General features: G+C 68.7%; 53 protein-coding genes (2 of these 53 running past the window's edge). 22 read left to right on the forward strand and 31 right to left on the reverse strand.

Annotation, left to right across the window (positions count from 1 at the left end; genetic code table 11):
- Nucleotides 1-1,288, forward strand: partial view of a glycoside hydrolase family 64 protein gene (locus ABE85_RS08755; RefSeq protein ID WP_082938454.1) — the 3' portion only. Its footprint begins 353 nt before the window's first position; 1,288 of the gene's 1,641 nt are visible here — the last part of the coding sequence; its start codon lies off the left edge, out of view; it ends in the stop codon at nucleotides 1,286-1,288.
- A gap of 177 nt (nucleotides 1,289-1,465) precedes the next feature.
- On the opposite strand, the gene ABE85_RS08760 is transcribed toward ABE85_RS08755, so the two are convergent.
- The 7 genes from ABE85_RS08760 to ABE85_RS08785 all read right to left on the reverse strand — a co-directional run bounded on the left by ABE85_RS08760 (nucleotide 1,466) and on the right by ABE85_RS08785 (nucleotide 13,067).
- Nucleotides 1,466-2,074, reverse strand: coding sequence for a hypothetical protein (locus ABE85_RS08760; protein WP_157522114.1), 609 nt, complete (start codon nucleotides 2,072-2,074; stop codon nucleotides 1,466-1,468).
- A 353-nt stretch (nucleotides 2,075-2,427) separates the two neighbouring features.
- Nucleotides 2,428-3,675 (reverse strand): P-loop NTPase fold protein, encoded by a 1,248-nt coding sequence (locus ABE85_RS26865; protein WP_082938455.1) that lies wholly within the window; start codon nucleotides 3,673-3,675, stop codon nucleotides 2,428-2,430.
- A gap of 137 nt (nucleotides 3,676-3,812) precedes the next feature.
- Complete coding sequence (locus ABE85_RS08765) at nucleotides 3,813-5,819, reverse strand: alpha/beta fold hydrolase (RefSeq protein WP_067282225.1); 2,007 nt, start codon at nucleotides 5,817-5,819, stop codon at nucleotides 3,813-3,815.
- 198 nt (nucleotides 5,820-6,017) lie between these two features.
- On the reverse strand, nucleotides 6,018-6,941 hold the full coding sequence (locus tag ABE85_RS08770) for a spherulation-specific family 4 protein (protein WP_067272759.1): 924 nt from the start codon (nucleotides 6,939-6,941) through the stop codon (nucleotides 6,018-6,020).
- A 156-nt stretch (nucleotides 6,942-7,097) separates the two neighbouring features.
- The gene (locus ABE85_RS08775) at nucleotides 7,098-8,516 is read right to left on the reverse strand and encodes an efflux transporter outer membrane subunit (RefSeq protein ID WP_067272763.1); all 1,419 of its coding nucleotides are present in this window, start codon (nucleotides 8,514-8,516) and stop codon (nucleotides 7,098-7,100) included.
- The gene (locus tag ABE85_RS08780; RefSeq protein WP_067272766.1) at nucleotides 8,513-11,689 is read right to left on the reverse strand and encodes an efflux RND transporter permease subunit; all 3,177 of its coding nucleotides are present in this window, start codon (nucleotides 11,687-11,689) and stop codon (nucleotides 8,513-8,515) included. Before ABE85_RS08780 ends, ABE85_RS08775 begins: the two co-directional genes overlap by 4 nt.
- 4 nt (nucleotides 11,690-11,693) lie before the next feature.
- On the reverse strand, nucleotides 11,694-13,067 hold the full coding sequence (locus ABE85_RS08785) for an efflux RND transporter periplasmic adaptor subunit (protein ID WP_067272769.1): 1,374 nt from the start codon (nucleotides 13,065-13,067) through the stop codon (nucleotides 11,694-11,696).
- Between the two features lie 169 nt (nucleotides 13,068-13,236).
- Between ABE85_RS08785 and ABE85_RS08790 the strand changes: the two genes are divergently transcribed.
- The 3 genes from ABE85_RS08790 to ABE85_RS08800 all read left to right on the forward strand — a co-directional run bounded on the left by ABE85_RS08790 (nucleotide 13,237) and on the right by ABE85_RS08800 (nucleotide 16,276).
- Entirely contained in the window at nucleotides 13,237-14,628 is a 1,392-nt protein-coding gene (locus ABE85_RS08790) for an ATP-binding protein (RefSeq protein ID WP_067282228.1), read from the forward strand.
- A gap of 112 nt (nucleotides 14,629-14,740) precedes the next feature.
- A complete protein-coding gene (locus tag ABE85_RS08795; RefSeq protein ID WP_067272772.1) occupies nucleotides 14,741-15,457 on the forward strand; it encodes a response regulator in 717 nt (238 codons plus the stop codon).
- A gap of 297 nt (nucleotides 15,458-15,754) precedes the next feature.
- On the forward strand, nucleotides 15,755-16,276 hold the full coding sequence (locus tag ABE85_RS08800; protein WP_067272776.1) for a CC0125/CC1285 family lipoprotein: 522 nt from the start codon (nucleotides 15,755-15,757) through the stop codon (nucleotides 16,274-16,276).
- Here the strand turns inward: ABE85_RS08800 and ABE85_RS08805 are convergent.
- Nucleotides 16,254-17,051 (reverse strand): NAD-dependent deacylase, encoded by a 798-nt coding sequence (locus ABE85_RS08805; protein WP_082938457.1) that lies wholly within the window; start codon nucleotides 17,049-17,051, stop codon nucleotides 16,254-16,256. The two genes, ABE85_RS08800 and ABE85_RS08805, sit on opposite strands and share 23 nt — an antisense overlap.
- Before the next feature lie 107 nt (nucleotides 17,052-17,158).
- On the opposite strand from ABE85_RS08805, the gene ABE85_RS08810 reads away from it, so the two are divergent.
- Both ABE85_RS08810 and ABE85_RS08815 read left to right on the forward strand, forming a co-directional pair.
- Nucleotides 17,159-17,644, forward strand: a complete 486-nt coding sequence (locus tag ABE85_RS08810; protein WP_067272783.1) for a Panacea domain-containing protein — start codon at nucleotides 17,159-17,161, stop codon at nucleotides 17,642-17,644.
- Between the two features lie 88 nt (nucleotides 17,645-17,732).
- The gene (locus ABE85_RS08815; RefSeq protein WP_067272786.1) at nucleotides 17,733-18,077 is read left to right on the forward strand and encodes a hypothetical protein; all 345 of its coding nucleotides are present in this window, start codon (nucleotides 17,733-17,735) and stop codon (nucleotides 18,075-18,077) included.
- A 10-nt stretch (nucleotides 18,078-18,087) separates the two neighbouring features.
- Here the strand turns inward: ABE85_RS08815 and ABE85_RS08820 are convergent, their stop codons facing one another.
- The 9 genes from ABE85_RS08820 to ABE85_RS08860 all read right to left on the reverse strand — a co-directional run bounded on the left by ABE85_RS08820 (nucleotide 18,088) and on the right by ABE85_RS08860 (nucleotide 27,822).
- Nucleotides 18,088-18,567: a VOC family protein gene (locus ABE85_RS08820; protein ID WP_067272789.1), complete on the reverse strand. Its 480-nt coding sequence runs from the start codon at nucleotides 18,565-18,567 to the stop codon at nucleotides 18,088-18,090.
- A 186-nt stretch (nucleotides 18,568-18,753) separates the two neighbouring features.
- Nucleotides 18,754-19,500, reverse strand: a complete 747-nt coding sequence (locus ABE85_RS08825; RefSeq protein WP_067272792.1) for an anti-sigma factor domain-containing protein — start codon at nucleotides 19,498-19,500, stop codon at nucleotides 18,754-18,756.
- Nucleotides 19,500-20,189: a sigma-70 family RNA polymerase sigma factor gene (locus tag ABE85_RS08830; RefSeq protein ID WP_082938458.1), complete on the reverse strand. Its 690-nt coding sequence runs from the start codon at nucleotides 20,187-20,189 to the stop codon at nucleotides 19,500-19,502. The genes ABE85_RS08825 and ABE85_RS08830 overlap by 1 nt, the downstream gene beginning before the upstream one ends.
- A gap of 87 nt (nucleotides 20,190-20,276) precedes the next feature.
- Nucleotides 20,277-22,418: a TonB-dependent receptor gene (locus ABE85_RS08835; RefSeq protein WP_231993263.1), complete on the reverse strand. Its 2,142-nt coding sequence runs from the start codon at nucleotides 22,416-22,418 to the stop codon at nucleotides 20,277-20,279.
- Entirely contained in the window at nucleotides 22,415-23,671 is a 1,257-nt protein-coding gene (locus ABE85_RS28345; protein ID WP_157522118.1) for a HupE/UreJ family protein, read from the reverse strand. The genes ABE85_RS08835 and ABE85_RS28345 overlap by 4 nt, the downstream gene beginning before the upstream one ends.
- Entirely contained in the window at nucleotides 23,668-24,843 is a 1,176-nt protein-coding gene (locus ABE85_RS08845) for a hypothetical protein (protein ID WP_067272795.1), read from the reverse strand. Before ABE85_RS08845 ends, ABE85_RS28345 begins: the two co-directional genes overlap by 4 nt.
- Nucleotides 24,840-25,199 carry a hypothetical protein gene (locus ABE85_RS08850; RefSeq protein WP_157522121.1) on the reverse strand — a complete coding sequence of 120 codons (360 nt, stop codon included), beginning with the start codon at nucleotides 25,197-25,199 and terminating at the stop codon, nucleotides 24,840-24,842. The genes ABE85_RS08845 and ABE85_RS08850 overlap by 4 nt, the downstream gene beginning before the upstream one ends.
- Before the next feature lie 14 nt (nucleotides 25,200-25,213).
- Nucleotides 25,214-26,755, reverse strand: a complete 1,542-nt coding sequence (locus ABE85_RS08855) for a DUF4331 domain-containing protein (protein WP_067272801.1) — start codon at nucleotides 26,753-26,755, stop codon at nucleotides 25,214-25,216.
- Nucleotides 26,756-27,090: 335 nt separating this feature from the next.
- Entirely contained in the window at nucleotides 27,091-27,822 is a 732-nt protein-coding gene (locus tag ABE85_RS08860; protein ID WP_067272806.1) for a TetR/AcrR family transcriptional regulator, read from the reverse strand.
- Between the two features lie 114 nt (nucleotides 27,823-27,936).
- On the opposite strand from ABE85_RS08860, the gene ABE85_RS28350 reads away from it, so the two are divergent.
- The 3 genes from ABE85_RS28350 to ABE85_RS08870 all read left to right on the forward strand — a co-directional run bounded on the left by ABE85_RS28350 (nucleotide 27,937) and on the right by ABE85_RS08870 (nucleotide 30,040).
- Nucleotides 27,937-28,296 carry an NAD(P)/FAD-dependent oxidoreductase gene (locus ABE85_RS28350; protein WP_231993264.1) on the forward strand — a complete coding sequence of 120 codons (360 nt, stop codon included), beginning with the start codon at nucleotides 27,937-27,939 and terminating at the stop codon, nucleotides 28,294-28,296.
- A gap of 30 nt (nucleotides 28,297-28,326) precedes the next feature.
- Nucleotides 28,327-29,085 (forward strand): NAD(P)/FAD-dependent oxidoreductase, encoded by a 759-nt coding sequence (locus ABE85_RS28355; protein ID WP_255362661.1) that lies wholly within the window; start codon nucleotides 28,327-28,329, stop codon nucleotides 29,083-29,085.
- A 142-nt stretch (nucleotides 29,086-29,227) separates the two neighbouring features.
- Entirely contained in the window at nucleotides 29,228-30,040 is an 813-nt protein-coding gene (locus ABE85_RS08870; protein WP_067272819.1) for a carbonic anhydrase family protein, read from the forward strand.
- Between the two features lie 17 nt (nucleotides 30,041-30,057).
- Here the strand turns inward: ABE85_RS08870 and ABE85_RS08875 are convergent, their stop codons facing one another.
- Together ABE85_RS08875 and ABE85_RS08880 are read right to left on the reverse strand one after the other, a co-directional pair.
- On the reverse strand, nucleotides 30,058-30,768 hold the full coding sequence (locus tag ABE85_RS08875; protein ID WP_067272823.1) for a hypothetical protein: 711 nt from the start codon (nucleotides 30,766-30,768) through the stop codon (nucleotides 30,058-30,060).
- Nucleotides 30,765-31,751, reverse strand: coding sequence for an AraC family transcriptional regulator (locus ABE85_RS08880; protein WP_067272826.1), 987 nt, complete (start codon nucleotides 31,749-31,751; stop codon nucleotides 30,765-30,767). The genes ABE85_RS08875 and ABE85_RS08880 overlap by 4 nt, the downstream gene beginning before the upstream one ends.
- A gap of 111 nt (nucleotides 31,752-31,862) precedes the next feature.
- Between ABE85_RS08880 and ABE85_RS08885 the strand changes: the two genes are divergently transcribed.
- Nucleotides 31,863-32,972 (forward strand): aldehyde reductase, encoded by a 1,110-nt coding sequence (locus ABE85_RS08885; RefSeq protein WP_082938460.1) that lies wholly within the window; start codon nucleotides 31,863-31,865, stop codon nucleotides 32,970-32,972.
- Between the two features lie 31 nt (nucleotides 32,973-33,003).
- Here ABE85_RS08885 and ABE85_RS08890 read toward each other — a convergent pair whose 3' ends face one another.
- A complete protein-coding gene (locus tag ABE85_RS08890) occupies nucleotides 33,004-33,981 on the reverse strand; it encodes a tripartite tricarboxylate transporter substrate binding protein (protein WP_067272829.1) in 978 nt (325 codons plus the stop codon).
- Nucleotides 33,982-34,052: 71 nt separating this feature from the next.
- Nucleotides 34,053-34,826 (reverse strand): GntR family transcriptional regulator, encoded by a 774-nt coding sequence (locus ABE85_RS08895; protein ID WP_067272833.1) that lies wholly within the window; start codon nucleotides 34,824-34,826, stop codon nucleotides 34,053-34,055.
- Between the two features lie 41 nt (nucleotides 34,827-34,867).
- Between ABE85_RS08895 and ABE85_RS08900 the strand changes: the two genes are divergently transcribed.
- Nucleotides 34,868-35,689, forward strand: coding sequence for an amidohydrolase (locus ABE85_RS08900; protein WP_082938461.1), 822 nt, complete (start codon nucleotides 34,868-34,870; stop codon nucleotides 35,687-35,689).
- Between the two features lie 260 nt (nucleotides 35,690-35,949).
- A complete protein-coding gene (locus ABE85_RS08905; protein ID WP_067272835.1) occupies nucleotides 35,950-36,705 on the forward strand; it encodes an SDR family oxidoreductase in 756 nt (251 codons plus the stop codon).
- 19 nt (nucleotides 36,706-36,724) lie between these two features.
- Here ABE85_RS08905 and ABE85_RS08910 read toward each other — a convergent pair whose 3' ends face one another.
- Nucleotides 36,725-37,096, reverse strand: a complete 372-nt coding sequence (locus tag ABE85_RS08910) for a VOC family protein (protein ID WP_067272838.1) — start codon at nucleotides 37,094-37,096, stop codon at nucleotides 36,725-36,727.
- A 119-nt stretch (nucleotides 37,097-37,215) separates the two neighbouring features.
- Here ABE85_RS08910 and ABE85_RS08915 point away from each other — a divergent pair, with 119 nt between their 5' ends.
- Nucleotides 37,216-38,034, forward strand: a complete 819-nt coding sequence (locus tag ABE85_RS08915) for a hypothetical protein (RefSeq protein WP_157522127.1) — start codon at nucleotides 37,216-37,218, stop codon at nucleotides 38,032-38,034.
- A 21-nt stretch (nucleotides 38,035-38,055) separates the two neighbouring features.
- Here ABE85_RS08915 and ABE85_RS08920 read toward each other — a convergent pair whose 3' ends face one another.
- Entirely contained in the window at nucleotides 38,056-38,493 is a 438-nt protein-coding gene (locus ABE85_RS08920) for an ankyrin repeat domain-containing protein (protein ID WP_067272842.1), read from the reverse strand.
- 175 nt (nucleotides 38,494-38,668) lie between these two features.
- On the reverse strand, nucleotides 38,669-39,601 hold the full coding sequence (locus tag ABE85_RS08925; RefSeq protein WP_157522130.1) for a hypothetical protein: 933 nt from the start codon (nucleotides 39,599-39,601) through the stop codon (nucleotides 38,669-38,671).
- A 187-nt stretch (nucleotides 39,602-39,788) separates the two neighbouring features.
- On the opposite strand from ABE85_RS08925, the gene ABE85_RS08930 reads away from it, so the two are divergent.
- The 4 genes from ABE85_RS08930 to ABE85_RS08945 all read left to right on the forward strand — a co-directional run bounded on the left by ABE85_RS08930 (nucleotide 39,789) and on the right by ABE85_RS08945 (nucleotide 43,088).
- Nucleotides 39,789-40,283 (forward strand): hypothetical protein, encoded by a 495-nt coding sequence (locus ABE85_RS08930; protein ID WP_067272849.1) that lies wholly within the window; start codon nucleotides 39,789-39,791, stop codon nucleotides 40,281-40,283.
- A 688-nt stretch (nucleotides 40,284-40,971) separates the two neighbouring features.
- Complete coding sequence (locus ABE85_RS08935; RefSeq protein ID WP_067272851.1) at nucleotides 40,972-41,736, forward strand: class II aldolase/adducin family protein; 765 nt, start codon at nucleotides 40,972-40,974, stop codon at nucleotides 41,734-41,736.
- 27 nt (nucleotides 41,737-41,763) lie between these two features.
- Nucleotides 41,764-41,955: a 4-oxalocrotonate tautomerase gene (locus ABE85_RS08940; protein WP_067272854.1), complete on the forward strand. Its 192-nt coding sequence runs from the start codon at nucleotides 41,764-41,766 to the stop codon at nucleotides 41,953-41,955.
- Nucleotides 41,956-42,062: 107 nt separating this feature from the next.
- A complete protein-coding gene (locus tag ABE85_RS08945) occupies nucleotides 42,063-43,088 on the forward strand; it encodes a hypothetical protein (protein ID WP_067272857.1) in 1,026 nt (341 codons plus the stop codon).
- A gap of 105 nt (nucleotides 43,089-43,193) precedes the next feature.
- On the opposite strand, the gene ABE85_RS08950 is transcribed toward ABE85_RS08945, so the two are convergent.
- From ABE85_RS08950 to ABE85_RS08960, 3 genes are read right to left on the reverse strand one after another with little or no spacing between them, the layout of a single operon-like run.
- Nucleotides 43,194-44,201: a tripartite tricarboxylate transporter substrate binding protein gene (locus tag ABE85_RS08950; protein ID WP_067272860.1), complete on the reverse strand. Its 1,008-nt coding sequence runs from the start codon at nucleotides 44,199-44,201 to the stop codon at nucleotides 43,194-43,196.
- Nucleotides 44,198-44,584, reverse strand: a complete 387-nt coding sequence (locus tag ABE85_RS08955; RefSeq protein WP_067272863.1) for a hypothetical protein — start codon at nucleotides 44,582-44,584, stop codon at nucleotides 44,198-44,200. The genes ABE85_RS08950 and ABE85_RS08955 overlap by 4 nt, the downstream gene beginning before the upstream one ends.
- A complete protein-coding gene (locus ABE85_RS08960; protein WP_067272865.1) occupies nucleotides 44,581-45,975 on the reverse strand; it encodes an acyclic terpene utilization AtuA family protein in 1,395 nt (464 codons plus the stop codon). Before ABE85_RS08960 ends, ABE85_RS08955 begins: the two co-directional genes overlap by 4 nt.
- Before the next feature lie 70 nt (nucleotides 45,976-46,045).
- On the opposite strand from ABE85_RS08960, the gene ABE85_RS08965 reads away from it, so the two are divergent.
- The gene (locus ABE85_RS08965; RefSeq protein WP_082938462.1) at nucleotides 46,046-47,041 is read left to right on the forward strand and encodes a LysR family transcriptional regulator; all 996 of its coding nucleotides are present in this window, start codon (nucleotides 46,046-46,048) and stop codon (nucleotides 47,039-47,041) included.
- Nucleotides 47,042-47,092: 51 nt separating this feature from the next.
- On the opposite strand, the gene ABE85_RS08970 is transcribed toward ABE85_RS08965, so the two are convergent.
- Nucleotides 47,093-48,232, reverse strand: coding sequence for a hypothetical protein (locus ABE85_RS08970; protein ID WP_157522133.1), 1,140 nt, complete (start codon nucleotides 48,230-48,232; stop codon nucleotides 47,093-47,095).
- Nucleotides 48,233-48,495: 263 nt separating this feature from the next.
- Here ABE85_RS08970 and ABE85_RS08975 point away from each other — a divergent pair, with 263 nt between their 5' ends.
- From ABE85_RS08975 to ABE85_RS08985, 3 genes are all read left to right on the forward strand, one after another.
- Complete coding sequence (locus ABE85_RS08975; RefSeq protein ID WP_067272872.1) at nucleotides 48,496-48,900, forward strand: response regulator; 405 nt, start codon at nucleotides 48,496-48,498, stop codon at nucleotides 48,898-48,900.
- Nucleotides 48,901-49,034: 134 nt separating this feature from the next.
- Complete coding sequence (locus ABE85_RS27920) at nucleotides 49,035-49,403, forward strand: response regulator (protein WP_197507268.1); 369 nt, start codon at nucleotides 49,035-49,037, stop codon at nucleotides 49,401-49,403.
- A gap of 83 nt (nucleotides 49,404-49,486) precedes the next feature.
- Nucleotides 49,487-49,780 (forward strand): hypothetical protein, encoded by a 294-nt coding sequence (locus ABE85_RS08985; RefSeq protein ID WP_067272878.1) that lies wholly within the window; start codon nucleotides 49,487-49,489, stop codon nucleotides 49,778-49,780.
- Between the two features lie 3 nt (nucleotides 49,781-49,783).
- Here the strand turns inward: ABE85_RS08985 and ABE85_RS08990 are convergent, their stop codons facing one another.
- The 3 genes from ABE85_RS08990 to ABE85_RS09000 all read right to left on the reverse strand — a co-directional run bounded on the left by ABE85_RS08990 (nucleotide 49,784) and on the right by ABE85_RS09000 (nucleotide 54,067).
- Nucleotides 49,784-51,649, reverse strand: coding sequence for an AI-2E family transporter (locus tag ABE85_RS08990; RefSeq protein ID WP_067272882.1), 1,866 nt, complete (start codon nucleotides 51,647-51,649; stop codon nucleotides 49,784-49,786).
- 96 nt (nucleotides 51,650-51,745) lie between these two features.
- The gene (locus ABE85_RS08995) at nucleotides 51,746-53,194 is read right to left on the reverse strand and encodes an ATP-binding protein (RefSeq protein ID WP_082938465.1); all 1,449 of its coding nucleotides are present in this window, start codon (nucleotides 53,192-53,194) and stop codon (nucleotides 51,746-51,748) included.
- A gap of 12 nt (nucleotides 53,195-53,206) precedes the next feature.
- Complete coding sequence (locus ABE85_RS09000; RefSeq protein WP_082938466.1) at nucleotides 53,207-54,067, reverse strand: MipA/OmpV family protein; 861 nt, start codon at nucleotides 54,065-54,067, stop codon at nucleotides 53,207-53,209.
- A 119-nt stretch (nucleotides 54,068-54,186) separates the two neighbouring features.
- Here ABE85_RS09000 and ABE85_RS09005 point away from each other — a divergent pair, with 119 nt between their 5' ends.
- Nucleotides 54,187-55,524, forward strand: the 5' portion of a protein-coding gene (locus ABE85_RS09005; RefSeq protein ID WP_067272891.1) for an efflux transporter outer membrane subunit. 153 nt of this gene lie beyond the right edge of the window; only the first 1,338 of its 1,491 coding nucleotides appear in the window; its start codon is at nucleotides 54,187-54,189; the stop codon falls past the right edge of the window.

A 55,524-nucleotide genomic window follows, 5' to 3' on the forward strand; every position in this document is an offset into this window, starting at 1 on the left:
CGGCGGCGGCACCGATCCCGGCACGCCGACCAACCCCGGCAACCCGGGCACGCCGACCAACCCGGCCGACTGGAACGCCAGGACCACCTTCAAGATCGAGAACGCGACCAACGGCCGCTGGCCCGACTCGCAGGTCTACTGGGCCATCATCGGCAAGAGCTGGCAGACCGGCGAGTTCGTGCACGTCGACGCCGGCGGCAACGTCGTGCCCATGCGCCTGTCCGACAACACCGTGACGAAGAACGGCCGCAAGTACGCCAACTACTTCTTCCCGCTGTCGCAGACGAAGCAGATCACCATTCCGCCGGTCAACTCGGCGCGCGTGCTGATGTCCGTGGGCAGCCCGATGTTCATCGAGGTGAACACCGACGGCGCGGGCAACATCGCCTACGCCGGCGCCAACATCGAGAACTCGAGCGACCCCAACCTGGACGTCATCTTCGACTTCGGTGAATTCGCGCTGATCCCCAAGGGCCAGCCGGACCAGGGCATCTTCATCAACACGACCCGCGTGGACCACTTCGGCTTCCCGCTGAAGCTGCGCGTGCAGGGCCTGGGCGGCTACGACAAGACCGTCGGCGAGCCGCTGACCGAATCGCGCGACACGCTGTTCACCAAGTTCCAGCAGGAAGTGCCGGCCGAGTTCCGCAGCCTGGCGGATCCCAACTTCGCCAACGTGCCGTACCGCACCCGCATCCTGGCGCCGGCGCATTTCACCTTCCGCCCGGGCGACGTGAACGGCGCCTACCTGGACGGCTACATCGGCGACATGTGGAACCGCTTCAAGACGCAGGACCTGGTCTTCACGCTGGACAACCTGGGCACCTTCCGCGGTCGCGTGGACGGCAGCACCAACCGCTTCGTCTTCACCGGCGGACGCTCGAACGGCACGTACTACATCAACGGCAAGCCCAACACGGCCGAGGTCTTCCTGGGCGCGGGCAAGCTGGACGATCCGCGCAAGCCCGACGGCAGCTTCCAGGTCGACACGCCGGCCGACGCGGCCAAGTCGATCCAGCTGCAGATCCAGGCGCAGGTGTGCGCGGCGCTGAACCGCCACGTGCTGGCCACGCCGTCCGACTGGTACCGCCCGGCGGCCTTCTACCCGGCCGGCACGCGCGGCAACTGGTTCGCCAAGTTCTGGCATGACCACTCGATCAAGGGCACCGAGGGCACGGCCAACGGCTACGGCCTGGCCTACGGCTTCGCGTACGACGACGTCGGCGGCTTCAGCCCGTCGCTGCACACGAACGCGCCGACGACGGTGACCTACACGATCGGCTGGTAAGCCGACCCAAGCGCAAGGCCTGACCCCACGCCCGGTCCGCAGTCTGCGGCTGCCTGTGGGGCCGGAATGGTGCTGGGGGTTCCCGGAGGGACGCCCCCTGCGCCGTGGAGTGCCCGCGCCTGGCCTTCCGCAATTGAAAGGCCTCGCCTCCCGGCGAGGTTTTTTTTCGCGACCCCGTCAAAGATCCCAAGCCCAGAGCAGGCAGAAGAGCAGGCCGAGAATGAAGAGCGGCACATAGAGGCCCAGGAAGCTGAAGATGCGTCGAGCCGGCGGAACGTGCCGCATGGCGCTCGCCGGCTGCGCCTGCCTGCGTTGAAGTTTCGCCAGCGCGGTGCCCTGGTCGGGGGCCATCGCCCGCTCCATCGAGCGTGCGGTCAAGGTCTCACGTCGCCACTCGATGCGGGGCACGACGCGCTCACGTGTCGAGACCTGGACCTCCCGCGTGAAGGCCTCCATGGCCGTCAGCAGTGCAGTCTCATATGAATCGGGAAGCAACGCATCCCGATCGCCGATCAACGAGACCTCGATCACTTCGGACATTTCATGCCGTCGGCTGATTTCGCAGCAGACGCCGCGGAAACTGAAGAGGTAATACCTGTAGAGGTCGCTCACATGGAAGGGGGCGACGTAGACCAGGTAGGCGTCCTCCCCGGTCAGGTATTCCTTCCAGAACGTGCCGCGTTGGTGGATGCGACGCAGATGACGGATGAGGTTCGGATCGTGATCGACGTCTCGACAGAGGCGTTCGTAGGCGGCCAGATCGAAGGGCGCGGCTGAGTAGTTCAACGTCACTCCCAGCCTTTCACTGCAGTGGCCTTTTCAGCACCACGACGTCGATCGAACGACCCCGGCAACGCCTCCTCGCGGAACCCGTGCAAGTAGCTGGCGCGCCATTCGATGCGAGGCGCGACGAAGTCGTCCTCCGACCATGGTGACTTCTGATAAATGGCTTCCGCCTCATTGAATGGCCTGACCTCATACGACACCGCAGTGCAAATCGTTCCGCATCCTGAATACAGTTCCCGGATTCCCGGCAGGGTCCCGTTCGGTTCGCACGCAAAGTTTCTCCGAAACTCCAAATACTCCCTCGTCCACTGCAGAGAATCTGCTTGCCTCTGGAAAGAGCGGGAGAAAATATTTCAGACCCGAACGTGACCCAGATCGAGATCCGCAACTGCTCGCGCTAGCGTTCTCATCGTCTCCAATTGAATATTGGTGCGATTCTGCGACGGCGTGAACTCTCGAAAAGCCTCAAATGTCTGCGACATAAGCGCCGCCGATTCGCCAGCAGCTCCGCCGCGAACGCTGAAACGAATGGATTCTTTCTCTGCGAATGCTGCATTGTGCGTTCTAGCTGCGTCAAATGCCGTTCGGTCAAAGAGCCACAGCAGCAAAGCATAGACCGCCGGCATGCCTTGATGCATCGCACTTGGCGCAAGCTTCGACAACAAGACCATATATTCAAGATCACGCAACGTCGCATCGAAATAAGGCGCCAACTCCGACAGTTGACCAAGGAACTCAACATCCCCACCGTTATTGCCAAAGCGGGAATGCAAAAACTGTCTGAAAAAATCGGCGCGATCTTTTGGCGTAGCGCTTCGATCTAGCGTCAATGGGAGCGCCAATTCCAGTGAAATGAATTTTCGCAGATAGATATTTGCCTCAATATCTTGACCATAGGTATGCCTAACTGCGGCCTCCAAAGCCTTCTTATGGATGGCCAAAACAAACACTACGCGAGGCACATCGAACAAATGTTTTATTCGCTCCAACATCTCCAATGCAAAAGTTGGCCGACATCTATCCAGCTCATCAACAATAATCACAAAATGACTGCCACTGGCGTCGGCTAATCTTCGCAACGCGGCTCGAAAAGCCTCATGTGTACGTTTAACCTCGGAATAGGTTTTTAGTGCGTCCTTTGATGCTTCACCTAGCGCTTCAGTTACAGCCTCGACGAATGCCCCTGAACCGGGAAGAAACAAGGAGCCCGCGGCAGTTACCGTAGCTTTAACAACCTGCGGTGCTGCACCAGCAATAATCTGCTTACCGGCTGACTTCAATCCTTCGATTACGCCGCCATTCTTGACCTCTACTTTCGCAGCATCAAGAATTGCCGACAATAGAACGGAGAACGGATCGTGGTGAAAGTCAAACTCAAAGGCATTTATATAGACTGAGGTGATTTCCGACTCAGTTTTAAAATGATCAACCAGACGAGATGCCACCCATGATTTTCCGCTACCCCACGGAGCATCAATTGCCAGAACTCTTCCGGCAGGCAGCACATCTTGATCGCCTAATCCTCTAACGAATTTGGTAATGCGCTCCGCAAACGGACGGCGTCGCAATTCATCCGAACCAAATACATTTTGACTCGACATTGGAAATCTCCAACTACAGCAGAAGGAATTTGCTTCAAAGCTTCCGACGTGGATCAATATTCATCTATTGACTGGAATTGGATAATGTTTCAGGTCGGGCGATGAATCCATTAGGTTACCGATCGCGAGTCAGTTCATCAATGCGCACCGCTCGTCGGGGCCACGAGATGCTTCGCCAGGAACCGCTCCATCCGCCCGTAGAAATCGACGTCGGTGGACAGCTTGCGCCACCCGTGGCCTTCGCCCTCGTAGGCGACGTACTCGACGTCCTTGTGCCCGGACTTTTCCAGGGCGCGTCGGAAGTCCGACGCGTGATCGATCGGCACGCGGTGATCGTCGTAGCCGTGGGCGATCAGCACCGGCGCCTTCAGATCGGCCGCGCGACGCAGCGGCGAGGTACGACGCAGCATCTCGGCGTCCTTCACGCGATCGCCGACCAGGGCCGGCAGGCCGTAGCGCTTGCCCGCTTCGCTCTCGTCGCTCCAGTCCAGGCTGAACAGGTAGTCGAGGTCGGTGACGCCGGCCCAGCTCACGCCGCAGCGGTACTGCCCCGGGTCCTTGATCAGGCCCATCATCGCGGCGTAGCCGCCGTAGCTCGCGCCGGCGATGCAGACCCGCTTCGCATCGACCCAGCCCTGCTTCACGGCCCAGGCGAGCGAGTCGCTGAGATCGTCGATCATGCCTTCGCCCCATTGGCGCCAGCCGGCCTTGAACAACGGTTCGCCGTAGCCGTCGCTGCCCCGGAATTCAGGCTCGATGACGACATAACCGCGCGAAGCGAGGAACTGCGGCAACGAGTTCCACCCCCACGTCGTGCCGCGCGCGAACGGGCCGCCGTGCACCAGCACCACGGCCGGCCGTGGGCCCTCAACCTTGCCTGCCGGCGTCGTGACCGTCACCGGAAACTCGAGTCCGTCGCGCGCGCGGATGCGGGTCTGCTCGACCTGCGCCATGTCCGCGGCGCGTATCCACGGTCGCGCCGAGCCGAAGGCGCGCAGCTGTTTCGCGGCATGGTCGTAGAGGAAGTACTCCGACGGCTGCGTGTCCGCCTGCGAGGTCACCATCACCCGTCCCGACTTGAGGCAGCGCTGGCAGGACAAGGTGTTGACCCGGCCGGGCAGCGCCTGGTCCACCGTCGCCTGCATCACTTTCAACGTGGGGTCGAACCAGTGCGTGGTCGGCGCGTCGCTGACGAAATGCAAGCCCAGCAGGCGCCGGCTCTCCGTATCGAAGACCGGCACCCCGTAGAAGTCGAACCCTGCCAGCGACACCAGCGGCTCCGCCTCCTTCTTCAGCGTCCGGGGGTCGACGCGGTACAGCGCCTGCGTGCCCGCGGCCGACTTGTCGATGACCAATCGCAGGTCGCGACCGTCGGAGGCGAACGGCCTCGCGGTCGGCGAATGGACCCAGTCGCCCTCCTGCGCGAGCTGCCACGTGCCGTCAGCAGTCTTGAAGTACAGCGCCTCGCGGTTCTCGTCGAGGGTCTGCAAGGCCCACGGCTCGCCGGCGGCGTCCATTTCCCAGTTGACCGCCTTGTCGGGCGACTTGGTCTCCAGCATGCGGCGCTGTTGCGTCTCGACGTTGAGGCGGGCCAACTGGACCGACTTCAGATCCCAGCGCGCGTCGTAGCGGCCGTAGCCGACGATGACCTCGCCGCTGTCGTCGTCGGGCACGTCGTAGAGGAACCAGTCATACGGGAGCCCTCGCGAGATGACGCGCGACTCGGTCTGGGCCTGCGCGTATCTCGTCATGATCAGTTGCCTGCGTTCGGAGCCGTCCCGCTTGACGGTCCACAGGCCGGCGGCGTTGTAGTCGCGTCGCTTGCCGGCCTCGTCCTTGCCGGAGGTGTACACGAGCCGCCCGTTGCCGACCCAGGCATAGAACGCGATGTCGGAATCGGTGAAGCTGGCGACCTGCGTGATTCGGTTGCCCTGGTCCAGCTCGATCACCGCGAGTGCGCTGCGTTCGTGTTCCGAGCTGCTCACGACGAGCGCGACCGCGCGGCCGTCGGGCGAGATCTTCGGACGTCGCATCAGCGGATCGCGGAAGAAGTCGGCGATCGGCGGCGGCGCACCTTTGGCGGTCGTGGTGCCTGCAGCGGCCGCTGCGGGCTGCGCCGTCTGCGCGAACGCAGCACTGCTCATCTCTGCCGCCGCGCCGATCACAACGCACGCGGACACCCCCGCCCAGGCGGCCAGACGCCACCCACGAGATTGACTCATCCCTCTCTCCCTGAAACTAAGAAGCGCTTTTTGAATGCGCGCATTCTTTGCGAGATCGACCGGCGAATGCACCGGGTCGATCCATGAGAGAGAGGGACTCGCGAACGTGTTAGGACAGCGTTAGCAACTGGCGCCCGACTTCAAGCTCTTCAGGCACCACCGCTCCGTACCACTGGTCGTGTCGTTGCCCCAATACGTCGGCGTGTAGTTCCAGATCGGACCGCCCCACGGCAGGCTGGGGTTGTAGGTCATGCTGGTCACGTAGACGTAGTTGGCCGTCGTGCCCTTGAGCGTCGCCTGCATCTGCGCCTGCGTCGCCGAGTGGATCAGGAGCCAGGTCTTGACGTTGAGCGAAGTGGCCAGGTTCTGCACGTCGCCGTTGAGCCAGCTCGCGCCGTTGAGGTAGTCGGCATAGGCAGCCTCGTACATCACGATGTGCTCGCCGGACTGCGCCGCGCTGACGAAGCAGCCGCTTGCGCCCGGCCAGCCCGCGTTCCAGACCTTGATGCCGCCGGCCCCGGAGCCCGACACCATCGAGCGCACGTTGGCCCACTTGGTCGGCGTGCCGCTGCACTTCTGCGCGTCGGTCAGCGAGGCGTCGTCGTGCGCGGCCTCGTCGAAGAAGAATCCGTCCACGCCGCCCAGCGTGTTCTTGTAGGCCGACAGCTCCGCCGGGATCGCGTTGTAGCGGGTCAGCTCGTCGGCGGTGTTGCGGTCGTAACCGGTCGGCACGTAGCCCAGCACCTTGCCGCCCTGCGCGCGGATGTTGGCGATGACCGCCTTCCAGTTGGTGATCTGGCTCGCGCTCAGGCCCTGCGCGCCGCTGTTGGGATTGATGACGACGTAGCTGCCGGTCGGCACCTGGCCGCCGTAGGTGCTGGCGGTCTCGCCCCAGTAGGCGATCAGGCCGAAGCCGGTCGGCGCCGCCGTGGCGGTGGCCGTGAAACCAGCCGCCGCGCCCGCGAGCGCGACGACGGCGGAGAGACGGGAAAACGTCTTGAACGAGCGGTTCAGACGCGTGGTCAGCCGTGTGGCTTGCTTCATGAGGTCCCCTGGTCGTGGTGAATGACCAGCGGAGTCTAGGAAGTCATCGAATTCTTTCGAATATGGTTTACGCCACGTTTTTTTCTTTCCTTACAAGATAAATCGAAAGCTTTATTTTCGATTTATTCGAAAGCGAAAGAATCCGAGATCACATGATCATTGCGTCCAGCGGCCGCCGAGCGCCCTCAACAGCGCCACGCGATTGGCCTGCTCGGTCTGTCGCAGCGTGACCAGCGCGCGCCTGGCCGTCGTCGCCTGACGCTGCGCATCGAGCAGCTCCAGCTGGCTGCTGCCGCCTAGGCGATAGCTGCGCTCGGCCAGTCGCTGCGACTGTTCGGCCGCGTCGACCTGCGCCTGCTGCGCATCGAGCCGTTCGGCGAGTTGATCGCGCACCGCCAGCGCATCCGCGACCTCGCGGAACGCCGACTGCAGCGCGGACTCATAGCCCGCCATCGCTTCCTGCCGGCTGGCCTCGCTGACCTCGACCTGCGCGCGGCGTTGTCCGCCGTCGAAGATCGGCAGATCGATCTGCGGAACGATGCTCCATACGCCGCTGCCGCTCTTGAAGAGGCCGTCCAGATCGGGGCTGCGCGTGCCGGCGCTCGCCGTCAACGTCAGGCGCGGGAAACGCGCGGCGCGCGCCGCGCCGACATCGAAGGCCGCCGCGCGCAGACGCTGCTCGGCCGCGCGCAGGTCCGGCCGCTGCAGCAGCACTTCAGCGGGCAAGCCGCCGGGAATCGCTGGCAAAGCGGTCGCGCCCGGCGCGCCTTGCACGTCCTGCGCAGTCGGCAGCAGCCGATCCGGCAGCGGCTGGCCGACCAGCAGCTCCAGCTGCAGTCGCGCCTGCGTCACGGCGCTCATGCTTTCCGCCGCGTCGCCGCGCGCGGATTCAAAGGCCGTGCGCGCACGCGCCCGATCCAGCCCGGAGGCCGCGCCGAGCGCGTACTGCCGCTCCGCCAGATCCAGCGAGCGTTGCTGGCTGTCGCGCAGCTCCTGATTGAGGGTCAGGCGTTGCTGCGCCGCCGCGAGCGACAACCACGCGGTCGCGACTTCCGCGGCCAGGCTCAGCCGCGCGCTGCGCTGCGTCTCCTGCTCCGCGAGGAAGCGCGACAGCGCCGCACCCTCCAGGCTGCCAAGGCGATTGAAGAGATCGATCTCGTAGCTCGCCAGGCCGAGGTTGACGCCATAGGTCGTCGTCGCACCTTCGCCGTTGACCGTGCGCTGACGCGTCGCGGACGCGCCGACGCCGATCGCGGGCAGGCGGTCGGCCGCAGTCACGCGGTACTGTGCGCGCACGCGTTCGACGGCGGCCGCGCTCGCGCGCAGGCTGCGGTTCTGATCGAGCGCCGTCGCGACGACCTCGTCCAGTCGCGCATCGGCGAAGAAGCCGCGCCATTCGTGCGAGGCCACCGCCGCGGAAGTCGCGGAAGTCGCGGAAACCGCGGGCTCGGCGACGGATGCGGCCTTCGGACGGAAGTCTTCCCGAAGCGGGGGACGTGGCGCGTCAGTGCTCGGAACGAGGCTGCCGCAGGCGCTCAGGCCCAACAGCAGCGGCAGGATCGCGACGGTCTTCATGCCTTCACCTCCGACGCTGTCGACGTGTCGGCGGCATCGTCCGGAGTCGGTGCCACCGGCTTGGCGCGGCTGAAGCGCTGTTTCACCCACAGATAGAACAGCGGCACGAAGAAGATCCCCAGCAGCGTGGCGCTGCCCATGCCGCCGAGCACGCCGACGCCGATGGCGCGCTGCGAGCCCGAGCCCGCGCCGCTCGCGAAGGCCAGCGGCAGCACGCCCATCATGAAAGCCAGCGAGGTCATCAGGATCGGCCGCAATCGCTGCCGGCACGCCTTCAAGGTCGCCTCGAGCACGCTCATCCCCTGCCCTCGCAAGGTCTCGGCGAACTCCACGATCAGGATCGCGTTCTTCGCCGACAGGCCCACCGTGGTCAGCAAGCCGACCTGGAAGAACACGTCGTTCTGCTGCCCGCCGAGGTGGCTGGCCGCGAGCGCGCCGATGATGCCCAGCGGCACGACCAGCATCACGCTGAAGGGGACGGACCAGCTCTCGTACAGCGCCGCCAGGCACAGGAAGATGAAGAGGACCGACACGGCATACAGCATCGGCGCCTGGTCGCCCGAGAGCCGCTCCTGGTAGCTGCGGCCGGACCATTCGAAGCCGATGCCCGGAGGCATCTCGCGCAGGATGGATTCCATCGCCTTCATCGCCGCGCCCGAGCTCACGCCCGGCGGCACGTCGGCCTGGATCTCATACGCGGCGCTGCCGTTGTAGCGGACCAGCTGGCGCGGACCGTTCTGCCACGTCGCCGTGGCGAAGGCGTTGAACGAGACCATCGCACCGGCGGCGTTGCGCACGTACCAGTGGCGCAGCGCGTCGGGATCGGCGCGGTAGGCGCCTTCGCCCTGCACCAGCACGCGCTTGACGCGGCCGCGGTCGATGAAGTCGTTGACGTAGCTGCTGCCCAGCGCGATCGACAGCGTGTCGTTGATCGTCGTCGTCGCCACGCCCAGCGTCCCCGCCTTGTGGTCGTCGATGTTGATCTGCAGCTGCGGCGTCTCGGTCAGGCTGTTGATGCGCGCGCGCGCCAGCTCGGGATGCTTGTTGGCCTCGTCGATCAGGCGCTCGCGCGCCTCGGCCAGCGCCTCGTTGCCGACGCCGCCCAGGTCCTGCAGGAACAGCTGGATGCCGGAGCTGCCGCCCAGGCCCCGCACCGTCGGCGGCTGCACGATGAAGATGTTGGCGTCCCGGATCTTCTTGCCCAGCTCGCGGCTGAAGCGCTCGGCCAGCGCCGCGGCGCCCTGCTGCTTCTCGGGCCGGTCCTTCCAGTCGGTCAGCCGGATGAAGCCCTGCCCCGAGCCCTGGTCGCCGTTGGCGCCGCGCACGAGGTTGTAGAACTGCACTTCCTTCTGCTCGGCCAGGTAGGCCTCCATCGCCTGCGCGACCGCTTCCATGCGCTCGGCCGTGGCGCCCGGCGCCATGCGGACCTGGATCTGCAGGCTGCCCTGGTCCTCGTCCGGCAGGAAGGAAGTCGGCAGCGACTTGTACAGGAACGCCATGCCGACGATCAGCAGCAGGTAGACGACGAAGCTGCGCACCCCGCGCGCCGTCAGCCAGCGCACGCGCGCCGTGTAGCGCTCGCTGAACTTGTCGAACTGCCGGTTGAAGCCGCCGAAGAACCAGTCCAGCTGCTTGCCGAACGGCCCGCCGTGGGCCGCATGCTCGCCCTTGTGCACGGGCTTGAGCAGCGTCGCGCACAGCGCCGGCGACAGGCTCATCGCCACCAGCACCGACAGGATCATCGCGCTCACGACCGTGATCGAGAACTGCCGGTAGATGATGCCGGTCGAGCCGCCGAAGAAGGCCATCGGGATGAACACCGCCGACAGCACGACCGCGATGCCGACCAGCGCGCCGCTGATCTCCTTCATGCTCTCGCGGGTCGCGTCGCGCGGGCTCAGGCCTTCCTCGCGCATCAGGCGCTCGACGTTCTCGACCACGACGATCGCGTCGTCCACCAGCAGGCCGATGGCGAGCACGAGACCGAACATCGTCAGCGAGTTGATCGAGTACCCCGCGACCGCCAGCACGCCGAAGGTGCCCAGCAGCACCACCGGCACGGCGATCGCCGGCACCAGCGTCGCGCGCAGGTTCTGCATGAACAGGTACATGATCGCCACGACCAGCACCATCGCCTCGATCAGCGTGTGCACCACGCCCTCGATGGACACGCTGATGAAGGGCGTCGTGTCGTAGGTGATGGTCGACTTCATCCCGTGCGGGAAGAAGGGTTCCAGCTCCGCGAGCTTGGCCTTCACCAGCTCCGCCGTCTTGAGCGCGTTGGCGCCGCTGGCCGGCAGGATGGCCATGCCGGCCGCGGTCTGGCCGGTGCTCTTGACGTTGGTGGTGTAGCTGTCGCGGCCGAGTTCGACGCGGGCGACGTCGCCCAGCTTCAGCGCGGAGCCGTCCGGCTGCACGCGCAGCACGATGTTGCGGAACTGCTCGGCCGTGGTCAGCTTGGCGCGCGCGGTGATGATGGCCGTCAGGCGCTGGCCTTCCGGCGCCGGCTGGGCGCCGAGCTGGCCGGCCGAGACCTCGGTGTTCTGCGCCAGCAGCGCGCTGCGGATGTCGCCCGGGACCAGCGCGTAACGCTGCAGCTGCGCCGGGTCCAGCCAGATGCGCATCGCGTAGCCGGAGCCGAAGACGTTGATGTCGCCCACGCCCTCGATGCGGCTGACGATGTCCACCAGCGTGCTGGACAGGTAGTCGCCCAGGTCGGCCGAGGTCACGGCCGGATTGTCGCTGGTCAGCATGATGACCATCAGGTTCTCGGTGCCGGCCTTGGTCACGCGCACGCCCTGCGCCTGCACCGCCTGCGGCAGCCGCGACAGCGACTGCGAGACCTTGTTCTGGACCTGCATCTGCGCCAGGTCCGGGTCCGTGCCGGCGACGAAGCTCAGCACGGTGCTGGCGCCGCCGGAGGCGTTGCTGTTGGACTCGATCGAGAACAGCCCGTCGATGCCCTTGAGGTTCTGCTCGATGACCTGCGTCACCGAGTCCTCGATGGCCTTGGCGGCCGCGCCCGGGTAGCTGGTGTTGATCGAGATGCGGGTGGGCGCGATGTCCGGGTAGCGCTCCAGCGGAAGAATGCGCACCGCGGCGGCCCCCGCCAGCATGATCACGATCGCGATGACCCACGCGAAGATGGGCCGGTCGATGAAGAATGAAGCCATGGCGTCAGCGTCCCGCGCCGGAGGCGGATCCAGGGGCAGATCCGGAGGCCGGTCCGGACGTCGCCTCTCCAGGCGCGCCCGGCAGGGTCGCCGCCGACGCGGCAGGACCACCGGTTTGCGCAGCTACGGCCGCCGCTGCGGAAGCAGCGGCCGGCTTGCCGCCGGCGCCCGCCGCGCCCCCCTTCTTCATGCCCGCCGGCACGGGCGTCACCACCTGGCCGGCGCGGGCCCGCTGCAGGCCTTCGATGGCCAGCTTGTCGCCGGCCCTGAGGCCGCTGGCGACCAGCCACTGGTTGCCCACCGCGCGGGTCAGCACCAGTTGGCGCAGCTGCAGCTTGTTCTCCGGTCCGACGACCAGCGCGGTCGCCTCGCCCGTGGGCGAGCGCGTCACGCCCTGCTGCGGGACCAGGATCACGCCGCTGTCGATGCCGGCCAGCAGCTTCGCCCGGACCACCATGCCGGGCAGAAGCGTGCCGTCGGGGTTGGGGACGATCGCGCGCAGCGTCACCGCGCCGGTGCCGCGGTCCACCGTCACGCCGCTGAACTGCAGCGTGCCGGGGCGGGCGTATTCGGTGCCGTCCTCCAGCACCAGCTTGATCCTGCTGCTGCCGCTGCGGGCGTCGAGCTGGCGGCGCAGCTGCAGGATCTCGGCGCTGCTCTGGACGATGTCCACGTGCATCGGGTCGAGCTGCTGCACCGTCGTCAGCGCCTGCGTCTGCGCGGCGGTGACCAGCGCGCCGGCGGTGACCGTGGACACCTCGATGCGGCCGGAGATCGGCGCGGTGATGCGGGTACGGTCCAGTTGCACGCGCGCGGCGTCCAGCGCGGCGCGGGCCACGGCCACGTCGGCCTGCGTCTGGCGCAGCGTGCTGGCGCTGTCGTCGGCGCTCTGGCGGCTGAGGGCGTCGGCCTTGAGCAGCTCGGCGTCGCGCTCGGCGCGGCTGCGGGCGACGGCGACCTGCGCCTCGGCCTTCTGCAGCGCGGCGGCGGTGCGGGCGCGCTCGGCTTCATAGGTGGCGGCGTCGAGCTGGTACAGCGGCTGGCCGGCACGGACCAGCTTGCCTTCCTCGAACAGACGCTTCTGCACGATGCCGGTGACCTGCGGGCGGATCTCGGCGACCTGGCTGGCGGACAGCCGGCCCGGCAGCTCCAGCGCCAGCGGCGCGTCCTGCGTCGTCACCACGACCACGCCGACTTCGGGCGGGGCGCGCTTGGCGCCGTCGTCCTTCTTCTCGCCGCAACCGGCGAGCACGAGCACGGCCAGCGCGGCCAGCGCCGCGGCGATGGGGCCCAGGGTCGGCGTGCGCGGGGTGCGCGCGGGGATCAACGACGAGTCCGGCGACTTCGTGGACGTGGATGTCAGAATCTTCTTCGGCATGGCGGCGGATGCTCGTCCACGAATGTGGAGAGACCTTGAAGATCGCGTCGGGCGCGCGGCCTCCGCCCGGATGGCTTGCCCGTCGCACGCCGGCGCCCGCATCATGCGGTCCGTCGACGGTTCTCCCATCACTTTCGGCACACTGCCAGTCGTCTTTCCCCTCTTCCGGATGAAGCTCCCGTTCACCCTCACCGCCCGGCTCTTCGCCGCCGTCTTCAGCACCGCCATGGCGGTGGCGCTGGCGATGGGCGTGTTCTCGCACATCAACCTGAACCGGGACTTCATCGGCTACCTCAACGAGCAGGGCGTGAACCGGCTGGAACTGGCACGGACCAGCGTCACCGCCGGCTACCGCGAGAACGGCAGGAGCTGGGATTTCCTGCGCGAGAAGCCGGAGCTCTGGGGCCGCCTGCTGCGACCGCTGGTGCCCGAGGCCGAGATGCCCGCGGTCAAGCACGGCCCGGCCGAGCTGACGGGCGCCACGCGGCGTTTCACGCTGTTCGACGAGAACCGCGAGCGCGTGGCCGGTTATGCGGGGCCGGTGGAGCCGACCGTGGAGCGGCCGATCATCGTCGACGGCCTGACCGTGGGCTGGCTCACGCTGACCCCGATCGAATCGGTGAGCCCGGGCGCGGAGAAGCACTTCTACGACGCGCAGCTGCGCTCGGCCTGGGTGGTCGGCGGCGCGGCGGTGCTGCTCGCGGGTGCGGTCGCGTTCTGGATCTCGCACCGGCTGCTGAACCCGGTGCGGCGCGTGGCGGATGCGACGCATCGCCTGGCGGCGGGCGACTTCGAGATCCGCGTGCCCGAAACCCGTGGCAACGACGACATCGCCGGGTTGGGCCGCGACTTCAACCAGCTCGCGCTGACCCTGCAACGCAACGAGGCGATGCGGCGGGAGTTCCTCGCCGATGTCTCGCACGAGCTGCGCACGCCGCTGGGCGTGCTGCACGGCGAGCTGGAAGCACTGGAAGACGGCGTGCGCAAGCTCGACGCGCAGGCGCTGCGTTCGCTGCAGGGCGAGGTCGGCATCCTGCACAAGCTGGTCGACGACTTGCATGAGCTGTCGATGGCGGACGTCGGCGCCCTCGCCTACCGCAAGTCGGAGGTCGACCTGCGCGAGCTGATCGACGTGACGGCCGGCGCCTTCGGCGAGCGCATGCACGGCAGCGGACTCACGCTTCAACTGGATCTGCCGGACCAGCCGCTGCGCGTCTTCGGCGACGAGCGCCGGCTGCGACAGTTGCTGGGCAACCTGGTCGAGAACAGCTGCCGCTACACCGATGCCGGCGGCGCGTTGAGCATCAGCGCGCGTCGCAGCGGCGAACACGCGGTGATCGACGTGCAGGACACCTCGCCGGGCGTCGGGCCGGAGCATCTGCCGCGCCTGTTCGAGCGCTTCTTCCGCGTCGATGCCTCGCGCAGCCGGCGCGGCGGCGGATCGGGGCTGGGGCTGTCGATCTGCCAGCGCATCGCGGAAGCACACGAGGGTCGCATCGAGGCGCGCCCGTCGCCGCTGGGCGGGCTGTGGATGCGCGTGGAGTTGCCGGTCCATGTCTGAGAACGGCACCGGATCGACCGCAGGATCCGCACCAGGATCAGGATCGGGATCGGGATCGGGATCGGGATCGGGATCGGGATCGGGTCCGGCATCGGGACCCAATCTGGCGCCGATGCCGATGGAACCGGGCCCGTCGCGGGTGCTGGTGGTCGAGGACGAGCCCAAGCTCGCCGCGCTGCTGGCGGACTACCTGCGCGCGGCCGGGCACGAGCCGGAGTGCGTGGCCGACGGCCGCGAGGTGATCCCGGCGTGGACGGCGCGACGGCACGACCTCATCCTGCTCGACCTGATGCTGCCGGGCATCGACGGCCTGACGCTGTGCCGCACGCTGCGCGCGATGAGCAGCGTGCCCATCCTGATGCTGACGGCGCGGGCGGACGAGTCGGACCGGCTCGCCGGCCTGGAGACCGGCGCGGACGACTACATCGCGAAGAACCCGTTCAGCCCGCGCGAGGTGATGGCGCGGGTGAAGGCGGCGCTGCGCCGCGGCCGTGCGCACGAGATGGCGACGGCCGCCGCGGTGGCCGCCTTCGCCGCGGGCAGCGAGGCGCTGTTCATCGACGAGGCCGGCTGGACCGCGAGCTGGCGCGGCGATCCGCTGGACCTGACGCCGATCGAATTCCGCCTGCTCCACATCCTGGCCGCGCAGCCGGGGCGCGTGTATGCGCGCACGCAGCTGCTGGACCTGCTGCACGTCGACGGCCGCGAAGTCACCGAGCGCGCGGTGGACAGCCACATCAAGAACCTGCGCCGCAAGCTGGAGCGCGCCGGCGCCGGTACGGACCGGATCCGGTCGATCTATGGCGTCGGTTACCGCTTCGAGCGGTGACAGGTCTTGCCTCGATGGGCGATCCGATCCGCACTGAGCGGTTCGGGACGCCGCTGGCCCTCACCCCTGCCCTCTCCCGCAAGCGGGAGAGGGAGTAAGAAGGGCGCCGGTCGGACTCCCTCTCCTGCTTGCGGGAGAGGGTGGGGGTGAGGGCCAGCGGCCTCGGCAGTCAACCAGCCACGAATCCCCGCGTTATTCGAACCAGCCATTGCTGACGACTGCGAAGCATTCCGCAACATGACCGCAATGAGACGGTCACGGTGCTTCCGGACAGTCGCTCCCGAGGAGGAACCCTGAATGAAGAAATGGATCGCCATAGTCGCGCTCGCGCTTCTGAACGCCTGCGCTTTCACGTCCTACACCCGCATGTTCGGCGGCTACGGCTACAACGACGTGCCGCTGTCGCCCGACCGGTACCGCGTGACCTTCGCCGGTTACCAGAACGACGTGCCGTCCAAGGCGGCGGACCAGGCCCTGCTGCGCAGCGCCGAGGTGACGCTGACCAAGGGCTACCGCTATTTCGTCGTCGTCGAGGAACGCAACGACACGCTGACCAGCAGCTACGAGGTGCCCGCGACGCAGACGACCGAGACGACGAGCAAGGTCGAAGGCAACGAGACGAAGTCGGTCTCGACGACGACCTACAGCGAGGCCAGGACGGTGACGCAGAAGCAGCCCGCGACGACGCTGACGATCCAGTGCTTCCACGACAAGCCGGCCGAGGCCGCCGGCCCCGCCTCAGGCAAGGTCTACGACGCGCAGTTCCTGTGGACCGAACTCGGCCCGCGTTACGGCGTCAAGCGTCCGCCGAAGGGCTGAGGACGGCGGCGGACAAGCGCGCGGCCACCGCCGGCAGCCCCGCTGCCGCGGTCGTCTGCCACCGGAAGCCGACCTTCGCGGCCACGTCACCCGGCTGCGGATTGATCTCGACGATCACCGCGCCCTTGGGCGCCAGCCGCACCATGCCCGCGGCCGGATAGACGACACCCGAGGTGCCGACGATCAGGAGCAGGTCGCACTCGGCGATCAAGGCTGCGGCGGCGTTCACGACCTCGTCGTCGAGGTTCTCGCCGAACCACACGACGCCGGGCCGGATCGATCCCTTGCCGCATGCGTCGCAGGTCGGCGGTTCCAGACGACGCCGCGCCTCGGGTGGCGGGTCGGCCAGCACGGCCGGCGCACCGCACCGGTCGCATCGCGGCGAGAAGAAGCTGCCATGCAGATGCAGCGCGCCTTCGACGCCCGCGCGCTCGTGCAGATCGTCGACGTTCTGCGTCACCACCTGCGCGCCGAATTCGCGCTGCAGGCGCGCCACCGCGACGTGCCCCGGATTCGGCGTCGCGGCCATCACCTGGCCCCGGCGCCATTCGTACCAGCCCCAAACGGTCTCCTTGTCGCGCCGCCAGGCGTCAGGTGTTGCCAGTTGCTGGGGATCGAACTCGCCCCACAGTCCGTTGCTGCCCGAGCGGAAGGTCGGGATGCCGCTGTCGGCCGACATGCCCGCGCCGCTGAACACGACGATGTGCTCGAAACGGCGATTCAGCAGTTGACCCAATGCTGTGGGTAGGTCGCCCCACTCGTTCGTGTCATTCATGTTCAGAAATCAGTCGATTGGCATTGCGCGATTCCCCCGCGAGAGGGAGTCCGTCTCCCCCGACGACTCGCTGTCGCCGCAGGGATGCGCTCGGATAATCGCATGCCATGAGTTACTCGCCCTCTCTCGTCGCCAATGCATTCGTCTATCGCGGACAACAGGCGGGACGCAAGTTCGTCCACATGGAGGTCCAGAAGCTGGTGTTCTTCATTCACGCGTGGACGCTGACGCTACTCGGCCAATCGGTCGTTTCCGAGCGTCCCGAAGCCTGGGAGTACGGCCCCCTGTTCTCTTCACTCTATTACCGTCTCAAGGAGTTCGAGGCCAAGCCGGTCGACATGCTGCCCGAATTCCATCCCGAGACCTGCGAGTTCGTACCCCTCATCCCCAGCCGACAGGACAAGCGATTCTGGTTCTACGTCGATCAGATTCTGGATCGGTACGGAAAGCTCAGCCGGTATCAACTGTCGGCACTCGCCCATCCCCCCGGCGGACCTTGGGAAGAGACGAGGAACGCGAAGGTCGTTGTGATGCGGGATGAGGTCATCCGCAGGCACTATGCCAAGAAGGTCTCCCATGCTCCCACCGGATGAAGTCTCACTCCACGAAGTGCCGGGACTCTCGGCGCTAGGCGAATCGGCAAGCCTGGTCAAAGGATCCGAAAAGATCGAAGACCGATTCATGAGCAAGCCTCAGAAGCTTGACCTGAGCCTCCGGGCTTGGGCCGGACGGGGCGGCTTGGCGGCCGCGGCCTTGCTTTACGCCGCGGGGCTGTTCTCCCTCAGTGTCTTCGTTGGCGTCTTCGAGCATTGGCCCCCCGTCTCCGCCGACAAGTGGCATATCGTCGTGACCACGGTCGTCGCGCTCTTCTCGGTGCCCACGATGATCCTGCTGACGATCATCCGGAGCTCTTCCTCGGCCAAGGTCGAGCCGGATTCCGCCACCAGGAATCTTCATACGCTGGTCGGCGAGAAGCTCCTCAATCTTCTGGAGAAGCTCGCCGACAAGGTGATCGCCAAGAACTGAGATCAGGGGTTCAACCCTTCAGCGCCGCCTCGATCTTCGCGACGTCGATCTTCTTCATCTCCATCATCGCGCTGAAGGCGCGCTTCGCGGCCGCGCGGTCGGGGTTGTTGAGCGCCTCGGACAGCACGCGCGGCGTGATCTGCCACGAGATGCCCCACTTGTCCTTGCACCAGCCGCACGCGCTCTCCTGACCGCCGTTGTCGACGATCGCGTTCCAGAGCCGGTCCGTCTCCGCCTGGTCGTCGGTCGCGACCTGGAACGAGAAGGCCTCGCTGTGCTTCATGCCGGGGCCGCCGTTCAAGCCGATGCAGGGAATGCCCATCACCGTGAACTCGACGACCAGCACGTCGCCCTCCACGCCGGAGGGGTAGTCGCCCGGCGCCCGCGCGATGCGCCCCACGCTGCTGTCCGGAAAGGTCTTCTCGTAGAAGCGCGCTGCGGCTTCGGCGTCGCGGTCATACCAGACGCAGATCGTGTTCTTCGCTTGCATGGGGTCTCCTTGGGGTTGAGGGGTCATCGTAGACACGACGGGCGCGCGACCACGTTTTCGACAAGGTCCTCAACAAAAGGGACAGATCGCCGGTGCGACACCAGAACACCTCAGCTCGCCGACGCCGTCCGCCCCTTGCTTCCCCTCACACCAGGTCCTCAGGTCCCACCCCTGAGGTCCCACCCTTCAGATCCCGCCCGCCGACACGATCGGCCCCGTCGGCTTGCCGGTGCGGGAGCCGCCGCTCGGCTCCAGGCTGACGGCGAAGGCCTGGGTGTCATCCAGCAGGTTCGCGCGCGTGACGGTCGTGGGCACGTCGCCGGAGGCGATCAGGCCCAGCGAGCGCGGTGCGCCCGCCTTCGGAACGGCCCAGAGTTCGAGCGCATGGGCCGCATCGACGACCACCGGCGCCAAGGGCTTGAGCACCAGCGCCCGGCCATCCGCGGACACACTGGCGACGAAGCCCGTCTTGACGAGTTCGACGCCCTCCGGCGTGCTGCGCAGCACGATCACGACGGGGGCCGCTTCGGGCACCGGGCGGATGACGACGACCGCCAGCGCGACCGACGCCGCGAGGGCCATCGCGCTGAGTCCTCGCCAGAAGCGCAGCTGACCGGGGCGGCCCTGCCCGATCGAGGACAGGTCCGACGTCGAAGACAAGGGCGCCCCCGCCGGGGCTGCCGATGCCGCCTTGGCATCCGCCGCGCCGAAGAGGCGAGTCTGTATCGTGGCCCACACGCTGGGCGGCGGCTCGACCGGCGCGACCTGCCCCGCCAGCAGTTGCAGGCGCGCCGACCACGCCGCCGTCGCCGCGGCCAGCGCGGGATGCGCGGGCAGCAGGCGCTCGAAGCGGCGGCGCGCGCCGCCTCTCAGCGTGCCCACGGCGTAGTCCGCGGCCAGCCGCTCCGCGCGTTCCGGATGTCCGTAGTCCATCAGGCCACCCTGCCCATCGCGCTCAGCCGTTCGGCCGCCCGGTCCAGGCACCCGCGCAGGCTCAGCAGCCCGCGCCGCACCCAGCTCTTCACCGTGCCCAGCGGCTGGCTCATGTGTTCGGCCACCTCGGAATGGGACAGCCCCTGGTAGTACGCCAGCGCCAGGCTGCTGCGCTGCTCGCCGCTGAGCTGCGACATGCAGCGCTCCAGCGCATGCGCGCGGTTCGCGTCGGCCAGCAGATCCAGCGGGCTCGGTTCCTCGCTCGGCAGGTGGTCGAGCAGATCGCGCTCGCCCTCACCGCCCTCGGGCCCGCCGAGGGCGCCGAAATGGCTGATGGTCGCCGGCTGCGCGGCCCGGCGCCGCAGGCTGTCGATGGCCCGGTGCCGGGTGATCGTCGTGAGCCAGGTCAGCACCTTGCCGTGCGCGGCGTCGAAGCTCGGCGCCTGCCGCCAGACGGTGATGTAGATCTCCTGCAGCACCTCCTCCGCATGGCCGCGATCGCGATTGATGCGCAGCACCATGCCGAACAGCGTCGCGCTGGTGGCCCGGTAGAGCTCGTCGAACGCCTGTCTGTCGGACGCCGCGACGCGCGTCATCAGCGCGGCGAGACGGGCATCGCGTTCAGTATGGGCGGACGGCGCCGCGTCGGCCCGCGGATCGGGACCGGAGTCGTCGGAGGGGGTCGTCATGAACCCCTGTACGCAGGCAAGGTGCATTTGGATCAGCAGAGGCCAGAGACAGGCCCGGACAAGGCCTGAGCCAGGATCGGACGATGTTCAGAAGCTGCGGCGCAGTGTCACGCGCAGCGTGCGCGGCTCCGCCGGATGCACGTGGCGATCAGCCACGGCGGCGACCTCACCGGGGAGTCGGGATTCGTAGAAGTACTCGATGTCGTTGACCCGGCGATCCATCAGGTTGAAGACGTCCAGCGTCACTTCCGTCTTCGCCCCGAAGCGCCGGCTCACGCGCAGGTTGGTCGTCAGCGAGGACCTGGAGCGCACGCTGTCGTCCTCGATCAGCGGCGCGCTGCCGAGGTAGCGCCATTGCAGGCTCGCCGACCAGGGGCCCCGCTCGCGCACGGTCACGCCGAAGGAGGCCACCCGGTCGACGGCGTTGGGGATGCGCGCGCCGGCGGGATCGGCGTCGGAGAACCGCGCGCGCGTCCAGGCCAGGTCGGCGTCGATCAGCAGCCACGGTACCGGCACGTAGCGGTTGTTCCATTCGACGCCGTGCCGCTTGCTGGGCCGGTTGGCCTCCGTCACGCCCGCGTCGCCGACGTAGACCAGCTCCGAATCGAAGTCGAGTTTCCACAGCGCGAGCGAACTCTGCAGCCCCGGGACGATCTCGCTGCGCACGCCGAGTTCGTAGCCCTTGGCCTTGACCAGACCCGGCACCGGGTCGACGGGATCGCCGCTGCGCGGATCGACACGGGCGGTCACGCCGCGCGCGTCGTTGCTGTGGAAGCCTCGACCGGCGTTGAGGAAGAGCTCCGTGCGCGCCCACGGCCCCAGCACCAGGGACCACTTCGGCGACGCCAAGGTCTGACGGGCGGAACCGGAGTTCATCGGATTGCTCAGGCTGTCGACCCGGAACCGCGCCTGGTCCGCGCGCAGGCCGACGACGGTACGCACCCAGGGCGTGAGTTCCACGCCGAGATCGCCATACACGCTTGCCAGCGTCTCCCGCACCCGGTCGTCACGCGTCGTGCCGAGGGTGGCGCGCGCCTGCGTGTCGAAGAGCCCCACCCGCGCGCGGTCCTGGCGCAGCTGCACGCCGAGTTCTCCGCGCGCCGGCAGCCCGCCGAGCGTCGTCTCCACCGCGTGGCTCGCGCTGAAGCCGTAGACCTTGCGGTCGTCCTTCTGCGCGAACTGGTCGCCCGCCTCTGGCCGCTCCATCGCATAGGTGAAGTTCGAGTAGAGCGAGAGCTCGTACGCCATCGCATACGCCGCCACCCGGGTGCTGCGGCCGCCCTCGTCGCGGGACCACTCGCCCGACAGGCTGCTGCGACGTGTGCGGCCGCCGTCGCTGGGATCGATGGCATCGAAGCGACCGAACGGCCGGCCGTTGAAGGTGCCCGCATCGATGAGACGCTGCGGCACCTGGTCGGTCGACGTCCAGTCCGCCCGGTAGTCCATCAGGCCGACGCGCCAGCGATCGATGCCCGACGCGCCGGACAGGCTCAGCACGAGGTTGCGCCGGTTCAGGTCCTCCGGCAGCCGCCACGGACCGTCGTTGCCCATCGCCTCGACGGCGCCCAGCAATTGCACGCCGTCCGCGACGCGTGTCGATCCGGCAGCCAGCGCGCGACGGTAGCGGCCCTCGCCCAGCGTGAGGCTGACGAAGGGCGCGTCGAGTTCGCGCAGGTAGTCGATGTCCGCCGACCCGGCCGCGGCGAAGTCGCCGTTGCGAGCGAAGTACGGCCCCTTGCGGTAGTCGATGCGATCGACCAGTTCCGGGATCAGGAAGTTCAGGTCCGCGTAGCCCTGCCCGTGCGCGTGGCTCGGCATGTTGACCGGCAGCCCCATCACCGTGGTCGCGAAATCGGTGCCGTGGTCGAGGTTGAAGCCGCGCAGGAAATACTGGTTCGCCTTCCCGTCGCCGCTGTGCTGCGTGACGATCAGGCCGGGCACGAATTCCAGCACCTCGCCGGGCCGCAGCACGGGGCGGCTCTTGATGAGCCCCGCGCGGATCGTGCCCTGCGAGGCCGCATCGCTGCTGCCGATGCCGTTGTCGTAGTGACGGCCTTCGACGTCGACGCGTTGCAGCGCGACGGTCTGCGTGGTCGACGTCGCGGGCACGGTCGCCGCATCCGTTGCCGCATCCGTTGCAGGGTCAGCGGCGCGTGCCGCGTTGAGCAGGCTCATCATCGTCAGCGACAGCGTCACCGCTGCCACCGTCGTCACCAGATCGGCTGTCATCCGCCCACTCCCAGGATCTGCACATCGAAGAGACGCTCGACCAGCCAGACGATCGCGATCAACGCGACGATCACGGAGCCCGCACCCAGCACCCATCGCGGATAACCGCGCCAGCGCCGCGCGGCCCAGGCCAGCGGCACCAGCACGGCGACGATCGCGAGCTGCCCCGCTTCCACGCCGAGGTTGAACAGCACCAGCGGCGCAGCCAGCTCGGACCTCGCGAGTCCGAGGTCCTTCAACGCGCTCGCGAAGCCGAAGCCGTGCACCAGCCCGAAGGCGAAGGTGAGCCGCCATCGCGTCTCGACCAGGACCGGCCGCAGGTTGTTCAGCGCGGCGAGCAGCACGCTCAGCGCGATCAGGCTTTCGACCCAGCGGGATGGCGGATTGACGACGTCGAAGACGGCCAGCGCCAGCGTGATCGAGTGCGCCACGGTGAAGGCCGTGACGACGCCGAGCACGCGCCACAGCGCCGGACGCCAGGCGGTGTCGGGCCGCCACTGGCCCGACTCGCGCCGCAGCACCGCCGGCAGCAGCAGGACGACGAGGAACAGCACGTGGTCGACGCCGATCCAGATGTGGTGCACGCCGTCGCGGAAGATGCTCGCCAGACCGTGCGTCTGGGCGCCATCCGCTCGTTCATCGCCGGCATTGCCGGTGTTGCCGGTATTGCCCGCGCTGCCGTCGCTGCCCACCTTGCCAGCGACGCCTACGGCGGCGCCGCCCGCCAGCGCCACTGTCATGCCCACCGTTCCCGGCGCGACCACGGCGGTCTTCGCCGCACCGCCCTGCCGCCAGACCAGCACGCCGCGGTGCGTCGGGTCGGTCGTCGCGAACAGCCCGTAGGACAGCGTGCCGCTGGCCGGCGCCTGAGCGCAGGTCCACGTCTGCTCGATCACCGCATAGCGGCCGTCGCTGTGCTGTTCCAGCTGCAGCGGTGCGAAGGCACCGGCTCGGCAGACGGCGCCGACGACGTCCCGGATCTCCAGATGCACATCGCGGTCGAGCAGCTTCTCGATGTCCGAGGCGCGCGACCGCACCTCGCCCCAGCGCAGGAGGCCATCGTCATCGGCGTCGAGGACCAGGTCGCGGTCGAGGTCGCGCAGGGCGATGTCGACGCGCAAGGTCGCCACCCTGCCCTCCGCGCGCAGCTGCAGATAGGCATCGCTGGCCTTGTGGGCCAGGGCCACGGACGTCCCCAGGACGCCCGCCAGCGCGACGCCGGTGGCGAGGATTCGTCGGAACCACGTGTTCATCCGAGCTCCTTCAGACGACGGTCCTGCATGGACCGCTCGCGGATGAAGGTGCGCACCGGTTCGACGGCCCCGGGTTGATTCGCGGCTTTCGATGCGCGCAGCAGGAGCACCGCGTCCGAGGGCTCGCGTTGCTGAGTCCAGTTCGTCGTCGCCTCCTTCAAGGCGAGCGCGGTATCGCCCTGCACATCGAGCGCGAAGCGCGCGCGCTCCCGCGCATGGCTGGTGTCGCCGCGCAGCGCCGCCGCGTCGAAGCGCTGCCGCATCTCCGTCGCCGCGCTCGCGGCTCCGGCATCCCCCGCCCGCTTCCAGGCGATGGCCAGGCGCAGCAGCAAGGCATCGGGAAGTTGATCCAAGCCCTCCGGCTGTCCGGCGCGCACGATGGCGGCGGCGTCCTTCGGACGACCGGCGTCGAGCAGCCAATCGGCATACGCCGCGCGGACATAGAGGTCGTCGCCCAGCTGCAGCGCCTGCGCGTACAGCGGTCCCGCGGTCGCGAGGCCTTGGCGCTCCGCAAGCTCGGCGCGCAGGAGCGCGATCCAGGCATGCGGCGCGCCGGGCGCGCGATCGAGTGCCGCCAGCCGTTGCGTCGCGGACGCGTCCCTGCCTTGCAGGCTGTCGAGTTCGGCCAGACAGGCGTGCCCATGCGACAGCGACAGCGGCGGCGCCGCCAGTCGTTCGCAGCCGGCGCGCGCCTCATCCCATCGGCCGCGCACCTGCAGGATGCCGGCGCGCGTGAGTTCCGCCTGGGCGCGGAGCGGATTCGGCAGCCCACGCTCGCCGAGCAGGCGATCGAGTTCCTCCAGCGCCGGATCGAAGTCGTGCCGCGCCTGCAGCACCGTCGCCTTCAACAGGCGCGCGGCGGGCGGCACGGCGCGGTCGTTCCACCACGGCTGCAGCCACGCCTGCGCGGTGCCGAGGTCGCGCGGATCGCCGTAGTGCCGGCTGCGCTCGATGGCCTCGCGCGCGGCGCGCAGCGCCAGCCCGAGATCGCGCGGCTGCTGCGCCAGCACCCGCTGCTCGGCGCGCTGGCGCGCACGCTCGCCGGCCGATCCCGCGCGCAGCGGCAACCGCTCCACGACCTCGTCGTCCTGACGAGGCGTGAAGGGCGCCGCCGCCGCGAGCGCGGCGGCTGTGGCGAGGCACGCGAGCGCAAGGGCTCGCGCGGCCTTCAAGTGACGGACGCCGGTTCGTCGGTCTCGCTGGCCGGCGGTGTCGTCACGTTGTTGGCCGTCAGCGGCTCCGCGGTCTCGCTGCTCGACTGCGAGGTCGTCAGCGTGAACTGCGTGTAGGCCGTGGACGAACCCAGCGCGCTGTCCGGCACCGACGCGGGCGTCGTGTCGATGGGCCCGCCGCCGCTGCCGCCGTCGTCACCACCGCCGCCGAAGCAGCCGGCCACCATCGCCGCGGCGGCGATCGCCGTCAGCGCGATGGCCGGACGGCGCAGCGACGCCACAGGGTGCCGCCCGTCGCGCTCGGCGGAGTGGGACAAACCCGGCGATCGGGACGAACTCGAAGAGGACTCGTTCATGATGGGCTCCTCGGTCACTGCGTACCGCCCATGGGCGTGTACAGGTAGGGGAAGCCGGGCAGCAGCGGCACCACGGCTTGGTCGACCGCGTCATGCAGCTTGAACGCCGTGGCGCCCAGCGGCACCGCGGACGGCTTGCAGGCCGCGCCGAAGCCCAGCGCGTCGGTATCGCCGTTGGCCACGCACAGACCGCCCATCACCGCCACGAGCGAGATGTCGACGACGTCGTCCTTGGGCCGTCGGCCGTTCGGATAACCGGCGTTGTCGCTGCCCTTGGCCAGGATGTTGCCGACGATGCCCAGGCGGTTCTGCTGCGCGAAAGGCACGGCCGCGATCGAGGTGTTCAGCCGGAGCTCTTCCGACGCGACCACGTTCGCGGGCTGGTTCACGCCCTTGATGCCGGTGAGGAAGGTGGTGACCAGGTCGTTGCGCGGCAGGTTGGTCGGCGCCGAGCCCGGCAGGTTGAGCACGGTGGACAGCAGCGCCGGCAGGGTGGGGTTGGTCACGTAGTTGGCGAACTGCGCGTCGTCCTTGGGCTTGGCGCTGTTGAAGCGGTCCTTGTCGGGCAGGCCGATGACCACCTCGTTGACCAGCGGCATGCCCAGGCGCGAGACCTGGACCCAGGCGCCGCCGGCCTTGTCGGTGGTCTGATGACCGGCCTTGGGCGCGGGGTCGAGGATGCGGGCCTGGCGCATGCTGGCCGTGGTCCAGCCGCCGATCACCGGCTCGGTGCCGGCGACCAGGCAGCTCTTGTGCACCTCGAGCGCGAGCGTGGTGACGTTCTTCCCGTCCAGCGAGTTGGGTGCCGCGTTGATCTGGGCCGGATCGGTGATGACGCCGACCGGTGCGTTCACGAGGTCGAAGATCACACCCAGGTTGGCCGCGAACGGGTCCTTGCGTTGACCGACGAAGACCTTGGCCGGCTGGCCGCACCCGGGAATGTTGACCGAGTAGATGTGCTTGGCGGCGTAGGCCGTGTAATCGGCGATCGTCTTCTTGCCGATGTTGTCGACCGGCTTGTCGAACGACGTTCCGCCGCCGGTGGCGTTGGTGATGGCCGAGCGCGTGCCGGAGCGCCGGTCGCCGCGCACGATGTCCACGGTGTAGCTCTCGTTGACGTTGAGCGTCGCCGCCTTCACGTCGGACACCGGACCGGACTGGACCAGCGGGATCGGCACGCTCTTGTCGCCGATGCTCAGCGCGGTGGCCTTCAGCGTGTTCTTGAAACGGAACTGGAAGGTGACGTCTTCCTTGGCGTCGCCGTTGTTGTCGACGTGGATCTCGTAGAGCGCGTTCGGGTCCATCGCGTAGAAGTTCGGCCCCCCGTACGGGTCCTGCAGCGGCACGTAGTTGGCGATGAGGGTCACGTAGTCCGTGCGGCCGGCCTCATAGCTCATGAACATGTAGAAGTCCGACGCGTCCGCCTTGGGGACGGTGGTGATGAACGGCGCCTCGCGGTGGCTGGACGCGAAGGCCAGTCCTGCGCACAGCGCGCTCGCCGCGAACAGGCCGACGCGCAGGGACGTTGCCACGCGGGTCAACGGGAATGGGGTCATGGGGTGCTCCTCGTTGTGGAGGGAACGATGTGGTGGAAGCGGGCGCGGAGGGTGCCGCCCGAGTCCCCTTTACGCAGCCGGGGACGCGTTGGATGCGTCGTCCTCTGCCGCGTCGCGGGTGGGATGTCCGCCGCTGGAAGCGCTATGGCAAGGGCGCGGCCCGCGTGCCCGGGGACGCGTCAGCGTTGGGGGGGACAGCGCCTGCGCGTTTCCGATGAATCCAAACGATGCGGCACTGCGTACGCGCGGTGCGCAAGGCCCGCCCGATCGTTGCCTGGGCTTGAATCGATCGCCTTCGCCAAGGGCTTCGACGTCGTCGACGTCGTCGACGCAAGCTATCGCTTCCGCACAGTCGCCTTCGCCCTCGTCTTCGCCGTCCCCTTGATCCCGCCCAGGATCAGATCGATCCCTGCGAGGAAGTCGCCGCGGTCGTCGTGATTCCGGAGGTCGTCCGCGACCGATCGCGTGAACGGGTAGTCGCGTTCGTCGAGCGCGGACCACGCGTCCGCCACCTCGCCCAGGAAGTCGTCCCGATCGAGTGCTCGCGTCTGCGCGGAGAGCCGGTTCGCCGCGTTCTGTCCGCCGACGCCGAGGACGTAGTGCAGCAGCGCCGAGGTCGCCGACCACTGCCCCGCCGCAGGCGCACCGAGCGCGCGCACCTGCTGTCCGATGCATTCCAGCAGACGCACCGTCGGCAGCGCGCCGGCCGAGTGGAACAGCGCCGAGCCGATCCACGGGTGCTCGTTCATCGCGTCGAACATGGCGAGCGCCAGCGCACGGATCGTGTCCTCCGGCGTCGCTGCGTCCGCCTGCGCGGCCGTACCGTTGGTCGTACCCTGAGCCATCACGCCGGCGATCACCGCGTCGCACGCGGCGACAAGCAGGTCGCCCTTGTTCGCGATGTGCCAGTAGATCGCGCCGGGTCCCGTGGCGAGCCGCTCGGACAGCGCGCGGAACGTCAGCCCGCCCTCCCCGTCGTTGTCGAGCAGCTCGATCGCCGCTTCGATGATGCGATCGCGCGAGAGGGACTCTTCGCGCCGCGGCGCCGGACGTGCTTTCTTGACCATGCCCGATCTTGACACAACTGGAACGCCGCTCCATCATCATGGAATGTCATTCCACACATCGACCCGACGATCCCTGTCCCCTCGGCGATGTCACCCCACCCTGAAGGATTCAAGATGACACGCACCATCGCGATCGTCGGCGCCGGCCTCGGCGGACTGATGCTCGCCCGGGTTCTCCACGTCCACGGCATCGCCTCGACCGTCTACGAGGCGGAGACCTCGCCCACCGCGCGCACGCAGGGCGGCATGCTCGACATCCACGACGACAGCGGCCAGATCGCGCTGAAAGCCGCGCGACTGCACGACGCCTTCGTCCGGCTCATCCATCCCGGCGGCCAGGCGTCGCGGGTGCTGGATGCGACCGGCGCAGTGCTGCTCGATCAGCCCGACGACGGCAACGGCGGGCGGCCCGAGGTGCGTCGCGGTGAACTCCGCCGTCTGCTGCTGGACTCGCTGCCCGCGGACACCGTGTAATGGGGTCGCAAGCTGGCATCGGTCGCCGCGCTGAGGAACGGGCAGAACGGACAGGGTGCGCAGCACACCTTGTCCTTCGTAGACGGCTCGACGGTGACGGCGGATCTGCTCGTCGGCGCCGATGGCGCCTGGTCGAAAGTCCGGCCCCTGCTCTCCGACGCGAAGCCCGCGTACATCGGCACGACCTTCGTCGAGACCTACCTGTCCGATGCCGATGTCCGCCATCCCGCGAGCGCGGACGCGGTCGGCGGCGGCGCCTTCTTCGCGATGGCGCCGGGCAAAGGCATCTTTGCGCACCGCGAGCCAGACGGCGTGCTGCACACCTACGTTGCGGTCCGCCAGCCGATGGCGTGGGTGTCAGCGATCGAGGCCGAGGATCCCGCCGAAGCGCTGCGCCGCGTGGCCGCGGAGTTCGACGGCTGGGCGCCGGCGCTCACCGCGCTCATCACCGATGGCGAAACGGATCCCGTGCTGCGGTCCCTGCACGCCTTGCCCTCGGACCATCGATGGGATCGCGTGCCGGGCGTGACGCTGCTCGGCGACGCCGCGCATCTGATGGCCCCGGCGGGCGATGGCGCGAACCTCGCCATGGTCGACGGCGCCGAGCTTGCCGAAGCGATCGTGGCGCACCCCGAAGACCTGGAGGCCGCGCTCGCGGCTTATGAGGAGAAGCTCTTCCCCCGCAGTGCCGAGGCGGCGACGGGTTCGGCCGAGGTGCTCGACGCGTGCCTGGGCGAAGACGCGCCGCACAGCCTGGTGCGCTTCCTCAATCAGACACCAGGGCAGTGACGCCTTCGCCTTGCCGGACAGGACTTCGCATGACTTGACCCCTGACTAACGGCGGGTCATGGGCGGATGCCTAGCATCCGCCCGCTCACCCCCGTTGTTCGTCGAGCGCCCACGCTTCAAGCGTTCACTCATGGAGTCTCCCTTGTCCCATTTCCGCCCATCCCTCTTCGTCGCCACGTCGCTGGTCCTTGCGCTGTCGACTGCCCTGCCCCTGGCCCATGCCGAAGGTCGGCAAAGCCCGATCGACATCCACACGTCGGCGACCGTCGGCGCGCCCCTGCCGAAGATCACCCGCGCGTACCAGACCGCGGAGGTGTCGGTGGTCAACACCTTCAATCCCGGGGCGAACCCCTTCGTGCCCGAAGAGTTCGCCACGCTGCGCGTCAACGTGCCGGCCGGCTCGTCGATCAGCGTCAACGGCGTGACCTACGACCTGGCGCAGTTCCATTTCCACACGCCGTCGGAGCACAAGGTCAACGGCAAGGCCGCGCCGATGGAAATCCATTTCGTCCACGTCAAGCGCGGCGCCTGCCTGGGCGACAACGACGCCCTGCTGGTGATCGGTGCGCTGGTCAAGGCCGGCGGCGAACACCATGAGCTGCAGAAGATCTTCAAGCACGCACTGCCGGAAGATTCGAATGCGGCGCCGCTGACCATCCCCGCGTTCCATCTGGACCGCGTGCTGCCGCACGGCACGCATTCCTGGCGCTATGACGGCTCGTTGACCGCGCCGTCCGCCGTGGGCTGCAACAACCCGGCCGGCTCGGTGGCGGACCAGCTCAACACCGATGTCTTCCCGGAGAACGTCTCCTGGGTGCTGCTGGAGGAGCCCGTGATCATGTCGACGTCGCAGATCCGTCACTTCCGCGCGCTGTATGAGGCAGCAGGCAACTCGCGCGCCGTGCAGCCCTTGAATGGCCGCACGGTCTACCGCGACCAGGCCACGCATCACTGAAGTGGAGCGGCCTCCGTTCAGGCCGGCTTCCCTGCGGCGGCGATGAAGCGCTCCAGCGTCTCGACGCGCTTGGCGTCGCCGGCCGCCGCCGCGTCTTCGCGGATCTTGCGGATGACGGGCTGGGCGTCCTCCTGCACCTGCAGCACGAGGAACACGAAGGCCCAGAGCCACAGCTGGCCGAGCCCGTCCAGCAGCTTCCGGTCGCCGTGCATCAGCGTCTTGCGCACACGCGCCACGAGCGCGCGATCGGCGCTCAGGTCGGCGAACTTCTGGCGCTTGGACATGATCCCCGGCATGTGGGAGAACGAGCGCGCATACCGCAGGAAGGTGACCCCCGACTGGAAGCTGGCCAAGGACGGCTCCGGCTCGTCCGGCAGCCGCGCGAGCGGGTCCTGGCCGAAGAGGAAGACCGCCAGATGGAATGGCAGGCTGCAGACGGGGTAGCCGCGCGACAGGAGGCCTCCCAGGCCGCCATAGGCGCGGAGCAGCAACGCGAAGTCCTCTTCCGTCTTCACCGGCGGGCAGTGGTCCAGCCGGAGCAGGTGGTAGAAGAACGCGACCTGCTCGCTCTCGTCGAGAAACTTCCCCGCCTTGCCGATCAGGGGCGAGATCAGGTGATGGTTGCTGGGCCAGAAACCGCCCTGCTCACCGCGCTGAAGCGCGGCGGCTTCGTCGGCGATGAAGTCCAGGAGCAGCTGGCGCTGGGGCGTGTCGGGAGGGGTGCTCATCCAAGGGCTCCTTGTGTCTGCGTTAGTCCGTCCGCCACGGCGTTGCGCCAGGTCTTCGGCGACTTCCCCGTGGCGCGTTTGAAAGCCGTGCTGAAGGCGCTCTCGGACGTGTATCCGAGCGAGCGCGCCAGGACCGCCACCGGCGTGTCCTCCTCGCGCAGCGCGCGTTGTGCGAGGCGCATGCGCCAGTCGGCGAGATAACTCAGCGGCGCGACGCCCGCGACGTCCTTGAAGCGCACCGCGAAGGTCGTCCGCGACATCGCGCAGGCGCTGGCCAGTTCCTCGAGATGCCAGCTCCGCGCCGGCTCGCCGTGCATCAGGCGCAGCGCCGGCGCGATGCGCGGGTCCGCCAGCGCGCGCAGCCACCCTGCCGGCATCGGGCCGGACGCCTCCAGATGCGCGCGCAGGATCTGGATGAACAGCAGTTGCGACAGCTGCTCCGTCACCAGCTGCGCGCCAGGCAGCGGATCGGCCCGCTCCTCGACGAGCTGGTTCAGCACCCAGCGGAACACCGTCGCGCGCGGCGAGGCGGCCTGGATGTGGATCCACGGCGGCAGCACGCCTTCGAGCAGACGTCCGCTGGCCTGGTCGAGCAAGACGTGACCCCCGATGTGCGCGAAGTCCTTGCCGTCGCCCAGGGTGGCCGTCGAGCGGCCCGCGCCGGAGAACAGTCCCATCGCGTCCACCGGCTCGATGTCCAGGGCGCTGGCCAGCACCGACGCGCGCTTCGCCGCCAGCAGCCCCACGTCGCCGGTCTCGAAGAGGACCGCCTCGGGCTCGCCCTCGATGCGGACCCAGCACCGACCCTTCACGACGGCGAAGAACTTGATCTTGTCGGGCGCGGGGAAGCGGATCGCCCACGCGCCGCCGGCCTGGAATCCGCCGGTGACCAGCGACTCGGCGCGCGTGAACTTGAGGATGTCGGAAAACGGATCAGCCTGCATTTCCGAACTATCGCGCAAGTGATGCGTACGCTCAAGCATTCACAGTTCGAGACCCGCCTCCTATCGTGCCGGTCATGCGGCGTCGCTGCGACGGTCCACACCGCTCACCGGCTTTCCGCCCCTTTGAACGACAGGAAGAGCATCCACGACATGAGCCACTCGAACGGCACCAACAATCCCAACGACTCCAACGGCCTGCACGATCGGAACGATACGAAGGACCCACGCGGCGACCTGGTCCTGGTCACCGGCGGCACCGGCTTCATCGCGCAGCACTGCATCCTCGCGCTGCTCGCGAGCGGCTACCGCGTGCGCACCACCCTGCGCTCGGCGAAGCGCGAGGCCGAGGTCCTCACGCACCTGCGCGTCGGCGGCGCCGATCCTGGCGATCGTCTGTCCTTCGTCGTCGCTGACCTGTCGGCGGATGCGGGTTGGACGGAGGCTGTGGCCGGATGCCGCTATGTGCTGCACGGTGCCTCGCCGACGCCGTCCGGCGATCACGCGAGCGAGGGCGACTGGATCCGTCCCGCGGTGGACGGCAACCTGCGCGTGCTGCGCGCCGCCCGCGACGCAGGCGTCAAACGGGTGGTGCTGACCTCCGCCTTCGGCGCGATCTGCGCCGGCCACGGTCCGATGTCGCGCCCCTTCGACGAGACCGACTGGAGCGACATCTCCGGCAAGTCCGGCGAGGTCTGGCCGTACCAGAAGTCCAAGACCCTGGCCGAGCGCGCCGCGTGGGACTTCATCGCGAAGGAAGGCCGCGGGCTGGAGTTGTCCGCGATCAATCCGGTGGCGGTGCTCGGGCCGGCGCTGGGACCGGACACCTCCCATTCCATCGGCATCATCCAGCGGATGATGGACGGTCAGCCCGGCTGTCCAAAGATCAACACGGGGGTTGTCGACGTCCGCGACGTCGCGGACCTGCACCTGCGCGCGATGACGGATCCCGCCGCCAACGGCGAGCGTTTCCTCGCCACCGCCGGCGACAGCCTGTGGATGGTCGACATCGCGACGGTGCTCAAGCGGCGGCTGGGCGCCGCCGCGAACCGCGTGAAGACGCGGGTGCTCCCGAACTGGCTGGTGAAGCTGATCGGGCGCGGCACGCCCGCGGGACGCAGCGTCGCCTCGCTGCTCGGCCGCAACCTGAACGCCTCCGGCAACAAGGCCCGCCGCGTGCTCGGCTGGCGTCCGCGCTCGAACGAGGAGGCGATCGTGGCGACCGCCGAGAGCCTCGTCCGATTGAAGATGCTGCGCGACTAGAGGCCGCTCGCGCGGCAACCCCGCGGAACGCTTACTCCACCGTGATGCTGCGGTCCTTGATGAGCGTGGCCATGCGCTTGAGCTCGGCGTCGACGAACTTCTCCGACTCCGCCACGCCGCCGTGGAAGGCATCACCGCCGAGCTCGGCGATCTTCGCCTTCACCTCGGGTGAGGCCAGCGCCTGCTGCACGGCCTTGGACAGACGATCGATCACCGGCGCGGGCGTGCCGACCGGCGCGAACAGCCCGTTCCATTCGTACATCTCGAAGCCGGGCAGTCCCGCCTCGGCGCCCGTCGGCACATCCGGCAGCGCCGCGGAGCGCTTCTTCCCGCTGACCGCCAGCGGACGCAGCTTGCCCTGCTTCACGTACTGCAGGGTCGAGGCCACGTTGCCGAAGAACACCGGCACCTGGCCGCCGATGACGTCGGTCAGCGCGGGACCGCCGCCCTTGTAGGGCACGTGCATCATCTCGACCTTCGCGGACTGCTCGAACAGCACGCCGGCGATGTGCTGCGCCGAGCCGTTGCCCGACGACGCGAAGGCCACCGCATCCGTCTTCGCCTTGGCGGCCGCGATCAGCTCGGCGGCGTTCTTCGCCGGGAACTGCGCGTTCACCAGCACGACGTTGGGGAAGAGCGCCGTCACCGCGACCGTCTTGAAGGCCTTGCCCTGCTTGTAGGGCGAGTTGGGGAACAGCGTCGGCGTGACGGCATACGAGGACGCGTCGAACAGCAGCGTGTAGCCGTCGGCCGGCGCGCGCGACACGGCGCCGGCGGCGATCTGGCCGCTGCCGCCGGGACGGTTCTCGATGATGACGGTCTGTCCGAGGACCTCGCCCACCTTGGGCGCGATCAGGCGCGCGATCAGGTCCGCGCCGCCGCCGGGCGGGTAGCTCACCATGAAGGTCACCGGCTTGGTGGGCCAGGCTTGCGCCGAGGCGGCGCCGGAGAAGCTGCCGAGGGCGGCCAGGGCCAGCGCCGTCAGCACGGCATGGCGTCGTTGGATCATCGTGGGTCTCCAGAGGAAAGGAACCGGCGCTTCCCGGCGCCGGAGGAACGGGTACGTTTCGGCGCCGAGGATCAGCGCGTCTCGGCGCTGTAGTGGAAAGCGGTGGCGTCGCCCCAGGTGGTGCGCAGCTCGATGCACTGGCCGCCGAGGTCGAAGGCCTTGCGGTCGACACGGATCCCGGGCGCGCCCTCGGGCAGGTCGAGCAAGGCCGCGGTCGCGGCGTCCAGGTGACCGAAGGTCAGTTCGTCGGCGGCCCGCGCGACCGTCACGCCGCACAGACGGGCCAGCATCGGATAGAGCAGGTCCTCCCACTCCGCCAGCGGGAGATCGCGCAACGCGGCGAAGCGGGCCAGCGGCAGCAGCAGGTCCTCGGCGAGCACCGGCTTGCCGTCGAGCAGCCGCACCCGCTTCACGCGCAGCGCGCTGTCGCCGGTCCGCTGGCCGAGCGCCTGGGCTTCGGCCGCGCGCAGGCGCACGGTCTGACAGCGCCGGACCTGCGCGGTGGGCGGTCCGTCCGCCGGCCCACGGAAGCGGAAGAAGCGCAGCAGCGACGGCCCGTTCAGGCCTTGCGTGACGAAGGTGCCCTTGCCGTGCACGCGCTGGATGATCCCTTCCGCCGCCAGCATGGCCACGGCCTGCCGGACGGTGCCCAGCGCCACGCCGAAGCGCTGCGCGAGGTCGGTCTCCGACGGGATCGCCGCGCCGGCGGACCACTCGCCGCCGATGATGCGCGTGCGCAGGTCCTGCGCGAGCTGCGCATAACGGCTGACGCCCGCGGTCGGGGCGAGTCCCGCGTCCGGGGGACTCGTGGATTCTGGCGTGCTGGAAGTGCTCGACTTGCCCAAGGCTGTTTTCCTATAGTCCTCTATAGGACTAGAATTCGCGAATGATGCCGACGCCCCACCCCGCCGTCAACCCCGCCATCACTTCCGCCTCGCGCCTCACCGGCGTGGTCGACACGCACTTCCATGCGTTCGCGCTGACGGGCGCGGGGGCGCCGGGATCGCGCTACGTGCCGGACTACGCGGCGACCCTCGAGGCCTGGGATGCGGCGGTCGCGCCGCACGGCGTCTCGCACGGCGTGCTGGTGCAGCCGAGCTTCCTCGGCACCGACAACAGTCATCTGCTGAAATTGCTGGCGGAGCGACCCGCACAGCTGCGCGGCGTCGCCGTCGTCGGCGCGGGCTTCGCGGTGAACGAGCTTCGCCGGATGGACGCGCTCGGCGTCTGCGGCATCCGCCTCAACCTCGTCGGCACCGATCACCGGATCGGCGAAGAACTGCATCCGCTGTTCGATCAGTTGGAGGCGCTGTCGTGGCATCTGCAGATCCATACGGACCACGGGCGTCTCGCGGAAGTGCTGCGCCAGCTTCCCGAGACCTTGACGGTCGTGGTGGACCACTTCGGCAAGCCGGCCTCGCCGACCGAGGTGAGCGGCCTGGTCGCGGGGCAGCACGACCGGCTCTTCGTGAAGCTGAGCGCGCCCTACCGCCTGGCGGCTGGCTGCGAGGCCAAGGACCTGGCGGCGCGATGGCTGGACCGCGTCGGTCCGATGCGACTGGTGTGGGGCAGCGACTGGCCGTGCACGGCGCATGAGGACGCGCGGGCGACGTCCGCATCGCCGTTGTGGCTGGCGCACTGGCTGGCCTCGGACACGATGACCGAGGTCGTGCTCACCGACAACGCGTTGAGCCTGTACGGCTTCTGAGCGCGCCGCTGCGGGCGCTCCGCGACTGCCGCTACACTTCATCCCGCAGTGCGTTCCGCGCGCTGCCGTAGGCGTTACCGTCATCCAACGCGTCCTTTGTCGAGAGGAGCCCAGCGGGGCAGTTCTCGATGAATCACGACGCCGTTTCCGATGACCACTGGTATCGCCTGCCCGGGCTCTGTTCCTCCATTTCGGCCTGGGCGTCCTCTGCCGGTCTGGTCTGCGGCGTCACCGCAACCTGATCTCCAGAAGGACTTCCCATGAAACTCACCGGCAACACCATCCTCGTGACGGGTGGCACCAGCGGCATCGGCCGCGCACTGGCCGAGGCGCTGCATGACCGCGGCAACCGCGTCATCGTGACCGGCCGACGGCAGCCGCTGCTCGAAGCGATGAGCCTCGCACGGCCCGGTCTCGTCGGGCTGGCGCTCGATGTCGACGATCCCGCTTCATTCGCGCGATTCACGGCGACGCTGCGCGCGCACTTTCCCGAGCTCAACGTGCTGATCGCCAACGCGGGCATCTCGCGCACCGAGGACATGACCCGCGACGCGTGGACCGCGGACGACGCCGAGGCCATCGTGCAGACCAACATCCTGGGCGTGGTGCGCGTCGCGGCGGCGGTGCTGCCGCTGCTCAAAGGCAAGGCGGACGCGGCGTTCCTGGCGACCAGTTCGGCGCTGGCCTTCGTGCCGCGCGCGGACTTCCCGACCTACTGCGCGAGCAAGGCCTTCCTGCATTCGTGGCTGCAGTCGCTGCGGCATCAGATGCGCCACGTGCCCATCGAGGTGCTGGAGCTGTCCCCGCCGTACGTGCAGACCGAACTGACCGGCGCGCAGCAGGCGAGCGATCCGCGCGCGATGCCGTTGCCGGACTACGTCGCCGAGGTGCTGCAGATGCTCGAGGACGGCCGCACGCCGCGCGGCGAGGTGCTGCTCGATCGTGACCTCCCTCGCCGTTGGGCGGAGCGCGACGGGAAGTACGAGGCGCTGTTCTCGGCGATGAATCCGGGCTGAGTAGCGCGCTGAAGCGCCGTCAGCCCGCCGCGTGGCAGACCGCTTCGATGTTGTGCCCGTCCGGATCGATGACGAAGGCCGCGTAGTAGTTCGCGTGGTACTTCGGACGGAGTCCGGGCGGGCCGTTGTCCTTGGCGCCGGCGGCCAGCGCGGCGCGATGGAACGCGTCGACCTGCTCGCGCGTCTGCGCGACGAAGGCGATGTGCATGGGCGCGGTCCGCTCCCCGGTCTGGAACAGGCACAGCGACGCGTTGTTGCTGCCGCAGATCTCGATGCCGTAGGACGGATCGCCCTCCCCGCCTATCGTCACGCCGAGCGGCTCGAGCGCCTGGAGATAGAAGGTCCTGCTGGCGGCATAGTCGCGGACGCCGAATTTGACGTGGTCGAACATGGGCTCTCCTGAAGGGGTTCGCCCATCATCGCGCCTTCTGCCGGCGGCCCCGGACGCGCCCGGATGAGTCTTCCGGGCCATTCCCTCGGGGCCCGACTCGCGGTTACCCTGACCGTGAGATGTCATCAATTCGCAATATTTCTTCTGTAGGGCTGGTCGGCGCAGACCCGGGTGTGCTGTCCTGGTGGCGAGCCCTTCGCGCGATTGCCGCGCTCAACGTCTGCCTGTGGCTGGCGGTGCTGCAGTTCGCGCCGATCACCGGTGTCCAGGCGCATCTGCACCTGGCGCTGTCCGGCGTCTACGTGCTGGTCTGCGCCTATCGCTCGCTGTTCCCGCGGGTGGATCTGGAGCGGCTGGTCGTGATCGACACGCCGCTGTCCAGCATCTTCCTGGGCCGCACGGCGGCCACGATCGCGGAGATCTGCTTCGCGTTCCAGCTCGGGCTGCTGGTCCATCAGCTCGCGACGCATGCCGGCATGCCGGCCGTCGGCAAGGCGGCCTGGGCGATCCCGCTGTTCATGGTGATCGCGCAGGCCTTCTGCTGGCACAGCGTGCTCACGCTGAACCACATCACCCAGGCGGTGGAGTCCTCGCTCTGGGCGGCGGGCTTCAGCTGGATGGCGATCCTGCTGGGCGTCATCGCGGTGAACAGCAGCGGCTGGGTTCACGCGGTGGCGCTGTTCGGGATCGTGGGCGCGATGGGCTTCGTCGCGTATGTGCTCAGCGTGGACGTGCCGATGTACTGCCGCCGCTACCGCGAAGGCCGCGCGCGCGGGCTGGTCTACATGCGCCTGGATGAAGGCGCGCGCGACGCGTGGAGCCGCCGCGTGCACAGCGGGAGCTGGGTCGCGTGGAAGGCCGATGCGCTATGGCTCACGCCGTACTTCAGCTTCGGGGTGTGGGCGAGCATTGCGATGGTGTGCGTGCCGGGGGTGTGAGCAACGCTCACGGTGAGGCACCTACCTCAGGCGCTTCTCTCGGACCTTCGCCATCATTGCCGACATCTCCCGTCCCTCGTCATCGGCGCGCTTCTGCGCCCGGATTCGAGCCGTGAGGCCCATCCACCCGTTGATGTCTGGATCGGCACCTCGTTTGAGCAATAGCGCGACCATCTCCGGATAGCCCCGCTGGACCGCGAAGCACAACGGTGTCTCGCCAATCCGTTCCGCCTCGTTCGCATTGACCGATGCGCCGTGGTCCAGCAGCCACTCCGCGACCCGATAGCGATCAGCCCTTACGGCCTCGTGGAGCGGCGTGTTCCCCAGGTCGTCGAACAGGTTGACGTCATATCCCTGCGCAATCAACCGCTTCATCTCGGTGATGTCTCCTTCGTGCGCGGCACGATGAAGCCGTTCTGCTTCGAACCAGTCGTCTGGCGAATAGGTCGTCTTCGTCATGTTGCTCAAAGTGGGGACGAGTTGTTCCAAGGGCTACTGAAGCGCCCCCAGCATGAGGCCCGGCCAGTGATACGGAGATGACCGGGCCGGGCCAATCGCTGCCGTCAGCGGAGTGGATCGACCGTCGTACTCATGGAGTGCTTCGTGAAGGGATCGAAACGCCATACGACCGCCTTCACTTAGTCTGTTGCAAGAACCGCCCCATCCACCGGTACTGGTGTGCGTTCAGGTCTCCGATCTTCTGAAGGATCGGCGTGAAGCGGGCCGGCCACGTGCACGGGCCTTCCGAAGCCGTGCTCCCGGTGTTGTCCCCGCCGGACTTCATCAGCGCCACCAGCTCGGCGGCGACGGGCTTCTTCTCCGATTCGATCGCGGTGAACTCAGGCTTCTCCATCATGTCCTTGAACACTTGCGATCGCTTCTGCTTGTCCCATCCCTTGGTCTTCAAGAGCGCGTCGAGTTCCGACTCCGACTGGCGCTGCTGGGTGCGCAGCACGTCCAGCTGCAACGCCACGTCTTCCTCGGCGGCCGCTCGTCCCTCGGGTGTAGCGCAGGCCCATGTCGTGGGTCGAAGGGATTGCACGAGGTTCTCCGGCGGGACCATGCCCCGCTCCAGCCCGAATGCCAGGAGCCGTTGCCGAGTCAGCGCGGCGATGCGTTCCGAGAACGCCCGTTCCTGGGCCACGTAGACCAGCGCGATGTTCGAGGAGATGCACTGCGCGCGGGCCAGCCGCACGGGATCCGGGCCGGCCACGAACTCCAGCGCACCGAACGCGAGCCCCATCGATTTGGCGCTCTTCTGCGCCGCGTCCCGCACCCGCGCGAGCTCGACCACGTCAGGCTGCGCGGCGATCTCGGTCAACTTCGCATCGGCCTCGGTCTCGCTCACCGGACTGGATGCCAGCAGTGCACGGCGCAGGCGCGCCTGGTTGTCCACATCGCCCTGCCGGGACAGTTTGCCAAGGCGCTGACGAAGCGCCAGCTCCTTGTCGTATCGGCTGTTGAAGGTCGTCGCATAGGCCGGGATATCGCACAGGCTGGTGGGCGTTTGCGCGGAAGCAGAGGACGCCGCCACACCCAGTGCGGCGGCCAAGAGGATGGATTTCAAGACGGAAGCTCCCCGTTCAACGGACTGCGCCGCAGTCGTTCGTAATAGTGTGCGGCTGGCATGCTGTTCTTGCTGAGGAGTGTCGCCGGTCAACAGGCACGCGGAGGTCGGGACTATTCCGAAGCCACGCCGCGACTCGCGCGTCGAATAGACTCCGGCGCATTTACACCGATCGACACGCGCGCCAATGCCCTGGGTTCACGGAGACTGGATTGAAGACGACGAGGCCGACTCCGAGGCCGGCGCCTGGGCTTTCGAGCCCTACGCGCGACAGCTGTTCAAGCACGCAGGCTGGCAGCCGTTGCCACGGCCCGCACCCGTCGCCGCCGGCGATGCCATGGCCTATGCGACGTCCCTCCTCGAGGAATTCGGGGGCTTGATCGTGGGCGAAGCCACCCCAGACTCCGATCGCGCCGATGGCAACATCCACTTCCTGCGCGCACCCGAGCCTGTTCGCGAACACTGGGTGTCCTGCTGGCCGCGGCTCAGCACTGCGGTGTGGATTGCAGTGGGGCTCGACAGCTACGTCGACGTGCTCGTCGACGCGAAGGGCGACTTCCTGGTCGTCACCGAGATCGACGAGCGCCTGTACAACTTCGGCCGCGATTTCGTGCGGTTGGCAGAGACTCTGCTTCGCAGCCTGGACTGGCCGCTGGACGTCGAGGATGCACCAAGATCCTGACGACGCCCGTCCACCCGCGCTCCGAATCCCACCTCCACGCAGACCTCGGCACCGTTGCGGCTCACGCACAGGAAATTCAAATGACGCTTCAGCGCTGGAAAGTTTTTCTTTGTGCGATCTTCATTCAACTATTGACAACATCGCCAGCACAAGCCCAAGACACCAGACTTTTGGTACGCATTGACCGTGACTCACCCGAATGGACATCGGACACGGAGCGAAGTTTGGCGCGATCTGCAGTCAACTCAATCGCCGCAATCGCCGTCACCGTGAATGAGAAAGCTCTTGATCTGGCTTCCCTGACAGTGGATCTTCCTGACAAATCGACTTTGGTTTTCCATCGGAAGTCTTCAGGTCGAAACAGTCATGCAACACAGTGGTCCGGAGAGAGTTCCGATTCTTTCGCAAGCCTCACGACCTACATGAAAGCCGGCAAGCTGGAAGGCGATCTCAGAATAAGAGGACGCTATTTTTTGATTACGCCAGCATTGACGACCGGTCAATCAATAATCAAAGAGATTGCAACAAAACCGCCTGCCCAGGTAGATTCGCCAATACCACCAGTCCCCCCCTCGACTCCGTCATCATCGCAATCAAGGTCGAGCCAAAGGTCAAGCCACTCCCATCAGAAGGCTGCCCAAGCCTCGACCGAGGTTTCACCCCGCCGAACTGACTCTCCAGCAAATTCATGAGCAACGTCTTGCGGGGACAGCCGCGCACCGAATCCGACGTCCGCATCGACCTCGCCGCCGCCTATCGCCTGGCCGCGCTGGCCGGCTGGGACGACACGATCTACACGCATCTGTCCGCGGCCGTGCCGGGCGAGCCCGGCGTCTACCTGCTGAATGAATTCGGCCTCGGCTTCGACGAGGTCTGCGCCTCCAGCCTGGTGAAGGTCGACGTGCGCGGACGCGTCGTCGACGGCACCGGCCGACGCGTCAACCCCAGCGGCTTCGCCATCCACGGCGCCGTGCACGCCGCCCGCCCCGACGTCGAATGCGTGATCCATCTGCACGCGCCGTGGGGCGTCGCGCTGGCGATGCTCCCCGGCGGACTGCAGCCGACGTCGCAATGGGCCATGCGCCTGCACGGGCGGCTCGGTCGCCATGCCTACGAAGGCCTCGCGCTCGGCGCCGATGAGCAGGGCCGGCTCGTCGCCAAGCTCGGCGCGCTCGACGGCTTGATCCTCGAGAACCACGGCACACTGACCGTCGGCCGTTCCGTCGCCGAGGCCTATCTGCTCATGCACATACTCGAGCGCGCCGCGCAAGCGCAGCTGCGCGCGATGGCCGCCACGGCCGCAACCGGCGGCCGCGTGCTGCAGGTCAGCGATGAACTCGCCGCCCTCACCCACCACCAATGGGTCGGCGACGGCACCGAACGCGACGGCGACGCCGAATGGCCCGCGCTACTGCGCCGCGTGGACCGCCTGTCCCCCGGCTTCCGCCACTGAATCCCCAACACTCCCAGGAGAACACCCATGCCCACCCTCCGCGTCGAACTCTTCGAAGGCCGGACCCCGCAACAGAAGGCCGATCTGGCCAAGGAACTCACCGACGCCTGCGTGCGCGTGCTCGGCGGCAGCGCCGACGGCGTGGACGTCGTCTTCTTCGACGTGAAGCGCCAGGACTGGGCCACCGGCGGCGTCCTCTGGAGCGAGAAGAACAAGTAAGGGTCGATCCTCCCTGTCAGCCTTTACAGGCGCGATGCGGCGTCCTCGCCCCTAGCATCGCGTCGCGCCGAATCGAGCGCGATCACTGACCTCACAGGGAGTTCTGAATGAAGCAATCCAAAGGCATCCCGCGCGCGATCCGCGCGCTCGCCTTGATGCCGCTGCTGGCCACCGGATCGGCCTGGGCCGACTGGGTACCGACCGCCTACAACCGCTTCTATGCGGCCACCGTGACGGTCAACGGCGGCTCCGCCACGGTCACCGAACAGAGCAACGCCTACGGCCCGTTGTACAGCGTGGCCGGCGCGGCCACCGGCGTCCCGCTCTTCATCCAGGCCGGGCTCAACGACGCCCTGCGTCCGCAATTGCAATCCAACGGCGCGACGCTGCTCAGCGGGGTCGTCAGCGGCGACCTGCGCATGACGCTCACGCCACAGTTGAACGGCGTCGCCCGACTGGAGCTCACCGGGCTGGACTACCGGGCCGTGAGCCAGTTCTCCGGCCGCGCCGCCGGCGTGATCCGCTACGACTGCCAGAACACGCTGACCTTCACGAACACCCGCATCGTCGGGCAGATCGGCGGGATCACCGGCCCCGTGGCGCCGGGGACGGTCGGCATGACCACCACGCCCAACTCGTCGACCTGGTGCGACACCAACCTGTCGTGGCTGCTGCCCGTGGTCGGCGACATCATCGCCAACAAGATCACCGGCATGGTCGACGCGAAGATCGAGTCGGGCCTCGCCAATGCGGTGAACGGACTCGACAGCGGCCTGTTCATCGTGGCGGCCGGCAACAACTTCCGCTCCGGCCTGCACAACATGGTGCCGCAATCGACCGTGGTGAGGCTGCCCAACGGGCAGGACTTCCGCATCGGCGACTACGTCTGGAACAACTACAACTACATCGTCGCCAACAGCCAGATGACGCTGAAGCTGGGCCAGTACGCGCCGGTGAAGGAAGTCCGCGGCATGCAGCTGCCCTACGGCAACGTCCTGGTCGGCGTGCCGCTGCGACTGGACGTCGTCCTGCCCGATCTGAGCTTCAGCATCGAACTGCGCGACGAGGCCTGGGTCGACTGGCGCTGGGTCTGCAACGTGACGCGCCCGAGCGAGTTCTGCGAAGAGCCGTGACCTGAAGCGCGAGGGCACCGCCATGTCGGCTCGGTGTCCTCTGGCTCCCTCTCCCGCATTGCGGGAGAGGGCGGGGGTGAGGGCCAGCGGCCCCGGCAGTCAGCCTCACTCCGGCTCTATCCCCGCCGCCTTGATGATCTGCCCCCACTTGCGCGTCTCCGCTTCCTGGAACGCGCGCAGCTCGTCCGGCGTGCTGGCCCAGGCGTCCACGCCGGCGCCGTCGAAGAAGGTCTTCGCCGGCACGCTGCGCAACGCGGCCGTCAGCAGCTCGCGTAGCCGCTGCACCACCGGCGCCGGGGTCGCCGCCGGCACGTAGGCCGCGAACCAGTAGCTCATGTCGTAGCCCGCGACGCCCGCCTCGGCGATCGTCGGCACGTCCGGCAGCAGCGGCGAGCGCTTGGTCATCGAGAAGCCCAGCGCCCTCACCTTCCCGCCCTTGATCTGCGGCAGGCCGGTCGCCGTGTCGGTGATCATGAAATCGACCTGCCCGCCGATCAGGTCGGTCAAGGCCGGCGGATTGCTCTTGTACGGCACGTGCAGCAGCTGCGTGTGCGAAAGCTGCTGGAACTGCTCGCCCGCGACGCGGCTCGACGCGCTCCCGCTGCCGAAGCTCACCTTGCCCGGCTCGCGTTTCGCGCGCGCGATCACGTCCGCCACGGACTTGTACGGGCCGTCCGCCTTCACCACCATCACCTGACCGCCCTTGCCCAGACCCGTCACCGGCGCGAAGTCCTTCACCGGGTCGTAGGGCAGCTTGCGGTACAGGTGCGGATTGGCGGCCTGCGTCGTGTTGGTCGTGATCAGCACCGTGTAGCCGTCCGGCGCGGCGCGCGCGCCCTGCTGCGCCGCGAGCATGCCGCTCGCCCCCGCCTTGTTGTCGACGACCACCGCCTGCTTCGTCTGCTCCGCGATCGCCTGGCCCAGCGCCCGCGCGAGCTGGTCCGTCGCGCTCGCGGCGGCGAACGGGACCAGGAAGGTGATCGGCCGGTTCGGATAAGCGCCTGTGCCCTGCGCCTGTGCCAGGACTTGCCCGGGTGTCGCCGCGCAGAACGCCGCGGCGCTGGCGGCAGTCAGCAAGGCCCGCCGGCGGCTGAGGGGCTTGGGAAAGGTCATCGGGTCGTCTCCATCGTGTCGTTGTGATTCGGGACCGGTCGCCGGAGCAGCGGCAGCAGGTGTTCCGGTACTTCCAGAGGCATCGCCAGCACGACGAAGGACAGCGCCTTGCCGTGGCTGTCGAGGTTCAGCGCATCGTTGACGCCGCCGTCGAGGACGTCGTCCAGCACGAAGTTCATCGCGTGCAGCGCCGGCAGCAGGTAGCGCGTCACGCGGGTCGGCCGGCGGGACGCGAACCGGCGGGCCACCGCGTCCTCGGTGAGCTGCGCCACCAGCAGCGGGTACAGCTCGGGATGCCAGGCGATCACGCTGATGTTGGAACGGTCGCCCTTGTCTCCGGTGCGGCCGTGGGCGGCGAAGCGGAGTTCGACGACATCGGTCATGACAGCGTCACCGTGGCGGTCGCGAGTTCGCGAGGGAACAGGCAGGAACGCAGCCCGAGGCGCGGTCGGACGTTCGTCCTCACGCCCCCGCCGCCCGCGGGGCCGCAGGTGTAGAGCGCCGTGACCTCGCGCGTCAGGCGCTCCGCGCCCGCGCGGTCCGCATGATTCGCCGCGATACGCAGCCGCACGTCTTGCGCATCGCCCATCGGCAGGCGCGACAGCGCATCGCCGCCGTCGTCACCGAACACGCTCGTCACGCCGATCAGATCCACCCGCAGCGGTCCCCGCCGATCCGCCGCGTTCAACCGGGCCTGGAGCACCTCCGCCGCGAGCCGCGCGCGCGCTTCCGCCCCCGGGCCGGCGTAGGAGATCTCGCCCTCCGCCAGCCAGCCGTTGGCGAAGAACACGTTCGCCTTCAGCGCCTCGGGTCGCGCATGACCCCGCACGCCGGACAGCCGCACCTCGTCCACGCCGACCTGCCGCACCTGCGCCCCGCCGATGTCCGCGACGACGTCGGGGGTCAGGTAGGCCGCGGGATCGTGCAGCTCGTACAGCAGTTGCTCCTTGACGGTGTGCTCGTCGACGCAACCGCCGGTGCCGTCGGCCTTGAAGACCGTGCAGCTGCCGTCGGCCTCGATCCGGGCGATGGGGAAACCCACCGTCGCCAGGTCCGGCACGTCCTTGAATCCCGGGTCCGCGTAGTAGCCGCCGCAGACCTGCGCGCCGCACTCGAGCAGATGTCCGGCCATCGTCGCGCCGGCCAGCCGATCCCAGTCGTCGGGCGCCCAGCCGAAGTGCGCGAGCGCCGGCCCGACCGTCAACGACGGGTCCGCCACGCGGCCGGTGACGACGACGTCCGCGCCCTGTCGCAACGCCTGCGCGATCCCTTCCGCGCCCAGGTACACGTTGGCGCAGGCGATGGCGTCGTCGGCGATCACATGCCCTTCGCCCGCCAGCGTCCGCATCAGCAGCGCGCGTTGGTCCGGCGACTCCAGCGCATCGCCGCCCACGACGGCGACGACGGGCACCCGCAGGCCGAGCTCGGCCGCCAGCGCCTGCACGCGGCGCGCCGCGGCCGGCGGATTCGCCGCGCCGAAGTTGCCCACGATCGGGAGACGATGGGCCAGGCAGTCCGCGAGCACGGGTCGCAGCATCTCGTCGAGCAGCGGCTCGAAGCCGCCCTCGGGATCCCGCTGCCGCGCCAGCTGCGCCAGCGCGAGCGTGCGCTCGGCCAGCGTCTCGAAGATCAGCACCGCCGGGCCGCCCAGCCGGATCAGCGTGTCGACGACCGGACGCGCCGCGTCGGTGCGATCGCCGGAGAAACCGGCGGCGCAGCCGACCAGCAAGGAGGGGGACCCGGACGTTGAAGCAGGCGCTGGGACGTGTTCCATGCCCTCGAATGTAGACGTCCACCGCCCATAGGAGAATTCGATTGTTTGGATCAACTGATCGGTGAATCAAATGAATCGACTGTCGTCCGTTCCCTCCGCTTCAGCGACTCCGGCCCCGTCGAACGACGGCGTGGCGCCGGCCAACCTGTCGGCCCGGCAGCTCGCCGCCTTCGTCGCGCTGGCGGAGCTGCGCAGCTTCACGCGTGCGGCGGCGCAGTGCCACCTGTCGCAGCCGGCCTTCAGCGCGCTGATCCGGTCGCTGGAGGACAGCCTGGGCGCCCGCCTCTTCGACCGGACGACCCGTGCGGTCGAGCCCACCGTCGAAGGGACGCTGTTCCTGGACCCGGCGCGCCGCCTGCTGCAGGACATGCGCCTGGCGACCGACGACCTGCGCGACCACGTCGCGCGCCGCCGCGGCCGCGTGGCGCTGGCCGCCCTGCCCGCGCTCGTGGCGGGCTGGCTGCCGCCGCACCTCGCGACCTTCCGCCAGCAGTACCCGGGCATCGAGCTCGATCTCGCGGACGTGCTCTCGGAAAGCTGCGTGGAGCGCGTCCGCACGGGCCGCGCCGACCTGGCGCTGGCCGCCGTGCGCGCCACGGCGCCGGAGCTGTCGGTCGAGCCCTTCCTGTCCGACGACTTCTACCTGGTCTGCCGGCGGGACCATCCGCTCGCGAAGCGTCGCAAGCCGACGCTGGCGACCCTCGCGTCGCAGCCGCTGATCGGACTGGCGCGCCACAGCAGCGTGCGGCAGGCGCTGGACGCCGCGCTCCCCTCATTGCCGATGCGACCGGTGCTCGAGTTCGAGCAGCTCAGCTCGGTGGCGGGCATGGTGGTCGCGGGTCACGGCGTGACGCTGGTGCCGGCGCTGACGCTGTTCCATTTCAACCATCCGGACCTGATCGCGCGCCCGATCGTCGACGAGGGACTGCAGCGCCACATCTACCTGATCCGGCGTCGCGACCGGGCGCTGTCAGCCGCGGCGCAGGCGATGGCGGAATCGCTGTGGCGCTGGGCCGCGCAGGGGCCGAAGCGCGCGGGCGTGACGGTGCATGCGCCCATCGGCTGAGCCGGGCATCACACGCGCATCGGCAGTCCCTCGGCGACGCTGGCTGAGCGATCAGAGGCGCAAGCCGCACATGCCAAACATGATGGCGGTCGCCACGACCACGGCGAGGCCGGTGCCGGCCGCGACCAGGCGTCGACCCGTCGTGTCGGACACGCCATGCGCCACGAGCACCATGCGCAGTCCGCAGAAGGCATGCGTGATGACCGCGGCGACGGCGAGCGCGTAGTACGGCACGAGCCGGATGTTCCAGGGATCGCCGATCAGCCCCGTCGGCGCGCCGACGGCGAAGTCCCAGTCCGATTCGATCCTGAGGAAGCTGCGCGCGAAGTACAGCACCGAGTTCACGTGACTCGGCAGCGCGACGGCCAGGTAGACGCCGGCGGACAGCTGCAGCGCGCGGAGGAAGTCGCCCTGCCGCCGCGACGCCCGCCACGCCAGCGTCAGCCCCGAGACCACGAGAAAGGCCCCGAGGCCGAGGACGACCGGTTCGACCCATGGCGAGCGGTAGACGTGCCGCAGCGTGTGCATCACGGAGCGATGCAGCTCGTCGCCCAGCAGGCCCAGCAGATGATTGCCGAGATGCCAGGCCAGGAACATCAGGATGAATGCCAGCGCGGCGGCGCCGTGTGCCCTCGGCAGCCATCCGGGGATGGTGCCGGCCGCCGTCGGCGCCAGCGGCCGCGCGCGGTCGCCCCTGGCCACGTAGACCGCCATCGATGCCCAGAACACGGCCAGCAGCCACCGGTCCCAATCGGACACCCCCGCCACGTAGCTGAACACGCCGACGACGACGAAACAGGCCGGCGCGCTGACCGCCAGCAGCGCCACCCGCCGCGCGCGCAACTGGCCCGTGGTCACCGGCGTGCCGCGCAGCAGCCGGGCCACCGCCAACAGCGCGAGGAGAGGGATCAGGAAGGCCACGGACAGCGAGGCCGTCGCGATGGCCGTGTCGAGGATCCCGCCCGCCCTCGCCGCCTCCACGTGTGCATGGAACACCGCCAGCGGGAGCGGATAGAGCGCCGCGCCCAGCGGCGGCAGGAGGCCCAGCCACGGCGTCGCGTCCGCGTCCTGCGCCAGCGCTTGCGACTGGTCTTTCGCCCTCGCCCTCGCGGTGCCCCCTGCAACGGTGGTCTCACCGGCGAAGCGGGCCGGCAAGCGCGGCTGAGGATCCGGGGGCTGAAGGACTGGCATGGCGACGCACGGGAGTGGACGCGCAGTGTCCCCAACGCGCGGCGCCTCGGCCAGATCCACTTTCGATGCCGATCACTGGGACAGTGGAAGGCGGCAACCGGCGTCAACCGGTGGCAACCGGCGGTGCGCGTCGCCGGTCCGATGCGGGTCCGTGAACCTCTTCACGCCAACCCGCCGTGTAGGGCAACGCCTGACACCCGGAGTGGCGGGAACGGCGCAGACATCGAGGCCGGGCGGTGCCACCATGAGTCAAGGACACCGCCATGAAAATACTGATCGCCGATCCCTCCGACGCCTTCCGCAAGACGCTCTACGAGCGCCTGCGGGAAGTGCCCACCGCGACCGTGGTGGGCCAAGCCTCCGACGAGGACCAGGCGGTCCTGCTGGCGGCGCTCTGTTCGCCCGACCTCGTGCTGACGGAACTGGACCTGGGACGAGGCAGCGGCTTCGCGCTCATGGAGCGGCTCCGCGCCGCGGGCTATGAGGGCCTCGCCTACATGGTCACCTCCGCCGACGAGGCGGAACACGGGCCCCGCTGCGTGGAGGCGGGCATCACCGGCTTCTACGACAAGACCTACGACATGGAGCGCCTGCTGCAGGCGATGACCGTCCTGGCGCAGGCGCCGGTGACCTTCGGCCAGTCGCGGATCCGGGCCAGCGCCATCTGAGGATCGAGGATCGAGGATCGAGGATCGCGGCCTGCGGTCTGCGCTGCGCCGGGACGACCCGGGCATGGGTGTTGCCGGTAGGCCTTGAGCCTGAGAAAGAGACCGACCCCTTGCCGCAGCATTGCAGGATCCTGGTGGTCGACGACAACGTCGATGCCGCCGACACCCTCGTCGCCCTCCTCGCGACGAACGGGTTCGTCGCGTGCGCCATCTACGACGGCTCGGAGGCCGTGCTGCTGGCCGAGTTGATGAAGCCGACGCTGGTCTTCCTGGACATCGACATGCCCGGCATGGACGGCTACGACACAGCGGCCTGCATCCTCCGCGGCGCGCCGGCCGACGGGCATCCCCGCCTGGTGGCGCTGACCGGCCGCAGCAGCGCGGGGGACCGGACGCTCAGCACGAGCGCGGGCTTCGACCTCCATGTTCGCAAACCGATCGGGTGCGAGCAGCTGTTCGATCTGGCCGCGGCGGCCTATGACGGGCCGGAGCAACCCCACTAATACAAGGCAATCAGCAGCATCTTTTTGCCACTACTGTATGCACATACAGTATCATGGAGCCATCCAACTCCCGGAGTACCGGCATGCTGCTCGACCTCAACAACGCGGCCTCGATCGTGGAATGGTGGTGCATCTTCCCTGAGCGCCACGGCCCGCTGCTGGCGGACTGGGAGCGCCGCCGGCCCGAGCATGCCGCGGAGATCGGCCGCGCCCGACGCCTGATCAAGGCGGACCCGGCACGTCGCGCGATGATGGCCCGGGCGCAGGCCGAGGAACACCACGCAAGACCTGCCCCCGAGTACCGGCCGTCGTTCGACGAAATGGCCGCGGGGGAGCTGCGCGACGAGGACAGCGTCAGCCTCGCCACCGCGGCCTAGCGCTCAGACCGCGGTCTTCTTCAGGGCGGCGACCGCCTCGTCGAAGGAGAACACCGTGTCGTGCGGCCGATCCGGTGAGATCTGGTCCACGGAGGTCCTGTTCGCCGAGAACATGGAGATCACGCGGGCCTGCGGCCATCGCGCGAGCCTCTCGTTGAGCGCCTGCGCGTCAGCTTCGACCGCGCCGTCCGCGGCCGCCGCCACGACGAGCACGACCTGCACCGCCGCGTCGTCCAGTCCGGCCGGAACGCTCGCCAGTTCCTGCACGGTCACATGCAACGCGTCCCGCTGATCGCCGCGCAGCAGCCTTACGAGCAACTCCGCCGACAGGTGGGCCTCGCGATCATCCATGCTGATGCACATCAGCGCAGGGGGTGCGCCTGCGACGGCGTGGCCGGGCGATCCCGCCTCGATGTTCAGCCGGTCCTGACGCAACTGGAGTCCCAGATCGCCGCCCAGCAGCATCGACGGCGTCCATCGGCGCTTGGGCGCGTGCGGCAGGCGCGTCAACTCACCGAGCACCTGCAGGATGACGCGTTGCGCCGCGGACCGCTGCTGCTGCGTGATCAGGTTCCTGCCCAGATCCTCCCTGCCGAGATTGAGCGCGGGCAGGACCACCTTGTCGCAGTAGGCGGCCAGCGATTTCCGCTTCAGGAACGCTCGGGCGTCGGCCAGGATCTCCACCGCGTCGCCGCTCAGGCTCCGTTGATAGAAGCGTTGCGCGAGGCTCAAGGCGGGCGTGTCGCCCAGGAGGATGTCCAGGAAGGCCAAGGCAGGCACATGCCGGCCCGCGACGACGAGGCAGAGCGTCAGCGGCGTGGACAGCAGCAGGCCGACGGGCCCCCACAGCGCGCTCCAGAAGATGGCGGCGACAACGACGGACAGCGGGGAGAGTCCCGTCGCATGTCCGTACAGCCTCGGCTCCAGCACGTGGGCCACCACGAGCTCCACCGCCAGGAAGACGAGCGCGGTCGACCAGGCGAGATCCCAGCCCGGTGACACGCCCGCGGCCACCGCGCAGGCCCCCAGGGCCGCGGCGGGAAATCCGACGTAGGGGATGAAGCGGAGCACGCCGGCCAGCACCGCCCAGATCACGGCGTGCGGCATGCCGAGCACCACGAGCAGGACGCCGATCACCACGGCCACGCCGAGATTGACCGTGAACTGCGAGATGAAATAGCGCGACAGGCGCTGCCCCGCGTCGTTCACGGCGCTGGTCGCCGCGCGGATGTCCGATCCGCCGAGCAGGCGGATCAGGCGGTCGCGGAGCACGTCCTGCTCCAGCAGCGAGAAGATCAGCACGAGGATGACGATGCCCACCGTTGCGGCCGGCCCCCAGACCGCCGCGGCCAGTTGCCTCAGCGCGTCCACGCCGCGGTCCGGCGGTTCCGCGGGCGATGTCGTCCGACGCCGGGACGGCCACTCCGGATCGCCGCTATCTGCGGGCTCGGCGGTCGATGAGGACGACGGGGACGACGGGGACGACTTCAAGGTCCCCATCATGCGACCGGCCCGGCCATGCGCCTCTTCCAGCTGGTCGACCGTGAGCTTGCGCAGCGTGCTCACCTTCTCCTGCAGGTTGGCCTCGTAGGCCGGCAGCTCGCGGGACATGGCGCTCAACTGGCCCAGGAGCGCCGCGCCGAGGACCACCATGAAGCAGCCGGCCAGCAGCAGGGCCGAGATGGCGGCCGCGGTCTGCCCCAGTCCGAGGCGTCGGAACCGCCGCACGAAGGGCGCCAGGACGAACGCCAGCGTCCCCGCCAGCGTCATCGGCACCAGCACTTCCCTGCCCAGGTAGAGCAGCCCCAGGACGGACACGCCGATGAGGAACTTGGCGGCCAGGGGCGACGAAGGAGAGGATTGAGTCATGGGGATTCGCGGACGTCCGACCTGGGAGTATGCCCACGGCCTGCGGCACGTCGCCGTCGCAGGCGCCGACGGCCGGCGCAGCCCCTCGCCAGCGCTTCAGGCCTTGGCCACCACCATCCGCAGCCCCGGATCCTCCGGCTGCGCGGACAGCGTCCATCCATGCGCCTCCGCGATCTCCTGGCAGATCGCCAGGCCGAGGCCGGCGCCATGGTCGCGGCGATGCGCGCCGCGCCAGAAGCGCGCGAACATCCGCGACAGCTGGTGCGGGCTCACGCCCGGTCCTCGATCGCGGACCGACAGGCGATCGCCCTCGATCTCCACGCTCACGAGACTGCCGGCCGGCGCATGCTGGATGGCGTTCTCCAGCAGGTTCTTGAGCAGCGTGAACAAGGCGCCGCGGTCCGCATCCCACATCACCGCCCCGCCCGGCGCACTCGCCGGGTCCGACGCATCCGCCCTGTCCGCGGCACCGACCACGACATCGAGATCCACCCCGCGCGCCGTCGACATCCGCGTCAGGTAGTCGACCGCCTCATGCGCCGCCGCGACCACGTCGGTGGGCGCGAAGACATAGTTCTGCGCTTCGCTCGCCTCGGCCAGCAACAGCAGCTGCTGCACCTGCCGCGTCATGTGCTCGACGTCCTGCAGCAGCATGTCGGGCCCTTTGCCCGAGGCCATGAGCTCCACCTGCGCGCGGATCAGCGCCAGCGGCGTCTTCAGTTCGTGCGCCGCGGTGGCGAGGAACTCCTGCTGCACGCGATACCCGCGCTCCAGCCGGTCCAGCGCGCGGTTGAAGCTCTCGACCAGCGGGACGATCTCCGTCGGCACGCGGTCGATCTGCAGCCGCCCGTGCACCGATCGCGGCGAGATCGCCGCCGCCGACGCCGAGACCTCGTGCAGCGGCTGCAGCACGCGCCGCAGCGTCAGGTAGGCGCAGACGCCGAAGACCAGCAGCAGCGTCAGGGCGAACAGGCCCATGCCCTTGCTCATGAACAGCATCGCGAACTCCACGTCGAAGAGCTCGAAGAGCCGCGCGCTGCCGGCCTGCTGGAAGTACCAGGCGCGACCGTCGTGCCGGACCACCTCGGTGGCCCCGCGCATCGACTGCCCGGCGTACGTGAACGAGAAGTTGCCCTGCTTCAGCCGGCGCGCGCCCGGACCGCTCGCGGCCCAGAAGGCGTCCGACTCCGGCGACGCGAGCACGACCCGGCCCGACGCGTCCAGCAGCCGGTACGCCAGGTCGTCCTTCAGCCTGACGTACATCCAGTCATACTGCCGGACACGCGCGTTCAAGCCGATCGGCGTGCCGTCCGCGTCGAACACGAGCTTCTCCGCGAGTTCCTCGGCGAATTCGGAAATGTCCTCGTCGAAGTAGCGCGTGCCGCGCCAGCGCGCCACGCCGTCGAAGACGAGCACCAGCGTTGCCACGGTCAGCACGACCCCCGCGAGATAGGCCGCCATCACCTTCACGGTGAGGCTGTTCATCCATCCCGGGGTCGCGCCCGACGGCGCGCGGTCGGCGGGTGCTCGGCTGTCTTCAAGCATCGGAAACGGCCATCAGAAGCGGTACTGGTAACCCACGAAGACGCGATTCTCCGTCGAACGGTCGACCAGCGAGCTGTCCTTGATGCCGCTGCCCAGCGACGTGACGCTGAGGTCCAGCAGCATCGCGTGGTGCTGGTTGAACAGGTACATCGTGCGCAGGCCCACCTCGGCGTTGGTCGTCGACTTGCCCTGGTAGAACGCGCGGCCGGCGCGGACTTCATCCGCGCGCACGCCGTAGTAGTAGTCGACGTACTTCTTGTCGACCCAGTTCGCGCCCAGGCGCGGCGTCAGCATGAACTGGCCTCCGAGGCGCCAGGTCTTCTCCAGCGTCAGCGCGAATTTCTGGCCCTTGCTGTTGCCGGAGGCGTCCGCCGTCCATTCGCCGCCGAGGTCGAACATGTCGGTCTTCCACTCGGCCTTGGCGCCCAGCCACACGCCGCCCTTGCGCTCGGCCATGCCGTTGAGGATGGGCGCGTCGTCCTGCTTGTAGCCGCCCAGGTCCAGCTTGGCCACCAGGCCGAAGTCGACGCGCTGCGACGGGCTGATGTTCCAGCTCGGCAGCTTGCCCGTCACCCCCAGCCCGGCGACCTTCACCCAGCGGTTCTCGTAACTGATGATCGGCAGCACCTTGGTCTCGCGGTCGTAGCCCGTGTAGGCCTTCTGGGAGCTCACGGCGCCGACGCCCAGGCCCCACGACGATTCGCCTTCCTTGCCGCCGGGACCGCCAGGACCACCGGGACCGGCCGCCATCGCGGACAGCGGCGCCGACACGCAGAGAACGGCGGCGGAAGAGAGGACGGCGCGGGAGAACGGGAAGAACGCGCGCGAGGACGTGCGGGGAGCTTGCGAAAGGAGTCGTGTCTGCGGTGCCATGAGAAGTTCCCGAGAGGGGCGGTGATTGGAGCCCGCATGGTCGGTGCCGCAGTCTTACTGAGGACTTACCGTACGCCGGTAAGGATCCGGAAAGACGGCCGACGGGACAGTCGCGGCCCATGCACCGACGCTCCCTTCCCTTCACCCTCCTGAGCCTGCCGCTTCTGGGCGCCTGCGGCTCGCTGTCCTCGCCGGCAAGTCCTGACCCCGCGCCGGGCACGGTCCCGGTGCCCGCGCAGTGGCAGGCCCCGCAGCCGCACGGCGGCCAGACGACGGACCTGCGCCGCTGGTGGTCGCAGTTCGACGATCCGCTGCTCGCGACGCTGGTCACCGACGCGCAGGACGCGAGCCCGACCGTCGCCACCGCCGCCGCCAACATCGCCGACGCCCGCGCCGCGCGTCAGGCGGGCGAGGCCGCGCTGCTGCCCACCGTCGACCTCGGCGCGAGCGCCTCCCGCGCCCGGCCCGAACCCGGCGCCCCGCTCGTCAAGTCGGCGTCCGCCAGCCTGCAGCTGCAGTGGGAGCTGGACGTCTTCGGCGCCAACCGCGCCGGGGCCCAGGCGGCGCAGGCGCGATTCGCGTCGTCGCAAGCGGCGTGGCACGGCGCGCGGGTCTCCGTCGCCGCCGAGGTCGCCGGCGCCTACGCCGACCTGCGCGCCTGCGAGGCCCAGGCCCATCAGCTCGACCAGGACGCGGCCTCGCGCCTGCGCCTCGCGCAGCTGACCGTCCAGGCGACGCAGGCCGGCGCGCGCTCGCCGGCCGCGGCCGCGCTCGCCCAGGCCAGCGCGGCGGAAGGCCGGGTCGCGCTGATGCGGCAGCTGACGAATTGCGACCTGCTGGTGAAGTCGCTGGTCGCGCTGACCGCCCGCGAGGAGACCGCCCTGCGCGCCGAACTGGCCACCCGCGCCACCCGGTTTCCGCAACCGCGCGAGTTCAGCGTGACCTCGCTGCCGGCCGAGGTGCTCGCGCAGCGTCCCGACATCCAGGCGGCGGAACGCGATGTCGCCGCCGCCGGCGCCGATGCGACGCAGGCCGCCGCGCGGCGATGGCCGCGCATCACGCTCGCGGGCAACCTGGGCGCCGCGCGATCCAGCAGCGCGGGCCTCTCGACCGATGGCACTGTGTGGTCCGTGGGGCCGGTGGCCATCACCTTCCCGCTCTTCGACGGCGGCACGCGCCGCGCCAACGCCGAGGCCGCGCGGGAGCGCCACGGCGCCGCGATCCGCGTCTACGCGGCCCGGCTGCGCACCGCCGTGCAGGAGGTCGAAAGCGCCCTCGTCACGCTGCAGAGCACCGCGCTGCGGCAGGAGGACGCCGCGACCGCGGCGCTCGGCTACGAGCGCTCCTACCGCGCCACCGCCGCCAGCTACGAGGCCGGCGCGTCCAGCCTGTTCGAGGTCGAGGACGCGCGCCGCTCGCTGCTGTCCTCGCAGAGCACGCTGAACGAGCTGCGCCAC

The organism is Mitsuaria sp. 7, assembly GCF_001653795.1.
In the GTDB taxonomy this organism is placed as follows: Bacteria; Pseudomonadota; Gammaproteobacteria; order Burkholderiales; family Burkholderiaceae_C; genus Roseateles.

Coding starts and splice junctions, on each gene's coding strand:
- ABE85_RS08905 (WP_067272835.1), top strand. CDS start 35,950: ATGAAACTCACCGGCAACACCATCCTCGTGACGGGTGGCACCAGCGGC.
- ABE85_RS08880 (WP_067272826.1), bottom strand. CDS start 31,751: ATGCTTGAGCGTACGCATCACTTGCGCGATAGTTCGGAAATGCAGGCT.
- ABE85_RS08960 (WP_067272865.1), bottom strand. CDS start 45,975: ATGGAACACGTCCCAGCGCCTGCTTCAACGTCCGGGTCCCCCTCCTTG.
- ABE85_RS08985 (WP_067272878.1), top strand. CDS start 49,487: ATGCTGCTCGACCTCAACAACGCGGCCTCGATCGTGGAATGGTGGTGC.
- ABE85_RS26865 (WP_082938455.1), bottom strand. CDS start 3,675: ATGTCGAGTCAAAATGTATTTGGTTCGGATGAATTGCGACGCCGTCCG.
- ABE85_RS08940 (WP_067272854.1), top strand. CDS start 41,764: ATGCCCACCCTCCGCGTCGAACTCTTCGAAGGCCGGACCCCGCAACAG.
- ABE85_RS28345 (WP_157522118.1), bottom strand. CDS start 23,671: ATGAACACGTGGTTCCGACGAATCCTCGCCACCGGCGTCGCGCTGGCG.
- ABE85_RS08990 (WP_067272882.1), bottom strand. CDS start 51,649: ATGACTCAATCCTCTCCTTCGTCGCCCCTGGCCGCCAAGTTCCTCATC.
- ABE85_RS08765 (WP_067282225.1), bottom strand. CDS start 5,819: ATGAGCAGTGCTGCGTTCGCGCAGACGGCGCAGCCCGCAGCGGCCGCT.
- ABE85_RS08835 (WP_231993263.1), bottom strand. CDS start 22,418: ATGACAGCCGATCTGGTGACGACGGTGGCAGCGGTGACGCTGTCGCTG.
- ABE85_RS08820 (WP_067272789.1), bottom strand. CDS start 18,567: ATGCAAGCGAAGAACACGATCTGCGTCTGGTATGACCGCGACGCCGAA.
- ABE85_RS08975 (WP_067272872.1), top strand. CDS start 48,496: ATGAAAATACTGATCGCCGATCCCTCCGACGCCTTCCGCAAGACGCTC.
- ABE85_RS08935 (WP_067272851.1), top strand. CDS start 40,972: ATGAGCAACGTCTTGCGGGGACAGCCGCGCACCGAATCCGACGTCCGC.
- ABE85_RS08785 (WP_067272769.1), bottom strand. CDS start 13,067: ATGCCGAAGAAGATTCTGACATCCACGTCCACGAAGTCGCCGGACTCG.
- ABE85_RS08930 (WP_067272849.1), top strand. CDS start 39,789: ATGCCCTGGGTTCACGGAGACTGGATTGAAGACGACGAGGCCGACTCC.
- ABE85_RS08795 (WP_067272772.1), top strand. CDS start 14,741: ATGCCGATGGAACCGGGCCCGTCGCGGGTGCTGGTGGTCGAGGACGAG.
- ABE85_RS08815 (WP_067272786.1), top strand. CDS start 17,733: ATGAGCAAGCCTCAGAAGCTTGACCTGAGCCTCCGGGCTTGGGCCGGA.
- ABE85_RS08950 (WP_067272860.1), bottom strand. CDS start 44,201: ATGACCTTTCCCAAGCCCCTCAGCCGCCGGCGGGCCTTGCTGACTGCC.
- ABE85_RS09000 (WP_082938466.1), bottom strand. CDS start 54,067: ATGGCACCGCAGACACGACTCCTTTCGCAAGCTCCCCGCACGTCCTCG.
- ABE85_RS08810 (WP_067272783.1), top strand. CDS start 17,159: ATGAGTTACTCGCCCTCTCTCGTCGCCAATGCATTCGTCTATCGCGGA.
- ABE85_RS08965 (WP_082938462.1), top strand. CDS start 46,046: ATGAATCGACTGTCGTCCGTTCCCTCCGCTTCAGCGACTCCGGCCCCG.
- ABE85_RS08955 (WP_067272863.1), bottom strand. CDS start 44,584: ATGACCGATGTCGTCGAACTCCGCTTCGCCGCCCACGGCCGCACCGGA.
- ABE85_RS08800 (WP_067272776.1), top strand. CDS start 15,755: ATGAAGAAATGGATCGCCATAGTCGCGCTCGCGCTTCTGAACGCCTGC.
- ABE85_RS08860 (WP_067272806.1), bottom strand. CDS start 27,822: ATGGTCAAGAAAGCACGTCCGGCGCCGCGGCGCGAAGAGTCCCTCTCG.
- ABE85_RS08855 (WP_067272801.1), bottom strand. CDS start 26,755: ATGACCCCATTCCCGTTGACCCGCGTGGCAACGTCCCTGCGCGTCGGC.
- ABE85_RS28350 (WP_231993264.1), top strand. CDS start 27,937: ATGACACGCACCATCGCGATCGTCGGCGCCGGCCTCGGCGGACTGATG.
- ABE85_RS08770 (WP_067272759.1), bottom strand. CDS start 6,941: ATGAAGCAAGCCACACGGCTGACCACGCGTCTGAACCGCTCGTTCAAG.
- ABE85_RS08875 (WP_067272823.1), bottom strand. CDS start 30,768: ATGAGCACCCCTCCCGACACGCCCCAGCGCCAGCTGCTCCTGGACTTC.
- ABE85_RS08775 (WP_067272763.1), bottom strand. CDS start 8,516: ATGAAGACCGTCGCGATCCTGCCGCTGCTGTTGGGCCTGAGCGCCTGC.
- ABE85_RS08805 (WP_082938457.1), bottom strand. CDS start 17,051: ATGAATGACACGAACGAGTGGGGCGACCTACCCACAGCATTGGGTCAA.
- ABE85_RS08910 (WP_067272838.1), bottom strand. CDS start 37,096: ATGTTCGACCACGTCAAATTCGGCGTCCGCGACTATGCCGCCAGCAGG.
- ABE85_RS08945 (WP_067272857.1), top strand. CDS start 42,063: ATGAAGCAATCCAAAGGCATCCCGCGCGCGATCCGCGCGCTCGCCTTG.
- ABE85_RS08890 (WP_067272829.1), bottom strand. CDS start 33,981: ATGATCCAACGACGCCATGCCGTGCTGACGGCGCTGGCCCTGGCCGCC.
- ABE85_RS08780 (WP_067272766.1), bottom strand. CDS start 11,689: ATGGCTTCATTCTTCATCGACCGGCCCATCTTCGCGTGGGTCATCGCG.
- ABE85_RS08885 (WP_082938460.1), top strand. CDS start 31,863: ATGAGCCACTCGAACGGCACCAACAATCCCAACGACTCCAACGGCCTG.
- ABE85_RS08915 (WP_157522127.1), top strand. CDS start 37,216: ATGTCATCAATTCGCAATATTTCTTCTGTAGGGCTGGTCGGCGCAGAC.
- ABE85_RS08920 (WP_067272842.1), bottom strand. CDS start 38,493: ATGACGAAGACGACCTATTCGCCAGACGACTGGTTCGAAGCAGAACGG.
- ABE85_RS08830 (WP_082938458.1), bottom strand. CDS start 20,189: ATGACGACCCCCTCCGACGACTCCGGTCCCGATCCGCGGGCCGACGCG.
- ABE85_RS08850 (WP_157522121.1), bottom strand. CDS start 25,199: ATGAACGAGTCCTCTTCGAGTTCGTCCCGATCGCCGGGTTTGTCCCAC.
- ABE85_RS08900 (WP_082938461.1), top strand. CDS start 34,868: ATGATGCCGACGCCCCACCCCGCCGTCAACCCCGCCATCACTTCCGCC.
- ABE85_RS08995 (WP_082938465.1), bottom strand. CDS start 53,194: ATGCTTGAAGACAGCCGAGCACCCGCCGACCGCGCGCCGTCGGGCGCG.
- ABE85_RS08970 (WP_157522133.1), bottom strand. CDS start 48,232: ATGCCAGTCCTTCAGCCCCCGGATCCTCAGCCGCGCTTGCCGGCCCGC.
- ABE85_RS08825 (WP_067272792.1), bottom strand. CDS start 19,500: ATGGACTACGGACATCCGGAACGCGCGGAGCGGCTGGCCGCGGACTAC.
- ABE85_RS08790 (WP_067282228.1), top strand. CDS start 13,237: ATGAAGCTCCCGTTCACCCTCACCGCCCGGCTCTTCGCCGCCGTCTTC.